We start from the raw sequence: 57,671 nt of genomic DNA, 5'->3' as shown, positions 1-57,671 counted from the left end.
CACGCGTTCAAGCCGATTTCTGCTCGCTCACCCATTCAAGACCTGAATGACAAGCCGTACGATCATTAGGGCGACTTCGCTCCACCTGTTACCAGGCGTCCACGCGTCGTCTATCGACCAGGTCTTCTTCCTGGGATCTTGATCACACAAAGTGATGGGAAGACTCATCTTGGGTGCGGCTTCGCGCTTAGATGCCTTCAGCGCTTATCCCTTCTGAACATAGCTATCCAGCTGTGGCCCGGGCAGGCCAACTGGCACACCAGCGGTTCAGCCATCTCGGTCCTCTCGTACTGGAGATGACGCCCCTCAATCTTCCTACGCCCACGACGGATAGAGACCGAACTGTCTCGCGACGTTCTGAACCCAGCTCGCGTGCCGCTTTCATGGGCGAACAGCCCAACCCTTGGGACCTACTCCAGCCCCAGGATGCGACGAGCCGACATCGAGGTGCCAAACCTTGCCGTCGATGTGAACTCTTGGGCAAGATAAGCCTGTTATCCCCGGGGTAGCTTTTATCCGTTGAGCCACACTCCTTCCACTCGGGAATGTGGGATCACTAAGTCCGACTTTCGTCCCTGCTCGGCGCGTCTGCCTTGCAGTCAAGCTCTCTTCTGCCTTTACACTCTTGAAGGGTGATGTCCATCCACCCGGAGAGAACCTTTGAGCGCCTCCGTTACTCTTTGGGAGGCGACCGCCCCAGTCAAACTACCCACCTGGTCCTGTCTGCCAACCGGTTCACGGTCTGGCGTGAGACACAAAACACAACGAGAGTGGTATTTCACTGCTGCCTCCTCCACCCCCACAAGGATGGATTCTTCGGCTCCCACCTATGCTACGCACGCTGTCCCTCGTATCCAGGCCAAGCTGTAGTAAAGCTCCACGGGGTCTTTTTGTCCTGTCGTGGGTAACCCGTATCTTCACGGGTACTTCAATTTCGCCGAGTCCTCTGTCGAGACAGTGCTCAACTCGTTACTCCTTTCGTGCGGGTCGGAACTTACCCGACAAGGAATTTCGCTACCTTAGGACCGTTATAGTTACGGCCGCCGTTCACCGGGGCTTCACCTCGTGGCTACGATCACCACTCAGCTTAACCTTCCGGCACTGGGCAGGAGTCAGCCCCTATACTTCCGCTTTCGCGTTCGCAGAGACCTGTGTTTTTGGTAAACAGTCGGTTGAGCCAATTTCTTGCAGCCCCCTCACGCATCGAAACACGCTACTGGGGCACCCCTTCTACCGAAGGTACGGGGTCAATTTGCCGAGTTCCTTAACAGAGGGTCGCTCGATCACCTTGGGGGAGTTCCCCCTGCCTACCAGTGTCGGTTTGCGGTACGGGTAGCGTCAGCTCTCACGAGAGGCTTTTCTTGGCAGCCTGGGGTCCGATGACTTCCGCACGATTGCTCGCGCTCGGTGCCGCTGTCATGCACAGGAGACCGGGATTTGCCTCGGTCTCGCACTTCAAACGACACGCCGATCCTGTCCATTCGATCGGTTCACCTTCCCTACTGCGTCCCCCCATTGTTACAAACGATCTAACGCTAGTGCAGGAATCTCTGACCTGCTTTCCATCGCCTACGACTATGACGTCCTCGGCTTAGGGCCCGACTCACCCTGGGACGATTGACGGTGCCCAGGAACCCTCAGGCATTCGGTGTCTCTGGTTTTCACAGAGATTGCGCTACTCATTCCGGCATTCTCACTTCTCGTCGCTCCACCAGTCCTTGCGGTCTGGCTTCTCTGCTTGAGAACGCTCCCCTACCATCCTGGTCAAAAACCAGGATTCACGGCTTCGGTACACTGCTTAAGCCTCGCTACGTTGTCGGTGCCACTACACTCGACCAGTGAGCTATTACGCACTCTTTCAATGATGGCTGCTTCTAAGCCAACATCCTGGCTGTTATTGCGTACTGACTCCCTTTGACACTGAGCAGTGATTTAGAGACCTTAGCCGGTGATCTGGGCTGTTTCCCTTTTGACAATGAAGCTTAGCCCCCACTGTCTCACTTGCATGCTCCATTCTGCTGGCATTCGCAGTTTGAGAAGGGTTGGTAACCCGCACAGGGCCCCGAGCCTTTCCAGCGCTCTACCTCCAACAGACAACACATGCAGCTGTACCTCAATACATTTCGGGGAGAACCAGCTATCTCCACGTTCGATTGGAATTTCTCCCCTATCCACAAGTCATCCCCCAGTTTTGCAACACTGGTGGGTTCGAGCCTCGACGGACTGTCACATCCGCTTCACTCTGCTCATGGATAGCTCACGTGGTTTCGGGTCGCATCGCCGCAACGCGCGCCTGCTTCAGACTCGGTTGCCCTCTGGCTCCCCAGCTTTACCGCTGGTTAACCTGCTACGACGATGCACTCGCCGGATCATTCTACAAAAGGCACGCCATCAGCCCTTGGTTCCTCCTGGAACAGTGGCCTCTGACTGCTGGTGAGTACGTGGTTTCAGGGTCTCTTTCATCCCCCTCTCGGGGTGCTTTTCACCTTTCCCTCACGGTACTTGTTCGCTATCGGTCACGAAAGATGTTGAGCCTTGGAGGGTGGTCCCCCCAGCTTCCCACAAGGTTTCACGTGCCTCGTGGTACTCAGGATCCTCGCCCACGCCGGTTGATCGTCTTCTACAGGACTCTCACCTGCTCTGGTTGCGCTTTCCAACGCATTCGAATGATCGGCCATTGTTTGTTGCGAGTCCTACAACCCCGCCCGTTCCGAAGAACGGATGGTTTGGGCTCCTCCCGGTTCGCTCGCCACTACTACGGGAATCTCGGTTGATTTCTTTTCGTCGAGCTACTGAGATGTTTCAGTTCGCCCGCTGCCCTCTGCCCTGTCTATGTGTTCAACAGGGAGTATCCAGACATCACTCTGGATGGGTTGCCCCATTCGGAATCTCGAGGTTCATAGCTTGTATGCAGCTCCCCTCGAACGTTTCGCCGGTCTCCGCGTCCTTCATCGGTCTTTCGTGCCAAGGCATCCACCTCGTACTCTGTGTAGCTTGTTCGTTTCTACGGTCTTGATGGTGTCTTGCTTGCTCTGCTTCAACTCGTGCTTGCAATCTTCATCGCTCAGCAAAATTGAAGGAATATCCTCTTCAGTTGTTCAGGTGCACGTGATCAGGGTAAACCCCAACCACTGGAGAGTGGAAACCAAACGCAGTCCCTGGTCACTCAAAGCAACCATCAGTATCCTGTTTCGACCTAGGAGTGGATCTCTCGAAAGAGATCGAAGCTCCCTAGAAAGGAGGTGATCCAGCCGCACCTTCCGGTACGGCTACCTTGTTACGACTTCACCCCAATCACCGACCCCACCCTCGACGCTTGCCCCCCCGAAGGGTTAGCCCAGCGGCTTCAGGTGTTGCCGACTTTCGTGGTGTGACGGGCGGTGTGTACAAGACCCGGGAACGTATTCACCGTAGTGTGCTGACCTACGGTTACTAGCAACTCCCACTTCATGGAGGCGGGTTGCAGCCTCCAATCTGAACTGAGGCCGAGTTTGACGAGATTAGCTCCCCCTCGCGGGTTCGCAACTCTTTGTCTCGACCATTGTAGCGTGTGTGTCGCCCAGGACGTAAGGGCCGTGCTGACTTGACGTCATCCCCGCCTTCCTCCACGTTGATCGCGGCAGTTTCGTTAGAGCATTCAACTAACGACAGGGGTTGCGCTCGTTGCGGGACTTAACCCAACATCTCACGACACGAGCTGACGACAGCCATGCAGCACCTGTGGAACCGCCCCGAAGGGACAGCGCGTTACCGCTGGTGCAATTCCATGTCAAGTCCTGGTAAGGTTCTTCGCGTTGCATCGAATTAAACCACACGCTCCGCTGCTTGTGCGGGTCCCCGTCAATTCCTTTGAGTTTTAATCTTGCGACCGTACTCCCCAGGCGGACCACTTCAAACGTTAGCTCCGGCACTGAAGGGGTCGAACCCTCCAACGCCTAGTGGTCATCGTTTACGGCCAGGACTACCGGGGTATCTAATCCCGTTCGCTCCCCTGGCTTTCGCACCTGAGCGTCAGGTACTTCCCAGGACACTGCCTTCGCCATTGGTGTTCCTCCGGATATCTACGCATTTCACCACTCCACCCGGAATTCCGTGTCCCTCTGAAGCCCTCAAGTCGGGCAGTCTTCATACACCCTCTCCAGTTGAGCCGGAGATTGTCAGTACAAACTTACCTGACCGCCTGCGTGCGCTTTACGCCCAATAAATCCGGACAACGCTTGCCCCCTACGTATTACCGCGGCTGCTGGCACGTAGTTAGCCGGGGCTTCTTCCTTGGGTACCGTCCGTTCTCGTCCCCAAGAAAAGCAGTTTACGATCCGAAAACCGTCATCCTGCACGCGGCGTTGCTCGTTCAGGGTTGCCCCCATTGACGAAAATTCCTCACTGCTGCCCCCCGTAGGAGTCTGGGCCGTTCTCAATCCCAGTGTGGCTGATCGTCCTCTCAGACCAGCTACTGATCGTCGCCTTGGTAAGCCTTGACCTCACCAACTAGCTAATCAGACGCAGACCCATCCCAAAGCGCCCTTGCGAGCTTTCCTCTTGCGAGCATATGCGGTATTGTCGGCGATTTCTCGCCGGTATTCCTCACTTTGGGGCAGATAATCCACGCGTTACTCACCCGTCCGCCACTCACTCATTGCTGAGTGCGTTCGACTTGCATGTGTTAGGCACGCCGCCAGCGTTTATCCTGAGCCAGGATCAAACTCGCCATCCAATTTATGTTCAAGAGGGCCACAGCGGGCCTCCCGAAAATGCATTGTCAGTTCGCGATCCAGTCCAAGTGTTTCTTGCTTGGCTTGTTCGCAGATTTGCATCACTTAGCGTGAGCCAAGTGATTGAATTGACAGGAACTGGTGTCTTGTTCCTTCTTACTAAACCAGTTACTGTTCTGCTTTCCACTCTTCAGTTGTCAAAGTGCGACTGATCGAGAACCGTAGCTCTCGGGTGTCTCGCTCGATTGCGTTGTTTTGGCGTTCTCGCGACGACTGCTGTAGTATCTCACATTCCTCGGGGTCTGTCAAGCGTTTTCTCGTTGAGTTTTTTCACTTGCCCCGAAAATCCTTCTTCTCCGGTGTTGGCACGTTTCAGGCCTCTGAAGAGGGCTGAAAGACCTACGGGCGAACCGTGTGGTCGTGCACATCATCGGGAAGGAATCTTCCTGAGGGGCCACGTTATCGTGGCACAGCCGGGGGTTTGCGGACAGGAGCACTCTCCAGGAGAGTGATTGTCTGGAAACGACAGCTCACGGAGTATAGCACTCGGGAAAAGGGCTGTCAAGAGGGGGCTGACTTTTTGCTGGGCTTTGCTGGTTCGTGCAGAAGCGGGGAAGCGTCGGAAAGGGGCTCGTTTCAGCTCCGCTCTGGTCGCCCCTTCATAACGCAACGTGACCATGGGCGATGGAGGGGCTGGCATGGTGGGGCTTCGAGATTTGAAAGGAGACAAGCGACCTTCCCTACTTCTATTACCGCATCATGATCTTTTTCACATATAAAATGATGTAAAGTAGGGAAAGTTGCTTGTCTCTTTCCTCTGTTCCCACTCCGCTGTGTGAACCCCTCCATAGCTCAAGTGGAAAACGGAAAATGGGGAAACGAAGCTATGGAGAGCAACCATGGTGCAGAGGCACGATGTGGAAGGAGACAAGCGACCTTCCCTACTTCTATTACCGCATCATGATCTTTTTCACATATAAAATGATATAAAGTAGGGAAAGTTGCTTGTCTCTTTCCTCTGTTCCCACTCCGCTCTGTGAGCCCCTCCATAGCTCAAGTGGAAAACGGAAAATGGGGAAACGAAGCTATGGAGGGGCAACCATGGTGCAGGGGCACGATGTGGAAGGAGACAAGCGACCTTCCCTACTGCTTTTCTTCTCACACACTCAAAAAATCATATCATGCTCTTTTAAGGAGAGAAAGTCGCTTGTCTCTTTCCTCTGTTCTCCCTCCGCTGTGTGAGCCACTCCATGGCACAATGCTATGAAGGGGCTGGCATGGTGCAGCTCCACCATTAGGAAGGAGAGGTCCATCGTGCACCTTTGCCTCCCTGTAAAAAAAAAACTTCACCAAAAAAGGCTTGACAAAGCTCAAAGGTTCTGGTAGTATTCGTCTTGTTGAAAACGCCACCTGGATATGCAGGTGAGCTGGTAGCTGTAGCGAAGAGGGTCCACCCGTTCCCATCCCGAACACGGTAGTTAAGCTCTTCAGCCCCGATGATACTCTGTGGGCAACTGCATGGGAAAATAGGACGCTGCCATCTCACCCGCCTAACTGGGCGGCGTTTTTGTTTGCCATTTTTCTTTCAAGATGGACGCTACCATCTCACCCGCCTGACTGGGCGACGTTTTTTGTTGGGCCATCAGATTATAACGCTGCCCTTATCGAGATCAATACATAGCTGCGCTTACCTGGCAGGCCATCGGGCCGTAATGTACATACGCTTCCTTATGAGAGCTCTTTATGCATCTCTTGCCATTGACGACGGGTCTGCTGGGATTGCAAAAACTTCTCAATGATTGTAGGATCATGCTCCACAAGCTGATCTCGCAAACTATTTAACTCTGCAATATATTCATCCAGGCGATGAGTAATTGCATCTGTATTGGTCAGGCAGATATCACGATACATTACAGAATTGCCCTCAGCAAGACGAGAAGCGTCCCGAAAACCGGTTGAAGCTAAGATCGCGGTATCGGACCAGTCTGGCTCGCTCCCAACAGTATTTACCAGAGCTACCGAGGCCAGAAATGGAAGGTGGCTAATAGCTGCTACCTGTCTATCATGATCATGTGCATCTAACAAACGAATGCGTGCTCCTATAATCTCAGCAAGTGTGGAGACTTTCTGTATTGCCACAGGTTGAGTATGAGCAGTTGGTGTTACACAATAAATTCGTTTGTAAAACAAAGTTGCATCGGCAGCTTCTACTCCACTAATCTCTTTACCGGCCATTGGATGTCCTCCCACAAAAGCGACATGGTGAGGGAGAAACTCCTCAGCCCAACCAATAATCTGTGCTTTTGTACTCGCGACATCGGTCACGACAGTCCCTGGTGTAAGCAGAGGAGCCAGTTGCTGAAAAAGATGGCTGATAGTTCTCACTGGCGTTGCAAGAATAACTAATTCAGCATTCCGTACGGCATCAGCAAGATCAGTACTTGCCTGACTAATAGCACCTATCTGACGTGCACGATCACAGACTCCCTTTCCCATATCATAGCCAACCACTTCTCGGGCCGCCTCAGCCTTTCGCAGAGCCAGACCAATCGACCCGCCAATTAATCCGAGACCAATAATCGTCACGCGCTGAAACATAGCTTACAACTCCCTTATTTGGACATGGTTTGACAGTTCTCTTACCCGAGAGCACTTCCTGAATTGAAACTGATTATACTCCTGCTCCTTCCCACTTTTCAATCAAAAAGAAGATGTCTCATCACTATCCAGACATCTTCTTTCATCACAGTTCAGACTAAAAATAGATCAGTTCTTCCAACCATTCATTCCCATCAGGGCCTAACACCGAAGAAAGGATAGCCGTGACATCATCACTTAGCAGTTCCTCTCTCTCCTGACGATAGAGAGTCAGAAAACTGGGAAGGATCTTCACTCCGTACTTTGTTAAAAGATCAGCAGCGAAACGCTCCAGCAAGAGTTCATACCCAAGATAATCTTCGGGGGTTGTATCGGCATACCAATCAAATCCACGTACTGTATCTGGTGTTTTCCCGTCTGGCTCAGGCTCGAAGAGGTCCTCATATTCTGTAAAGAGGTCTTGATTGACCACGTCTTGCACGCCATTTATTTCACGAGCTAGCCAGAGGGCTGCAAATTTAAATTGCCATTCATCAGCCCACAATGGATTATTCTCTGGCCAGGGGCGCGGATCAGCCTCGATAAAGGCAAGCGCCACTTCATGATAGAGCATAAATGCGACCTTCTCTGGCACCATCTCTCCAAAGAGGGCATCAAATTCAACCGGTACCACCAATGTCAGACGAGGCGTGACCTGAGTAAGATACGGATGTGGAGCTTCAACCTCTTCGTCCTCTTCATGAGGAGCAAGATGCCAATCACTCATGTCGACAACTAAGAGATCGAGTTCTGGTGGGGCAAGCTGCAACAATTGAGTCAGCTTTTGATTTGCCTGAGAGACTGTCTGCGAGACCAAGCGGGCGAGAGATTCTGCGCCCGCTGGATACGTCACTGGAAGTGGCTCAGCTAGAGTCTGATAACGATTATATGGAAACTGCATTGATGAGCCTAGGCCATCCCTTCTTCTAGAATCTTCTCCGATGGCTCGTCAAGCACAGGCAATGGATCCGGTCCCTGGAGCTCCTGGAGAGACTGCTCCCGCAATTGCTTGACTGTATTCTCTTTACGGAAACGTTGATAAAAATTTTGATACAGAGCCTGTAACCGCCTGGGCTGTACTTGCTTATTCCCCTCATAATATTCTAGAGCCACCTGACCAATTGACCAGGTTGCAGCACCGGCAATAGCACCAGCCACAAAGTCACCTCCAAAGGGTACCACCTTAGCCGCTTGCTGTGCAAGGTAGCGCATACCCAGCCCCCCAACAATAGTGGCAATCAATTCACGTGCATTGCGCCTGGTATCTTCACTATCTAATGGCTCTCCATAAAGCGCAGCCAGACGTAAGACCAGACGCAACTGAGTACCCAGAAGAATCGGAATATCAATGAACGGAATGGGCTCAACACCGGCAGCAAAACTGACCAGGGTTGAATTCCGAATCACACGCTGAGCCGCCATACGTCGATAGGCTGGCAACTCGCGTCCAATGGCCAGTGCAGCCTCAGGGCTCGCATCTATAATGACTGGAATAAGTTCTTCCGCAATATTCGCACCTGTACGGGCCGAAATTGGGATGACTCCAGGCGTATCTAAGAGAACGGCGATCTCTGTCGCAAGCTGATCACCACTTTCGCCACCCTTTAAGGAATCCACCTTATTTACAACCACTACGACTGGCTTGTTAAGATGCTTAATAACGCGATAAAGCTCACGATCTTCCGCCTGCAAACCACGCGATCCATCGATTAAGAACACAATCACGCTTGCCTGCGCCATACCGCTTTCCATGACATCAGGCAGATGGCCCGGCGTATCTACCAGCGTAAATGGTCCAAAATCTGTTCGGACTAGCGTACGTGTGTTGCCAGCAGAGGGCGATGCTGGAGAGAGGGTCTCACCCTTTAACTTATTAAACAGCGTGCTCTTTCCAGTATTCGGCTGACCTACCAGTACAATGGTATTGTTCAGCCCTTCTAGAACCTCTTGCTGAGCCATCTTCCAGTTGCCCGCTTTCATCAGACCCTGGACCATGCTAATGTTCGAGGGCAGATTTTTCAAGGTCGTAAGGCCGAGCTCACGCAGATTCGTTGGCTGCTCACGCTTATGAAAGATGCTGGCAAAAATGTTCTCTTTTGCCTTTCTCTGCTGCTCATCGTCTGCGCTTGAATAAGTCTTTTTACTAGCCACGCGTAACTTCCTTCCCAATCATCACAGACTGGTCGCACTTATGTAAGTGCTATAGTCCTATCATTTTGATTATAGCGTATGTAGGAGCAAACATTACAACAATAGTACGAGGGTTCCATACCCTGCGTTTCATCTTCTTCTCACCCACGCCAGTCAGGGGCGAGAACAATCATAAGAAACCTTGACATCTCAACTGTTTTTCTGCCATAATCTGAAGCGGAACGAACACATGCATATCTATTTTTTACTCCTCATATTTCCATTCACCAATAAGAGGCAGCAGAATGCAAAATACGCCAATACAAAAAGAGATCGCTGAACAAGATTATCAAGCTGGATTTACCCGTGTGATGTGGTTTGCTAAACAGGCCAGGCGCCGCGGTTGGAAACTAAGCGATCGACAGCTTGTCCATGAAATCATTCAACGCGAGCGTGCAGCCCGTATTCGTGAGAAAAGCTCTCTTCCAATGATTGGAGCTGAAGTGCGCTCAGCTGCCTGGAACCATGGCCAGGCCGATGCGCTCCGCACCCTCTTACGTGCCCAAAGAGAGAACACCAAAAAGGGATTGTAAGATATCGTGTAAACTCTCTCTCATTGCTCTAGCTCTACAAAACCTTTCAAGAGATGATTTCTTGAAAGGTTCTTTTTTTGAGATATGCTTCTCACCGCTGCCTCATTCCATCATTCTCAATTGGTGTTTTTACAGCTCTTTTCTATAACAATTTACAGTTATTTCTAGTATACTAATTATTATGCTATGAAGAGCAAAAAGAAAGGGATGAGGAAGATGCTAGAACAGCGTCACGGAGCAACAAGTAAGATCTGTGGAGCACTTATACTTATAGGTTTATTCATCGGGGTTCTTTCAGCTCATATTCTCCCCTGGCTGTTGCTAGCGCTATCCATTGTTGTGCTAGTAGGAGCCGTGGGAACGCTCAATCCTTTGCTGATGTATGTCAGCTTATATGGATCATTCTGGCTTCTGCTGCTAGCCTTCTTTGTGTTGGCACAAAACTGGTGGTGGTTTCTCGCCGGTCTGGGGATCTCAATACTGCTCGGTATCTTAAAACGTCCTCTCTTAGCAACGTTCTTTAGCATGGGATTGCTCAAAGTATATGCTTATAAGCCTCCTACCTACGCGTTATCTCCTAAGCCTTCTTCAAGGAAACGTTCCAGCAAAAACAACCCTCATCGTTAGAAATTTCTTGGAGGGCGATTGTTTCTGATATAGCTTAGCCAGAGCGAAAGAGCTAACATTCCCAGACCTGGCTAAGCCCCTCATACGACAATAGAGAGCTTTCTCTTCTCTTTTGGAAGAAAAACAAACCATTTTACTTAGAGTATGTCTTAAGAGCCTGGGGACACGTTTGATGTCCCTTCCAGCTTGAAGAAACGGACGGTTTTTTGTCAAAGATGCATGAAATATACACTTGTTATGTATATGACGTCAGACAATATCTCTTCAATAATGAAGTATTGAGGTTATCTCGATCAGCATTGGCGGCTCTTAAGACACACTCTTAGTGAGATAATGCGTTGGTGCCAAAGAAGGCCAACGCAACCAGAAAACTCACAAATAATGCAAAAAGAATACGCAGCATTATACGAGTGACGAAGATCGGTGGCCTCTGAGAACGCTGCGGGTGCTGGTTATGCATAACAGTACTCCTGCGTTTACACTACATGCTTTTTCATGATTCTTCGAAAAAGTGCTACTCAGAAAAAAACTTCTTGCCATCAATTACTCTTAACGACAGATTGTAGTGTTGTTAACAGGATGAAACTTTTAGGCCCCTGTTCTCTGCCGACGGCATTCATCACATTCGCACATGGCGCGTAATTTTTCGTAGACAAAGATGCCTGTTTTATGTCCATCTTCCCAGATAGGCGTTAATCCATACCGTCCAACTGGTTCGATATTAATTAATGTGGTCTCTTCAGTGCTCAAGGATTGACGGCTCTGGAGCATTCCTGGTACCCCTCCTTCACCTGCACACCAAGCACAAGGACAGGCCCAGCGTAACGTCTCCCAGTTGTGAAGGCTTTCATGTTCATCTGTCCAGGAAAGATAGAGGCGGCGTTCCGCAGGCTCCAGAAAAAACGAGGTAGGTGATGGATGGTCGTTGTGTCTCATTGCTTTCTCTTCCTCCAACGCACGCCACATAGCTCATGTAAACGGTACGCTCTAGTATTTATCATTTAGCACCATTATTATAGTTCTTTTCTATCAGGCAATGCTAGACTTTTCATCTGTTACAATGAGCATACCTCATCCTTTCTCTAGTTGAATTTATGACCTTTTACTCAAGCAGGAATGACTGTTTAGTCTCGCTTTAGTTACCACCTTTCCTGCCTTTGCGTTCTAGCAGGTAGAATACATCGGGGGGGGACTATTTCTATGACACTAGCGATTACTCTTAGTATTGTTATTGCGCTGGCAGCTCTCGCTGCCACGCTCTATCAGTTCTTCCAACAGAAAAAGGTGCTCGCACAGCTTCAATCTCAGCAGAAAGCCTGGGAGCAAGCTTCCGAGACACGCCAGCATCAATTGAAAGATCTACAAGAGAAGCAGCTCTCTCAATTAGAGCACAAACTCACCCTACAGATTGAACGTTTAGCCGAGAGCCAGACACGCCAGTCTCAACGTAGTGAACACGTAGAACACCTCAATCGCCAATACCAGGAGACCTTGAACCAGACACGCATCGAACAAGAGCTCGCCGCTATTCCCTTAATTGAAGATCTGCCATTGCCTACCTCACAAAAAGGGAAAGAGGCTGCCGAAGCACGTCAAAAGCAGTCAATCAACCTGCGCGGCTACGATCTGTCCGGGCGCGATTTCTCTCACCGCTATCTGGCACATGTGGATCTCAGTAACGCGAAACTGGTGAAAACAAATCTTTTTATGGCTGATCTCTCACATGCCTGCTTAAAAGGCGCTGATCTGACGGGGGCTGACCTCTCAGCTGCAAATCTGACCCATGCAGATCTTCGTGGGGCGATTCTGCACGATACGAATCTCCTTGTGACCGATCTCAACAATGCGCTTTTGCTTGGTGCTACACTCACCGAGATCCGCAATCTGACCGATGATCAGTTGGAAAGTGCCATTCTCGATGAGAAAAAGACCTTCGAGGCCGGGTTTGATGAGACTAACCCTCGGCTTCCTAGCATTCCAGTCGATCCTAACAAAGCTGAATAGGCAAACATCGAAGCATATGTATCGCTCGATATGGTATCGGATATGTCTTCACGCCGACCGAATAGAAACGAACATTTTGCACAATCTTATCTTCACACCGAATTGCAGAATTGATATTCGTGAGGATCAGGTTGTGCTATACTACGCCTTAATCCACGAATATATTTAAAAGAGATTTTATTGTACTATCGAGGTAACACAAAGATGACAAATGAGATAACACTCCCGCTGACCGGGAAGGTTGCGCTAATTACTGGCAGTGGGCAGGGGATTGGCCGGGCTACTGCGATCCGACTGGCACAATCTGGGGCCGATGTTGTGGTGAATTACCGCAGCAATAGTGCTGCTGCTGAAGAGACACGTGCCATCATTGAGGCCCTTGGAAGGCGCTGTATCGCTGTACAGGCTGATGTAAGTATAGAAGAGGATGTTACACGTCTGTTTACGCAAACAACTGCAGAGCTTGGCCCTGTCGCTATCCTGGTCAATAACGCTGGCACCACACGCGATAAACTGATTCTTCAGATGTCGCTCGCGGATTTCGAACATGTCCTGGATACCAATCTGAGGGCTGCATTCCTCTGTACAAAAGCCGTTCTCCGTGGGATGATGAAGGCTCGCTGGGGGCGCATTGTCAATGTCGCTTCAGTGGCTGGTCTTCTGGGCCCTGCCGGTCAAGCTAATTATGGAGCCTCGAAGGCGGCTATTATCTCCTTGACCCTCAGCACTGCTCGCGAGATGGCCAGCCGCAATGTGACCGCCAATGCCGTCGCTCCTGGCTTTGTGCCAACCGAATTAACCTCGACTGTAACTGAGGCACAACGCAAGTATATGCTCGATTCTACGCCCCTCGGACGCTTTGGCACAACTGATGAGATTGCTGCTGCGATCAATTTTCTCTGCTCGCCCGAGGCTGCCTATATTACAGGACAGATTCTTTCGGTCGATGGCGGTCTCTCGATGCATATCTAGGTTTCAGTTCTAATAGCTTCTCAATTTCATATTCTTTGAAAAGTCGTGAAACAAGTTAGCTCTGAGTCCTCTCTAATTATACTAACAGGTAGTATAACGAAGGAGGGCTCACAATGGGTCTTATTGAAACTGCAGAGACAAACCTTTTTACGTTTGAAGCGTTTGCTGCACATACATTCTATACTGATGTGAATCGAGCTCTGGTTCAGCAGGCTTTGAAACATTTAGTACAGCGTGAAGGTGATGATCAGCTAACAATCGTCGATATGGCCTGTGGGACCGGGGCTATATCCCGATTGATTGCTGAAGAGATGGCAAAGTATGGACTGGCGCACCGCACCCGTATCGTGGGGGTCGATCCATCAGCTGAAGCACTACGTCTCGCTCACAAAGCAATGGAAGAACTGAAACTGCCTCTTCAGGCTGATTTTATTCAAGGCGAGGCAGAAGATCTCCCTCGTCTGGTACAGAATGCCGATGCGGCCTTTTTCTGTAATGCTATTCATCTTGTCCCCGATAAATTAGCTGCGTTCCGCCAGATGGATACAATTCTTGCTCCTCGTGGTATTTTTGGCTGTAATAGCGCTTTTTATGAAGGAACCTATGTCACTGGCACTGAACGGTTCTATCGCCTCTGGACACGTCGCGCTGTCGGCTGGCTTAAAAAAGAACACCCTGAAGTTCATCTTTCGCGAGAAAGTAAAGCCATGGCAATGCAATGGCTGACTCCTGATGAATATATCACTAATTTAAAACAGGCTGGCTTTACTGCTGTGGAGACCGAATATCAAGACGTTGATATCTCTCTGGATGGCTGGCGCGACCTGGGTCAATACTGGCTCTTTATTGATGGGGCTCTCCCCGGTATTCCACTGGCCTTCGGTGCACAAGCTCTAGAAACAGCCGTGTATCAAGCTGGTGAAGAGCTCGGGCTCCCTAAAGTACCTCGTCGCTGGCTCCAGATGGTCGCTATCAAAGGGTAAAATAGTTCTCACACCTGCGTAAACTCCTACGACGCAATATGCTACAATGCTGATACGGGAAGCGCTCAAAGCTATTTTTCTTCCCGTACACTCTGTTTGTGCCTTTTTCAGACACACGGCTTAATAGAACAGGAGCATATTGCATGCAATGGGCCGCTCTCTCTACTGCATTTTTAGCCTCAGCAGTAGAATTCGTTGAAGCATTTACTATTGTCCTTGTTGTCGGTATCACTATTAATTGGCGTAGCTCTTTTCTTGGTACGCTTGCCGCAGTTGCAACGCTCACTCTTATTGTTGCAACGCTCGGTGTTGCGCTGGTCCAGTTTGTCCCTCTGGATGTTCTCCGTCTTGTTGTCGGCGTCTTACTTATCCTCTTTGGTCTGAAATGGCTCAAAAAAGCTATTTTACGTTATAGTGGACTCAAAGCTCTCCATGATGAAGAAGCTATCTATGAGGAGACACAGGCCGAAATGCGCGCTCGTGGAGAGCATGCAAGTCCAGGGATCGATCCCTTTGGCGTCGCCCTTTCCTATAAAGCGGTCCTCTTAGAAGGTCTCGAGGTGGTTTTTATTGTCATTACTTTTGGAAGTGCTCATGGGGTCGCTTCCCGCACTGTGGGAATCTATTCTGCCGCGATTGGAGCAGCATTGGCAGGGCTTCTCGTTATTCTTGCCGGAGTACTCGTCCGAGCTCCTCTTACAAAAGTTCCTGAGAATACGCTGAAGTTTATCGTGGGCATTATGCTTACATCCTTTGGCACCTTCTGGGCCGGTGAGGGTCTGGGAGTGGAATGGCTCTGGGCTGATGCCTTTATTATTGCCCTGGCCGCTCTCTATCTACTCCTCTCACTGACACTGATCCTCTGGCTCAAACGCCATAAGCGCCAACTCACCCACCATCCAATAGCAGCTACTCATACCTCAACCGGGGAGGTCCAGTTATGAAATTCATTAAAGCAATCTATACGTTTATTGTTGGAGATATCATTATTCTTGTTGGGGTTCTGGTGGCGATTCTCATATTGACCCTCCTGCATACTGTTGCAGCCCTGGAACCATTACGGCCTGCTGAAGGCGTGATTTTAATACTGACCATCGTTTTGGTACTGGTTGCGACCCTTGTTCGGGAAGCCTATAGCGCTAAACGGTATCAATAATCATATTGGGATACATCTCACCTGGAAGGCGTGATAAAAAATTCATACCTTCCAAAGGCGCAAACAGACAGGGCTCATTCCACCTGGTCTCTCACTACCTTCGGAGAGAGCCCTTCTTGTGCACAATGCTGCTGGCAAGGTGCTACACGATTGCAAATGCATGTTCATTGGCTGACAAATGCATGTGCTGATGACCTCTATCTATTGCACAACGTTAGCACAACGTTGGACACAATAACAAAACTAGTTGACGCGATTGCTGCAAGCTGTTATTATGAGAGAGAAAGGGTGCTTTACTAGCAAAGTTCTATGGTAGGGTAAAATATATGCAAGAAGCACGCTCCTGGCGCGAATTGCTAGGAAATATTAGTACGGATGGCAGAGAGAAACAGCGCATTATAGAAGAACTTAAAATTACACCTATAACACTCTCTCGCTGGATCAGCGGCGAATCAGCCCCTCGACCACAAAATTTACGCCATCTTCTTTCAATTCTGCCAGAGTATCGCGATGAACTGCGTAGCTTATTACGCGAGGAAAAAGGTCTCAAAGAATATGCTCTATCTTCAATGAGTGAAGATATGAAAACGATTTCCAGTGAATTTTACACACGTGTTTTACTGGATCGCGCTACGACCAACGAAAATGTACGCTTCTGGTCAACATCTCATATGATCCTACAACAAGCTATCAGCCAGTTGGACACTGAGAGGAAAGGGATGTGTCTCTGGATTGTCTGCTGCATGCCACCATCAGGCCCACATGCAAAGGTACGCAGTCTACGGGAATGCATTGGGGTAGGGACAGCTCCCTGGACAGGCAATATTGAGCAGAATGCGATGTTTTTGGGCGCGGAATCTCTGGCTGGCTATGTTGTGACAGGTTGCCGACCAGGTACAGTTCATGATATTGATGCCGCGAGCAGTATCGCACCTCGCGCACGCGTGAAATATGAAAAAAGTGCAACAATCTACCCTATTCTCTATGCTGGCCGCATTGCAGGAGTCTTGCTTGTCTCCAGCACTCAACCTTACTATTTCCTTTCAGAGGCTCGTACGACTCTCGTTCAACATTATGCTAACCTGATTGCTCTGGCCTTTGAAGCCAACCAATTTTATCGGCCAGAGGAGATTGCGCTCTGTGTCATGCCGCCACAAGATGAGCAGGAAGAACACTTCCGCGATTTTCGTCAGATGGTCAATACAACGATGATTAATGCAGCAGCTCGCCGCCAACCAGTGAATAATCAACAGGCTGACTTGTTGGTCTGGCAACAGCTGGAGGATATGCTACTCAAACTACCCAGTCTACACACGATACCGCACCAGCTATGACAACTATTCGCTCAGCACGCTATGAGTCTTTTACAGAAGGTCTTGCTCCGTACTGGACTCAAACAGTCCTTGGGACAGGCTCACTTAGCCTGCAAGATGCAGCATTACGCATGGAGATCCAATCTCTGCACAAAGGGCACTATGCCGATGCCCAGATCGATGATTATGGCAAGTTAGCGCGCTCGGCTTTTCCCTGGCGTCCCCCATTACGTATGGAGGTACGCGCACGTTCCTCTCTGCCAGCAGCAACACAGACCAGTACAATCTCGACGCCTGACATCTTACGTGGGACGGCTGGCTTTGGCTTCTGGAATTATCCATTCTCCGTACGAGGAGATCTCTTAATGTTGCCAGAGGCAATCTGGTTTTTTTATGCCTCTCCACCCTCAAATATGGCACTGGTGCCAGATATTCCAGGTTGGGGCTGGAAGGCTCAGGTCGTTCATACAATGCGACCAGGGGCCTTTCTCTCGCTTCTTCCAACAGCACTGACCGCTGGTTGGGGGCTGCTCACACAACAGACTCAATCGGCTGCTCGCTGGGTCCAACGGCTGAGTGGGGCCCACGAAGCGCTCCTCACCACTCCTCTTGAGGAATGGCATACATATACGCTGGAGTGGAAGAGCAGTTGCGCAGATTTCTGGGTTGATGGGCACCATGTTCTTCACGCACCTCAACCACCCACACGGCCCCTGGGCTTTGTCGCCTGGCTCGATAATCAGTATGCTATCGCAACTCCTCAAGGGCACTTTCGCTTTGGGACGGTGATGAGTGAAACGGAATGGTTTGAGATTGCAGCCCTGTCCATCGTTCCACTCATCTGATCCCATCGCTTATTTCTCTGCGAGCGCCATCACTTCATCAACAATACCATACTCCTTGGCCTCGGCTGCGCTCATAAAAAAGTCTCGATCAGTATCGCGCTTAATACGCTCAATCGTCTGCCCTGTATGATGGCGAATGATCTGATTGAGCTCATCACGCAAATGGAGAATCTCACGCGCATGAATATCAATATCAGTAGCCTGTCCGCTTAATCCTCCCTGCAACGGCTGATGCAGGTGAATACGCGCGTGAGGCATTGCATACCGCTTGCCCTTATCACCAGCCAATAAGAGAATGGTTCCAAAACTGGCGGTATACCCAACACAGGTAGTCGCTATTGGACAAGAAAGTGCTCGCATGGTATCGTAGATCCCCATCCCGGCATAGACCGATCCTCCAGGCGAATTGATATACATGTTTATCTCACGCTGACTATCCTCGGCGGCCAAAAAAAGCAGTTGTGCGATGACAAGACTGGCCATACCATCTTCAACTGGCCCATTCACTACGATAATACGATCTCGTAACAGACGAGAAAAAATGTCATACGCGCGCTCACCACGTCCGGTTGTCTCGAGGACGGTAGGTACAAACAGATTAGCTGCCATCGAATCTCTCCTTTTCTATCAGGCGACCTGAGCCTGGCGAACAAAGTAGTAATGAAGCAATGAACCCTGCTGACTGACACGTTCATCGAGAAGGCTTACCAAAAGCCACCCTTCCACACCCAATGTATTCAATGTCTCTGCAATAGGCAGATGCTGTTCTTTGCTATCAATGGTCAGAATATGATATTCCCAACGTGTTGGCTCTGCCGCCACATGATCATAAACCATAGGAATAAAGGCTGGCGAATGCTGTTCTCCCTGCGCCGCACGCGAATGTTGTACAATAAACATGTGATCATTCTCCTTCTTTTTGTTCACCTGAACTATATTTTCTTGATGTCTTGAATATAGCATGCCCATAGCGTATACTCACAGAGATAATCTATGCTGTTAGCATGTCTTTTTTGGTAAGCAATGCTTAGAGCATAGGAAGGAGCTTTCTCTATGGCTGATCTACAAGAAACTATTGGCAAAGTTATTCGGCAAGAACGGCTGGATCGCCGACTTACGATGAAAGAGCTCGCCGATAAGGCTGGACTCTCTGAAATTTATGTGGGTGAGATCGAGCGCGGCCAAAAATATCCGTCGGGGAAGGTCTTAGAAAGTCTGGCCAGTTCCCTGGAGCTTCATTTAGATGAGCTGCTTGAATTAATGGCTGAGGCGATTCGCCGCGAACGAGAGCCACAGGTGACCAGTGTTATTGGCTTCAGTATTCCTGGCCCAGGCCAACCTCGTCGTACGGTGGTTAAACGCATTGTTAATCTCCTGGATGAAGGCGATGTGGAAAGCGTTGCTAATTTTAGTGCTTTTCTTCTCTCACAACATCTTCTCCCCTGACATTTTTCAGGCACATTGCCTTTCCATTTCCTGAAAAGCAGAGGTCAGCGTATATATGCATATACCCTCTATATGCATATATCATTCCTCCATTTCCGTATACTACTACTAACCAGATGTGAATAAGCAGAAGAGCATGGTACCGTTCGCTCTTTAGTAAGATCGCGTTAGAAGGAGATGGGAGATGAGAAAGGTCCTTCTTCCTGCTTCATGCATGAAGCTAGCTTCTACAGGACGCAGGCAAGTAGTAAGTGCCGCCATCTTTACCTCTCTTGGTTTTTTAGCTTCCTGCAACCGTTCTACTGATAATAGTGTGGAGAAAAAAGAGCTCTCGTCAGATCAACATGAATTACAGCAGTTTCCAATTCATGACAAGAGTGATCTGCAACTGCTCTTCACCGAGATTATGAATGATGAGAATCTTCATATCACCTTCCTCCGCTCACTCATTCAGTCTACAGGCAATTCTCCACTAGAACGGCCAGCCTTTCAGCATCTTAAACAACCAACCATCAATGACTTGATCTCCATAGCGCTGAAATTAAAGGAGATTAATGTGGGGGCCTATCTTCTTTGCCTATCACGGGCACATTCTTCGGACATAGGAAATAAAGTCGCCACCATTCTGGGATTGGAGGCCCGCCACGCAAGCTTCCTCAACCTTCTCTCTACGACTGCACTGAGTACTCAAGGAGCTTTTGAGCATCCACTCACGGCCAGCGACATTTTTAAAGGGGTTACCCCTTTTCTCTCTACACTGACCAGACGTTCACGGATTCCAGTGCTCACGGTTGCACCGGATAATGATAAAGATCTTTTACAATTTCTGCTTCTGTTGGAATATCTCTCATCCGAACTCTACAATCTCAATGTGCCGGATCTCTTCTCACCAAACTAATGGAGAGGAGTCAAATAGGAAAAATGACGGTGATCATACAGCCCTGCCCTGGCATACTCTGGATTGATATTTGTGCACCACAGGCCTCAGCGCGTGCACGCATAGAGCGGAGCCCAAAGCTATGAGACGCGATCTGCTCTCCATCAAATCCTTTTCCATCATCCTGAATGGTTAAGGTACCATGACCCGCGATGAGTTCTACAGATACTGAGATACTTGTAGCTTGCGCATGCTTCAGAGCATTATGGATTGCTTCCGAAGTAATACGATAAAGCGCACATTTTTGATGGAGTGGTATTTCTGGCTCTTGCTCCAGATCCAATGTAAAGGCAATTCTACTTCGAAGCGCTTGAAATCGTGCCAGACGGCTGATCGCCACAAGGAGACCTTCACGCTCCAAAATGGCTGGATGCTGATCAAGAATAAGTGCTCTTGCCTCTGTCAAGCCAGTATTTGCCTGTTCAACAATTCCTTGTAAGAGAGGTTGAACTTCATATGAAGCATCGTTATTACAGAAGGCCAGGGCGCTCTGAGCATCAAGCTCGATGCAATAAAAAGCTGGAATAATCGCGTCATGTAATTCACGAAGAAGATGCTGGTACTCACTTTGCATGCTAGCGGAGTGAGCTTTCTCTCTCTCTAAATGTAAGAGTGTATTTTCTTGCTGCAACTTTTCATTCTGACGCACCAGCTCCGCCATGGTTTGATAGAGCATCTGCGCCCATGGTTCTTGAGCAAGCGGCTCTGGTTGCGCCTGGTGCAGCCTAGCCTGTACCTCTCGCTGCGTCATAGCCTGCGCCTCTATGGGTGAGATCTGTGCTTTGAGGCCACTTCCATGGCAATAACGCTCGTAGAGATGATCAAAAAAGGTCATTAGCTCTGGTAGCAACGAAGGCTGATGGGGATGATCAGCATGCATCGATAACCTCTCAATTCAGTTTAGCGCCAAAACAGTTATAAATGTCATTACAAAAGAAAGAGCGTATATGTCTGACAGAGCCGAGCAAGGAGGCAGAAGAAGGAGATCTAAGGAGATGCAAGAGGAACCAGCCCAAGACGCATGGCTGCAAGCGTTGCCTGAGTACGGCTACGAACACCGAGCTTTGCAAGGACATGACGAACATGAGTTTTTACGGTATCTTCAGAAATATGGAGAAGGCTCACAATCTCTTTATTAGAATACCCTTGAGCCAATAATCTCAGGACATCTGTCTCACGAACCGTCAGGGGATCAGGGCCTTCCAGTGCCCGAACCTCTCGTAAGAGACAGGCTGAGGCTTGAGCAGAGATCTGTATCTGTCCAGCCGCCGCCCCTTTTACTGCCTGCCTGAGATCGGCTGCCTGGGCATCTTTCAGAAGATAGCCAATCGCTCCAGCCCTCATGACGCTCATAAGTGAGCTCTCTTCCAGTACACTTGTGAGAATAATCACCTGAATCTCTGGCAGTTCTGTATGAAGGACGGAGGTAACCACAATACCATCCATATCTGGCAATAAAAGGTCCAATAAGATCACGTCCGGGCGCAGGTCTCGGGCTTTTCTGATAGCTTCTTCTCCATTGGCTGCCTCTCCAATCACTTTTAACTCAGGATCACGACTTAAGAAACGCCGAACGCCCTCGCGTACAAGACTATGATCATCTACAAGTAAGACCTGAATGGCCATCTGTCTTCCCCCCTTTTGGAGTAGATTCTTACTCACACCAAAGAGGTTCCTTCCCCTCACCAAATCAGGTGATATTAAGGCCCTGATATGTACCTTTGCGGATAAATTATACATCATAAAACAACTCTTTGCTGAATTACCTGAAGCATAAATCGTTCTCTTTTTAGTAAATAGATACATATATAGAAAGTAGCCTGCCAGGGTCTATCCCTGCGGCTACTCACATTTTTCTTTGTACCTCTTCTATATACTCCGTTTTCGTCTGACTGACAAAATCTTGAAGCGCCAGCCCAGATCTGTTCGCAGTATTTATGCAAAAAAGATCAATGCTCGCATCGGGTGCGCAGGGGGAAGCGCTTAATGAGCGATCAACTTTTGATGGCTACGGCGCTCAGCAAGCTTTGTCGTCGTCCAACGATAGAGAAAGATAAAGAAGAAGAGGTAGATTGCACCCTCTACATATCCTCCCATTACGTCAGTAAACCAGTGATCGCCCTCAACAATGCGAGAGTACCCAATCATAAGAATATCAAAGACTGCATAGATCTGAAGTGGCAGCAGGAGCCAGCGATAGCGCCATTCTCGCACCGCCTTCAAACAACTCAGGTACAGCAAGAACCCATAAAAGGCAATATCATGCTCCGTATGTCCTGAGGGATAGGTAGGAAACGGGACAAGCGGTGTATAAAGATGAATCGCATATTTATGTGGATCTGGTCGTGGTCGTGCAATAAGCTCGTCCAACACAACATTCAGACCAGCCGAACTCATCACGGTCAAGATAAGAAAGATGCCCGACTGAAGCCAGACAAGAGGTGAATGCTTCCGTAGCCAGAAAATCAATCCCATCAACACCATAAAAAGGCTCCAACCCACGAGATTAATGGCCGAAGGAATAGGATCATTCAAAGTACTTGGGAAATTAACGACCGACCAGAACCAGGGCCAGGGGCGAAATCCCTGCGCAAAATGTGTCGCCTCCAGATCAACAGGATAGGGATCAGGATGAAAGCGAATCACAACACATGAGATAAGAAACACACATAAGACGGTCCACCAGATAGGAACTTCTATTCGATGCCGTCTTTGTGCATCCTGCCGATCTTCTCCCCCCGCAGTTGTGGAAGAGGTTGGCTTCTGTATGCTTTTAGGATGAGTCACATTCTGCATAATAATCCTCTCATAACCAGATATGAAACATAGCTTATCTTTATAGATAGAGTACGTTCCTCAAAACAGAAGAGGATACAATCTTTAGCAGTCACCCTTTCGCACCGGGCCAACATCACCAATCAACTGAAAAGCTGCCCAGAAATAGGGATGGCAGCGCGATGGCCAGCCAGATTGACGAGCATTGACGATAAATTGCCGCTGAGCTTCTGCCAGGGCCGTGGCTTTGCTCTTTCCTGCGAGGATGGCCCGATAAAACATCTCCATGAGCTCGGCTGTGCTGGCATCTTCAACCTTCCATAGCGTAGACAGGAGCGAGGCAGCCCCGGCATACAGAAAGCCACGACCAAGCCCCATGACTTCATCAACGCCCCCAATCACGGCCCGACCAGTCTCACAAGCACTTAATACAACCAATGAGCAGGCGGACAGCGTCAGGTTAAAGACATCTATTGTGCTGAGTGCACGATCTGCAAGCTTGATTGATGAAAAATTAGGGGCATCCAGACGAAATTGACCGTGAGCCGCAATATGGACAAGCGGGCTCTGCGCAGCCTCTTTCCAGAGGAGATCAGCGGTTGCCTGTTCGTTTAATGCACAGTGAGCACCCAGGAGCTGCGAAACGACCTGTGCTTCCTGTAGAACATGCGGTAACCGGCCTCCTTGAGAGAAACCTACTACAAGTGATCTCTGTAACTCGTCAGCGCTAACCCGCACCCGTTCACCACGCTGTCGACAAATATCCAACAGTGCAGCCGCTGGCAGGTAAGAACATTCTTTTTGCTCTATAAGAAAGTGTTTTCCATCAAAGAGGCAATGAAACGGTAGATAATGCAGCATTCCATAAGGAACAATAATTACCTTCCCGCTCTGCTCTAAAGCTGATGCCACTGGTTCCATTAAAAGTTGATAGAGATGGAACAGGAGCCCCTGAGCATTCTCCATTACTGGCGGAAAACTCTGCATCTGGTCGGAGTCTCCCAACAATTGGGTGGCCAGTTCCAGATTTGTACTCCATAAAGAGAGGAGACGCTCTAACTGCGGGACACTATCAGGAACAGTTGTGATCCGGGTCTGACCCTGGTACATTTGAAAGATGTAGATATCCGTTCCAGAAAGATAGTATTCCAGGAGAAGTGTATCGGCAGTGAGCTCCTGAGCGAGAATAGATTGTGGTAGTTTGAGCCAGAAGAGATCTGGACTTACAGTGATAGAACCACTGGCAGGTTTTTGTAGTTGAATAACCAGTTGCTCAATTTTTTGTTCGCGCTGCTGCAATTCATGGCGAGCCTTGAGAGGACCCATGGCCTGTCGCCGCATAAGAGCAGTATCGCTAAGAGCCGCTTCGTCTTCCGTCTGATAGACAATTGAACTAAACCAGGCCTGCTCTGCGCGTAAACGAGCCAGATCCTCTAGAAGAGGTTCGCTCGTGGCTCCATCTGTTCGCAGCCGAATGTCGATATTATTACGCAAATAATCGCCTAATACACGGGACTTTGCCTTCTCTACATAGGTAAAGGCCAGGGAGATCTTCTCATTGCGCAACGCCAATAGTATTGCACGTTGATAGATTCCGCCTTTATCCTCTAAAAAACTGGTGCGCTCATCTAAAATGAGGCGGCTCTGAACTTTATCAATGCACTGTATCGCACGTTCATAGGCTGCTTCGGCTTCTACCAGATCGCCTTGCTGCTCGACAATCTGACCCAGGAGCATCTCACAACAATAGGTCAGATCTAAAAGATCCTGGCCTTTTGCAATATCTAACGCCAGATGGCAGAGATCCAGAGCAATCAGAGGTCGTTGCCTCGCTTCAGCAATACGCGCTTGTAGCAAAAGTGCCCGAGCTAAATAAGGTGAATCACCTCTCTCCGCAAACACTTCAGCCACATAGTCAGCCTCTTGCTCGCTTTGTTCCAGAAGAAGGCAAGAAAACCTCAATTCTGCGCGCCGCAAACGGGCCAGGAGCGCTAAACGTCCAAAGCCTCCTTCTTCCAACAAGACAATAGCTTCGTCTAACATGTCTGCTGCACCATCAAAGCTCTGCTTACGGGCGGTAATATCTGCCTGAAGCATCAGTGAACGGGCCAGATTATGCCGTTGCTCAGGCTGGGTGCGAAAAAATTGGACGATCTCTTGAGCAATCTCTGAGGCTTCTTTGAGACGATTAAGCCGAAGAAGGCAGATACAGATCTGTTGAGCTACTTCGGCAGCAGCCTCAGGCATTGCATGCTTATAAAAAAGTGCCCGGCTATGGCGATAGAGCTGTAAGGCCTGACTATAATGACCCTGCGCGACTGCACCATCGGCAATGTTTAACTCTTCACGAGCAACAGAGATCTCCTCGCGTTCCCCATAAAGCCTGAATGTCTCACAGGCCTGCTGATGCAAAGCAGCAGCCTCGTGAAAGCGCCCCATCGCCGCAAGGACCAGCGCTTTATTCCCTCTTGCACGCGCAATATGCAGATCAACCCTCTCGCCATGCATGCTATATGCTTCAATGGCTCGATCAAACAGGTGCAATGCGCGAACATACTGCCCTAACTCAAAATAAATAATAGCTGCACTCACATCAACCTGTCCAACGCGCTGAAGCTTACCATGGCGCAGAAAGACCTCTCTCGCCTGCCTCGCATCACGCAATGCTTCTGTCGTCCTATTCAGGCGCAAACACGCATTTATACGCCCAATACGTGTCCTTGCCCAGCCAACCTCATCCTGAAGAGCCAGAAACTCCTCTCCAGCTGCATCCAGAAAAGGAAGAGCCTCTTGATCGCGATCCATACGGCGCAAGGCATCGCCACGGGCCATAAGTCCCCAGGCCTGATAGACGCGTTGCTGCGTCAATTCGCCCAGCGTCATCAGATACCCTGCAAGGATAAATGAACGCCGCTCCTCCGTATTCCACAGGCGATCAGCCTCGCGCTTAATACTGCTTCCTAAACGGGCCTGTGCCACTTCACTTAATTGTGGCACATATTTTACAAGCAGACGCCGTCCCTGCTCTTCATTTGCTCCAACCAGCTCTGCCAATAATTCCTGCGGGGTCATAGGCTATTCTTCACCATAAAAATGAATGGGAAGCTGCTCAATCACCACGACCTCCTGGGAAAAGCGCAGTTCAAGCTCATATATCGCTGGAGAGAGATCAGTAAACACAAAATTTCCTAGCTCATCAATAGCTTGCTGGTGCAGAGCTTTCGTATCTGCACCAACTGGCACAAGACATACGTGAACACCTTCTAGAGAGCCCAGATTCGTCCCTTGATGAGTGACCAATCCAAGGAGCTGTAACGAGGCACTTTGTGAGGCTCCCTGCTTTAATTGCAAGAAGATCTGAAGCTTCTCAGTTCGATAACGTCGGGGCCATGGCTCTACTTTGCTGGCGATATGGCGTACCCCGGCCAGACCGGGCTGGAGAGGCATCAGTTCTGCCACAATCCGCCTTGCTGCCGTCTTCACTTTCTCCTGCCAATTCTTGACCATTTGCTGCGTCTCATGAATGACGTGCGAGGTTGGCACTATGGCGGCGAGAGAAAACTCCGATGGGCGCGCAGAGGCACGCTGTGACCTCTCCTCCAGCAGAGAATCAGAGGAAAGAAATGACGATAAAGAGGCAGCTTCGGCAGAACAGAGAACGCACTGAGCCAGATGCTGTCGAACAGTTATCATCTGTGCTGGTGAAAGCAACTCCAACTGATATTCACCGAGAAGCTGGCTCGAGGGACAGTCCCATCGATACAGAGTATTCACAAGTTTGAGTTCTATTCGTTGATAAGTTGCCAGACGGGATGAACAGGCCTGACATTGGGCTAGATGCTCAAAAACGGCAGGCCTTGTAGGCTCGCCATTGAAATAGGCAACTAACTCGTCGTCGCGAATAGCTCCCGGTTCACGACACTCCATCTGAATTTCGTGGCGCGGGTACCCCTGCATTTCTGCATGGGGAGGAAGCGCCACCCCTCCTTTTCTGTGTTCGTATTCATAGCCGTCAGACTGTGCAAGCCCCCGGCTTTAGCCATGGGGTTCCTGACCTGTTCTGCCGCAGCATTCAACAAGAACCGATAGATAGATCCAGTATCCATCAGGTTGTTTCAACCTAATAAACGAGACCGGACAGTATTTTAGTTCTTTCATTTTTCCTCTAAAACTTTTTCCTTACCTGAGCTCGCTTTAAGACTGAAAAAAAGCTTGCAAACGCCGATTGCGGCGGAGACGTTCCAGAACATTGCGCTTAATTCGATAGACATCATCCACACTGGGAAAGAAGCTCTGCTGCTGCATGCTAATCTCCCCTGGCTTCATCCCCTGCACATACGCTAAATAGACAAGCAAACGTTCATCTTCGCTATGCAGCTCTTCTTGAATGGCCTGCCAGAGATCTTGAGCTGAAAGATGGGCAATGACCGCCTCAGCTGGATCATCACTGGCCGGTTCCTGTTCAATCCCTTCTAAAGTCTCCTCATAATGTCGGGCCTGACGCGTCCGTACTTCATCCGCGACCACACTATGAACACACATCTTTAAATATTTTAATAAAGCGGCCAGAGTCGAGAAATTTTCTACTTTTTGAGGGGTCAATGCCTGCGAAAATTTGGCAAAAACAGCATTCACTAAAGACGAGACTCCTTCTTGACCCAGGATCGACATGGACCCTTGATGTTGCATAATCCAGGTCAGTACCAGAGGAGCATACTGCTGATACAAACAGGCCCAGGCCGCCTCGTCTTGAAAAATAATTGCTCGCCTGAATAGCTCCCGACAAAAACGATCGTTGGATGCACTCTGCTTTAAAAATTTTGCGGTCTCTTCTGAACAGAAACGAGCTAACTCGTTTACACTCAATTGTTCGGGTTGTCCAGCCTGTGGTGCGCTCTCGCGTGGTCCTCTCATACCGGGCTGCGATTCCGACGGCTGAGAGAGGTTGTGAGACTCCATCTACACTTGCTCCCTGCTTCCAGACTCCTACGCATTTCTCACCATATATGCAGCATATCGGAAGAAATACAAGGGGACAAGCTCCTAGTAGAAGCGGCCCTAAAAAGTATCTTTATTCCCACTATTATCGCATCTTTCAGGGATTTATTGCCACTCTCTCAGCCCGTTATGCCATTTTCATCCTTCCTCCAATCCCGGCATTCCCCGGGTTCATTTTTAGTTTAAGTCTATTCTGTTTTTATTCTAAAGAAATACCACTGTTTCCTTCTAGTTATTGCTATTCCTACTCTTCTTTCATTTGAATAAATGCCAGATCACTCTTCTATGTATAGTACAACTGGTTCAATTTTGCGTCAGTCATCCACTTACCACGCTTTTTATGGTATGCTTGTAAAACCCAGCAATAGCAGTGTAGCTCATATACACACAAGCCCACAACAATACGGGATAGGATTGTTCATGGCACAAAAAGGTATTCCAACCGATCAACTCAACAATGTGATCCAGGTTATTCAGTTGGGACGCAAAACCGGCATACTTCTGGTTGAAAGAGGAGAAGGCGGTCAGCTCGAAAAGGGGATGCTTCAGTTTGTTCAAGGATCTATTACAGATGCACGCTGTAATACATTTCAAGGGCAGGCTGCTTTAAACTGGCTCCAAACGTGGCAGGCATGCCGTTTCATTTTCACGCCCAATACCAATACGGTTGACCAACAGAACACGGCATCTGCCCCCTGGCCTTCCCAACAGACGCCACCATCTGCACGCGCTCCCAATACTCCAAAGGGCTTTGAGCCTACTCAGGGGCGCCCTCCACAGCGCACCTACTCTGCGGATGATGGCCTGGCTCTGCTTACACGAGCTGGACTTTCACGCTCCCATCGCCATTTATTTCTGTTAATCGATGGTCGGCGTACCTATGGAGAACTCATCCGCTTGATGGGGCGCAGTTCTGAGGAGGTACTGCAACTTCTCCATGATCTCGATGCCCTCGGCATTATTCATTCCTAGCGGAGACTATTATGGCTAATTTATCATCTGGAAAACAGTTTAGAATCTATCGCCGCTGGTTTACTCTTCCAGCACGTATTGCTATCGGATTAGTTCTGGCTGCGATTGTCCCTTTGCTTGCCCTTCTTATTTACATGAATTTTACAACCCGACCAGCTCTGATCGATCAAGCCAATAAAGCAATGGCAAGTGATGCTCAGACACGCGTTCAGCTCATTGATACTTATTTTAATGAACGTGTGCTCGATACTCAGACCCTGACTCAGATCCCGACGGTACAGGCTTTCTTGTTGACTCAGAACCCTGTTGGTTCCCAGGCGTACAACGATGATCGCACGCATGCCCTCTATTCTCTCCAGGCAGGCATCTACCGCAATGCCAGTTATATCAATTGGAGTCTCTTTACCGACCAGGGAAAGTTGCTCCTTGCCTACCCCGAAAATCCTACCCCCCATGGCTCCTCTCTTGTCCCACTTGAAGAATTACGCATTGTCGATTTTGGTATTCCACATATTTCACCTGTCTATTACAATGCAAAAAATCAACAAGCAACTATCGATATCTATGCACCAATCAATGGTCCTCAGGGAACGCCTTCCCAGGATAAGGTCATTGGTTTCCTGCGCGCAACGCTCAATCTTAACTATATCTGGCAGAATATCGTACAGAACGATACGGAGAACAATGGTGCAGGAAGTGGTGCCTTTATCCTTGATGATAACGGCGTCTATATCGCTGACTCCAATCCTGTCCGCCGCTTCCATAGCGCCGGAACGGTGAGTGATCTTCAACAGCAACATATCAGTCAAGAGCTTCGCTATGGAACGGATAAACCGGTCGTGTCTCTCGCTAATGCTGCGTTAGTTGATGCAAACGCACAGAAAACTGGTTCAACTACGTTTCAGGCACAGTTGTCGGATGATCAAGGCAATTATCAGATAGCACGACGGGCAACTGATCAGAAGCTTGTTCCCTGGAATTACTATGTCTTTAGTCCAGAAAGTAGCGAGACTGCGGTCGCTAATGCTCAACAAGAGAGTATTATTCTTCTCGCTGTCATCGCATCTCTGCTGGTTGCTATCGCTGGATTCTTTGCCGGGCAAGGACTGGCCCAACCCATTATCCGCTCTGCTGTCGCCCTCCAGGAGAACAGTCTGGCCCTGAGTACTCTGGCCAGTAATCAACAGGATGCCGCTGCCGAACAGATGTGGGTGGTTGATTCCTCACAGGTGGGTCTCCAATCGGTACAATACTATACAGAGGCGGCGAAAACTGTGTCGCGACAATTGCGTGAAGCTGCAACTGAGCTGGCTCAACGTGGTCAATTCAGCGATTCTCCTCAGATGCGCCATATTCTTGGACGTATTATGGAGGCAGCTAAGTATATTGAGGAGGCTTCAAACTATCAGTCCACCAGTAGCCAGAAATTGTCTACCGCTCTGAAAGTGGCCACACAGGTAACTGAACAGTTACATGGTGGCGCAACGTCTGCTAATGAAGCTGCCAAACAGCTCCAGCTCATCGTCCAGGAGCTTCGCGCTATTATTGGGCGCTAACAGAGCAACCAGCACGCTCGCTTTTATGCTATCCCAATGGAAACGGTTGGACCGCCAGGGGCCCTCACGGGCCCCTGGCTTTTTGATAACAGATCGATCACTCCTCTCCTCTCGTGGCCAATATCTGGCATACAATGAAACGAAAAAGCTCGACTAAACGTGATTACAGCGGGGGCCTTTCGACTGAGAAACAGAAGCCACTCCACGTCCCCCTGATATATGGTAAGCACGATCTCGCTTTTTTTCTACATCATTCTCTCTATGATGTGTTATTTTTTTGTGCTTTTTCTCATGAGGAGTCAAAAACAGATGATTGAGCTACAGGATCTCGGTGCACGCGTCACGCGCATCCATAATGATGAAGTAGAAGTCAAATTTGGTTTGTATCTGCCTGGCATCGTGCCTGAAGATGGCTATGAGGTCCATGTGATTGTCTTACACAAATCTGACCACTTCGACCAGAATGTTACTCCTCGCGATTTTCAACTCTCTCATGTGCCGCATTCAACTAATAGTCTCTGGCAGGCCACTATCCGCTTACAAAGCGAAGAGGGGACGCACTTTGGCAAACCAGGAAAGTATCTTTATCGCTACCAGTTGCTCCAGAATGTGCCTGATTCAGCGGAAAAGAAGGTGGTTACACGCTGGTTTACTGACCCTTTTGCTCTGGCTACAGATATCGGGCTGCTCTCAGCTTTCCATACTCCAGGTGATCTCCCTGAGTTTGAATGGACCGATCAGGATTGGAAGACGCCAGAATTAGATACGCTGGTCATTTATGAGCTGAATGTGGAAGAGTTCAATAGCAATTTTGCAGGTATTGTTGAGCGTATCCCCTATCTGAAAAGTTTGGGAATTACATGCCTGGAATTGATGCCAATCACAAGTCTGAAGCTTAATTTCGATTGGGGTTATGCCCCCATTCACTACTTTGCTCCTTATGAACGTTGGGGCGGGATCAATGGGTTAAAAAGTCTGGTCAATGCCTGCCATGCAAATGGCATGGCGTTGATTCTTGATGTCGTCTATCAACATGTCGATATGGATTTCCCCTATAACATGGTCTATAAGATGGCTGGTCTGGAGAGCCCCATGATTGGGGGCGATGGTCCCTTTGGCCCAGAGATTGACTATAACAAAGATTTTGCGCGCGAATATATTCAGACAGCGAATCACTACTGGTTACATGAATACCATATCGACGGTTTTCGCTATGATGAGGTCACTGATCTGTATGATGGACCAATGGGCATTCAATATGCTCGTATTGCCTATGATACCTACAATGAGTCGCTGAAGATTCCGCGCTTCACTCCTACGGGCCAGCCTGGTGAATACAGCCGTCTGATTCAGTGTACAGAGGCTCAGAATCGCCCTCAGGAGGTTCTCAGTATGACCTATAGCAATTGTACCTGGCAAGATGGTCTGATCTATCGCGCGAAGGAGATGGCACGCAATGGGAATGTGACTGAAGATTTTGTGCATCAGATTATTCTCTTCCCAGATTTTGCTGGCTATCCTATGTCAAAAACTGTTCACGATCGCGAGGGCAATCCTGTGGATATGCCCGTTATCCCTGTACAGTACTTTGAAAATCACGACCATAGTCAATTGATCTCCTATATCTCGACTTTAGAGGGGGATATCCCTTCTGGCGACCGTAGCCAATGGTTCAAGCTTCAGCCGTTTGCGATCGCTCTCTATACAAGCGAAGGCATTCCTATGCTCTGGCAGGGACAAGAATTTGTCCAGAATTATGTGCTGCCAGAAAGTGGTCGGGCACGAATTAACTATCAACGCAATGTGAGCTGGGAATATTTTTACGATGAGTTTGGAGCACCGATGATTCGGCTCTATCGCAATCTTGCCAGACTCCGCAGTAGTTACGCAGCTCTCCGTAGCAGGGATTCTTTTTACTATTCAGCTGAATCACGCCCACAAGACGGGATAGTCGCCTATCGGCGTCAGGCTCAAGGTCAGGTTGCGATTGTCTGTCTTAATTTCTCAGACGGTGCGCAAACGTTAGAGCTGCCCTTTCCCGCCACGGGAACCTATCGCGAGATGTTAGATCATGATGTTCGCCAGGAGGCTTATGATCTGACGGTGACTGAGGAGAATATGGTGCATACAATCGAAGTTCCTGCGCACTATGGGTTGATTTTCCTTAAAGAAGTCTAATGCAATGGAGATGAGTCCGGAGCTCCAGCCCGTTGACAGGGTCTGGAGCTCCGGACTCATCTCCATTGTTCTTCTGTGCTCACAATCAGAACGATCGTTTAATCCCCAAAGGGGACCCAGATATTCTTGACCTGCGTTGCTTCGCGAAGAAACTCTTCACCTTCTCCCTGGCTGCGCTCGAGCCAGTGACGAGGCCGACCATAATTCACCCATGTACGTTTCATATTGCTTATCGAGGCTGCTTCGATTCCTTGTGAACCTTGAGCGCTTCCAAAATACCACATGGCTGCCACATCCTCGTGTTCAGCCAATACTTTACTCAGTGGATCACGTGCACCAGTGACAATATTAACGACCCCCGCAGGGAGATCCGACGTTTCAAAGACCTGATAGCTATCCGTAGCACTCAAAGGGGCAACAGGCGATGGAACGACTACGACGGTATTCCCCATTGCAATGGCCGGTGCAATAAGTGAGAGAAACCCCAGGAGAGGATACTCATCAGGCGCAGCAATCCCAATCACGCCCAGCGGCTCTTTCATCGCCAATGCAACACCACGCAGGGGAGGACGATGAATCGTTCCCTCGTATTTGTCGGCCCAGGCAGCATAACTGAAGAGGCGAGAGAGACCAGTCTGAACCTCTTTACGCGCTTCTGCCTGGGAGCGTCCCGTCTGTTGCATAATGCGCCGAACAAATTCCTCTTCTCGGACAGCCAGATTTTCTGCCAGATAGTAGAGAATCTGAGCACGATTATGCGCAGTGCTGCTGGCCCACCCTTTAGCCGCCTGAGCCGCCTCAACAGCATTGCGAATATCTTTGCGCGTTCCTTCTCCAACCTCGCCCAGTACACGACCAGAGGCTCCCACTACAGGCAGGCTGTAGCCAGAATCTGGTCGTACCTGCTTGCCTCCAATAAAGAGCTTGGGGGTACGATCAATGGCTGGTAGACTCTCCCCATCCACTGGATGGGCTTCACTTTCTTCAAAGAGCTCAGCCTGCCTGGTCTCCGATATCGGGAGCAGAGATTTCTGCCAATCAGGCTTGAGATACTCATAGAGCCCCTCCTTCCCACCTTCACGGCCAAATCCACTCTCGCGATACCCTCCAAAGCCACAAGAGGCATCAAAGAGATTGGTGCTATTAATCCAGACACTCCCCGCTTTTAACCTGGGAGCAATGTCCAATGCCAGATTAATATTTTCGCTCCAGACACTGGCTGCCAGCCCATATGGTGTGTTATTGGCCAGCTCGACCGCTTCAGCCTGTGTACGAAAGGTCATTGTTACAAGTACAGGGCCAAAAATCTCTACCTGGGCAAGCGTAGAGGCTGGGGCAATGTTGGTAAAGAGCGTAGGAGGAAAGAATGAACCAGTTGTGGGGCAGCTCCAACTCGGTTGCCAGATCTCGCCACCTTCGCGAATGCCTTGATCTACCAGACGTTGAATCTCATCGCGCTGTCCAGTCGAGACAATGGCTCCAATATCTGTCGTCTTATCCAGAGGGTCACCGACGCGAAGATGCTCCATGCGTGTGCGTAATTTAGCCAGCAGCCGTTCTGAACTATTCTCCTGCACCAGTAAGCGCGATCCAGCGCAGCAGACCTGGCCTTGATTAAACCAGATGGCGTCAACTATGCCCTCAACGACACTATCAAGATCTGCATCGTCAAAGACAATAAAAGGGGATTTGCCACCGAGCTCCAACGACAGCTTCTTCCCAGAACCAGCGGTGGCCTGACGGATACGCTTCCCAACCTCAGTTGAACCAGTGAAGGCAATCTTATTCACATCTGGATGCTGAATTAATGCCTCTCCCACCTGCGACGCTTCTCCCGTGACGATGTTAATGACGCCAGCAGGAAGACCAATCTCTTGCACTATCTCTGCAAATTTTAATGCGGTTAAGGAGGTATAGCGAGCTGGCTTCAGAACAACTGTATTTCCCAGTGCAATCGCAGGAGCAATCTTCCAGGCCAACATCAAGAGTGGGAAGTTCCAGGGAATGATCTGCCCAATGACGCCTACTGGCTGATAGCCTGCCAGTTCTGTCTCTTGCAGTTGGGCCCAACCGGCATGATAATAAAAATGGCGGGCAACCAGCGGGATATCAAGATCACGGGTCTCACGAATGGTCTTCCCGTTGTCCAGCGTCTCCAGGACAGCAAAGAGCCGGGAATGCTTCTGAAGTTGACGGGCCAGTGCATAGAGATACCGCGCTCGCACATGGCCAGGAGTCTGGCTCCAACTCACAAAAGCCTGACGAGCGGATGCAACGGCTGCATCAACATCCTCACGCGAAGCCGCCGCAACACGGGCAAGGGTCTGACCTGTGGCTGGGTTTACGCTCTCTAAATACTGTCCATTCTGGGGGGCCACCCATTGATTATGAATGAAGAGTCCAAAGGGCTGCCTTTCTTTTAACCATTCCAGTGCTGGTGCAGAGCTCTCTGGAGCCGGGCCATACTCCATGGAAGAAAAAATTTCCATGATACTCATAAGCAAAACCTTTCTAGTCCCAACCGCTATGTATCCAATCGTGCACTAGACCAATGGATTATACTGGGCGGCCGCATAATGACCGGTGACAAAATAAGAGAGCTGGCGTTCGATATCTGAGAGTAAGCCGCTCGCGCCAATACGGAAGAGCGTATTGTTGAGCCAGTCCTGTCCCAACTCTTCTTTCATGAGAATCAACCAATCCAACGATGATTTTGCAGTACGAATCCCACCGGCAGGCTTAAAACCCACTTTCCATCCTGTCTGTTCATAGTACTCACGAATCGCTCGCACCATCACCAGTCCAACAGGAAGAGTGGCGTTAACGGGCTCTTTCCCCGTCGATGTCTTGATAAAATCGGCACCAGCCATCATGCAGACCAGACTTGCCATCCCTACATTTCGCAGGGTCGCCAGCTCATGGGTGGCAAGAATCGTCTTCAGGTGAGCCTCGCCACATGCTTCCCGAAACGCTTTGACTTCATCATAGAGCGCTTGCCAATCGCCAGTAAGCACATGGGCCCGCGAGATCACAATGTCAATCTCATGTGCACCGGCCTGGACGGAGGCCTCTATCTCGCGGATCTTCTGCTCAAAAGGGATCTGGCCCGCAGGAAAACCGGTGGAGACGGCTGCAACTGGAATAGAGCTGCCTTCAAGGGCTCTGACTGCTGTTGGGATGAGATTATGGTAAACACAGACAGCGCCCGTTTGCAGTGAAGGCACGCCCATCGACTCTAATAATTCCTGCCGAACAGGCTGCCTGGCTTTGGCACACAGGCGAAGGACATTTCCAGGGGTATCATCACCAGCCAATGCCGTCAGGTCAATACAGGTTATTGCGCGTAGAAGCCAGGCGGCCTGCCACTCTTTCTTGACGGTGCGCCGTGTCGTCAGGGTAGCAGCCCGGCGCTCAACCGCGCTTCTATTGACATGGACACGATTTACCCAGCTCATATCCAGAGGAAGACCAGGATTACGCATAACAGGTTCTACAGCAGACATTCCGGCTGATTCTGGCTCTATACGCTGTCTTGTTGTGGCCATAAGATTCTTTCCTTTGACAATGACAGAGCTCTGTCTTGTACTAGCGGGCAACTTCATGATAGTTCGATTAACGCCAATGCTCAACCCATTGTGCCCAGATTTCAGCATGTTCTGCCAGAGAACGCAGAAGAATCAGGGTCTGTTTGGCCGCAGCTTCTCCCTGCTGCTGTTCATCTTCATTTTCAATAGATTCACCTAACGAACGACGCATATGAAAAAGGAGCCAGCCCAGTCCGCTGCCCAGCAGCCCATGCAGGGCATCCAGCCCATTATCATGGATCTGTCCCCCCGCCCTCAGATATCCCTCTAATACGGCAGAAAAGACCTCTTCCTGAGGCTGACCAACGGTATAGCCGCTCCAACTTAACGCAACCCCTGACAGCTCCATGGTTGGATTAATCGGGCCAGCCGATTCCCAATCGACAATCTTGGGGGTACTGGCATCGCACCAGATGACGTTCGACGGATCTAGATGACGATGACTCACGACTAATCTCTGATTGAGCCGCTCCGCTGCTTCCTGTGAGAGCTTATCCCAGGTGAGTAACTGCGGAAGAAGCGCTCGCACTGGATTGGCCCAGGAGAGTCCCAGATCGGAGCCCTGGAAGGTCAGCATATCCCAGACTTCTTCTGAGAAATGGGGCCAGCTCAATGTATCCAATTCTGTGTATGGCAGAGGCAAAGCATGCATCTGAGCCAGAATAGAGCCAATTAAGCGGGCACGCGCTGGCTCAACCGGGCCAGGAGGAAGAAGCTCGCCAGGAATCCAGGTAGAGAGTAAAAACGTTTTCTCGTCGATTGTTTGAAGAAGCTCACCCTGATAAGAGTGGGTGGCTACGGCAGGGATGCCATGAGCGGCCATCGCCTCTGCCACCTGCTCAGCACGACGATAATCGTCAGCCAGACCGGGCTGACGAAGGATAGCAGTATTGAGTTCCTTAGCGGCAAATTCGCCCTGCTCGGTACGAAGATGCCAGACGCAATGGAGCTCGCCTCCTGTCACGACAGTGGGCTCACTCAACAGTGAACCAAGCCCACATTGTCGGCAGAGACGCTCAAGCGAAGATGTATTCATCACAAACTTTCGTTTCGCCTCTTGAAGAGAAGCTAGACACCAAATGTAGCCTTCTGCTGTTGATGATAGGGGGCCAGGGCAGCATTCGCCTGAATAATGGTCTCTATCTTCTCTACTAGCTCATCAAAGCTGGTCGCAAGCAATGTCATCACAACCTCGCCTGGAGTCAGCCCTACATACGTTCTAGCCCCAACACATCCAAAACTGACAGAGCTCTCACCCGACTGCCACGTTCGAGGGATCACGCCACACGTGGGCCGTCCAAAGGCAGTCTGTCCATGTTGCAGCCAGCTGACATCGCCCAGGGCCTCAGCCACTAACATAGCCTGCTGCGTATTCAAAATGCACAGCACAACATCAGCCTCTACTGGCAGTTCTTCAACTGGACCATAGATGATGCTGCTATGGGCTTTTTTGACCACTGGTAGAGCATTCACCTCTGAGGGTGAAAAATAATTGACACTGGCCATTGTCTGGACCAGATCCTGCGCACGCTGCTGAGCAGAGGCTGGCATCTTAAAGCCCATCGTTAACATGCCGATAGGACACTCTTGATGATCTTCTGCCGTTGCATAAAAGACCCCTTGCTCCGCTAGCCGCCAGAACGTGCATGCCGAAGGAACGCGAGAAGCGACATGCTTCACCTGCTCTGGCACTTGATCAACAAAGGCCAATCCTACTGGTCTATGCTGTAGCTGCAGACTGCTCACAAAACGTGCTGCCGGGTTTGTATGTTCCATCCAGCATCCCTCTTATTCTTTACAAAACAAGTTACACAAAACAAGTTACACAAAACAAGTTACGAAAAAGTTGGCCACGAACGGCTCAATTCAATTCTACCATAGATTGCCGCCCAACACGCGAGCTCAATCATAGTACGACCCTGCATATACAGGAAGAGCCCGAATATGCTACAATAGCTATAACATAACTCCTCAAACCTTTTGTTTTGGAAATTGTCTTTAAAAGTGACCAGACACCGCGAGAAGGATCTACTGCGTTCTATCTGGCTCAGCCATGTCTATTAGAAGAGGAGAAACTCATGCCTGCACGGATCTGCCTCGTCACTATCCACGGTATCGGCTTTGAACAACCACCCATCTATACTCCAGGAGAGGTCAATCCCTCGATCGAGGGCTATGCAGACGATCTTCATGAAAATCTGAGTCTCTTCCTGGATGGCAATCTCCTTAGTGATGATCCCGAACGCAAACGTCATCTCCGTGGCCAGAATGGGGTGATCTATGTTCAAAGCGTCTGGCCTGGTAACTCGTATAATGTAGAGGCTGGCCGTTCACGTCTGGGTACCTGGAATGTTGCCAGAGAGATCAATGTCCTTCCTGTCAATCTTGAGAATCAACCAGCAATCCTCTTTAATCAACAGGGACAGATCTCGCACGTTGCGCTGGTCTATTCACAAGAAGAGGGTCAGGGCTCGCTGGTGGGGACCAGTCTCCAGACCAGTTTAATGGCCCTTACCTCCCTTAAAGAATACGGACGCTCGACAAATGTAGCGCATATGCTCTTTACCGATCTTACAGCCCTCTGGAAACATGCCGCAGACCATCGACCATATGAAGAGGATGAACCCAGCCCTAGCCTGCGGATTCGTCAGGATGCTGGCTTCTATCGCAAAGATAGCCAGGGGGTCAATGTTGATCCTCACGATAATCAGGCCACCAATAGCCTGCTGACAACCCTCCGTCAGGTCGAAAACGATGTTGCAGCGTACGTCTGTTCCAATAATTTGCGCGAGCGCATCCGCAGTTTTGTGTTAGATGCCCTGCAACGCCTGGCTTGTCGCGATGATGTCGATGGGATTGTGATCAACGCGCATAGCAATGGTACGGTAGTGGCCTTCGATGTTGTCCGCAATCTGCCACCCTTCGCAGCCAGAAAGATCTGGGGGCTGGTCACAGCCGGGAGCCCGCTCCGCAAATATGCCAAACTCTTTTCGTGGGGAAGCACCATCGCAACCATTCCCCCGATCACGACCTGGCTTAACTTTTTTGATCCGAAAGATATCGTTGCCGATCCACTCTGTACACCTGCCAACTGGCTGATAGAAGACCCGGATCCCATTCATGAGCTTCGCTATGAACAGATTAATCTCAGCACTGGTAAGATCTATGAAGACCCAGATCCAGAGAGTGTGTTTCTTTATCAAGCGCTCAATCCTAATACGGGGCAGCTCCAGAATATCCCCATTCACGATAGACCAGTTGATAACCTGACCAATAGTGTCGGAGGTGGCATGAAGGCCCATAACTACTGGGATAATTCTCTGGAATTTGTGAAGCCGCTCTCAGATCTGTTGAAACAACTGGTCGCAAATCCGCCTGTTACAACTGACATGGATACGTAAGGCTTATTCACATTGAAAGGCGGACGAGCGCAAATGGTGTGGCTCGTCCGCTCTACGACAAAGCTTGTAATCATCACTAAACAGGCCAGACTCCTGCTCTCTTCTTCAGCAGTGCCTGATTACACAACTTTATATTTTTGAATTAAGCCCTTTATCCAATTGCTCTGCTTATCGGAAGGCACAAAGGAATTCTTTTGAAAACGTCTGGCCATGTCATTAATGAACTTGCGCTCAGGCTCACTAATACGCCCACTCTCTACTGCAATAGAGTCCATATATGTCTTGAGCCTCTGAACGCTCTGCCGCATTCCCTGGACCTCCTCAGCAGATGCGACACCTGCACCTTGACCTTGCGATGCCTGATTGCGTGGTCGCGCAGGGGCTGGATTATGGGCCTCAGGAGTATCTGAGGCCTGCCAGCGCTCATAGGCCGCGCGGTCATTATTCCAGGCTCCCAGACCAGCCAGCTCATCAGCCCGCTCATTGTGCAGTTGGCCTGCGTGGCCTCGTACCCATTCAAACTTTGGAGCCTGCTTGCGATAGCCTGAAAGAGTCCGATAGATCTCCCACAGATCGGGATTGGCCTTCATCTGATAGATTCCAGAGGCCACTTTGATGGTATATTCGCTATCGCTATAAATAGTTAGAGGGAGTGCTGGAGGGGCCAGCGATAAGACGGCCAGGACGGCTGCAATCTCTGCTCGATTATTCGTGGTTGTTTTTGATTTTGGAATGTGGCCATACTGCTCACAACAAGGTGCATCGGCACGCACAATCCCCTTTACCGCATCCGTGGCTGACCAGAGCAGGCAGCTCCAACCAGCTGGACCACCAGGATTTTTGAGACAGGCTCCATCTGTATAGGCAATCACCCCTGCCGATCCAATCTGAGGTAAGACTGTTCGCAGGTCGGTCTTGACAACGGTCTGGAGGACCGACTGCCATTCAAGAGATTCAATCTGTGTACTCAACCAAACTCACCCTTTCCTCACCAACATTTTTCTTGAAGATCTTTGCTCCATCGGGCTTCCTCACCCGTGTCTGATCTCCCAGCTAGTATAGCATAGACAGTGAGTTTAGCAGATATCAATAGGAACAAAGTTTCAAATAAGCTGGGAAGGAAAGGGCTTGTCGCCAGTCCTCCATACGTGGCTACGGCTAATCGCGGCGATCCTTGTGGTGCTCTTTGACCATCTCAATTACGACTGCCAGCGCAATAATAAAGGGGGCATCAACTCCCTGAGCCACCTCGACGCCATAGCTATCATGGAAGAGCGCAAATTGGCGTCCCACTTGCCCCATGAGGTTCCCTTGATCATCCAGAATGCTAAAGTTCCAGTTCCAGATATCGCCTTCAATATGAAACACCATCCCATCCTGACCCTTAATCTTAAACCGCTCTCCACCAAAGAAATGAAACTGCTCATGGACATTGCCCCAATGTTTGCCGTCCCGATAGAGATCATAGCTGGGATGAATCGAGATCAGATGCTGCTTAATATGCACTAGTTCTTTATGCGTGTGTTTATCTTTTAAGACAAGGTTGTCGCCAATGTGAAAAAATTTCCCATGAATCTCATAGACAGTATGTCCATTATCGTCACGTACCAGAAAAGCTTCCGTTAAGCTCCAGGCTCGCTCGCGCAAATGATACCGCACAGGCAATGCTCCTCTCACAATACAGGTGATTTCAATCATGAAGGGCTGACAAAAAAAAGCGCTCAGTCTTTCCCCTCCATTACAAGAGAACGTACCTGAGCACTTTTTATCACATGCCATGAGGCGCAATAGAAAAACAAGCTACCTATAAAACGGCACGTCTGGCAGTGATGACACCACGTTTGCTCTTACTCCCCTCTACAATGATGAGTGTCCCCTCTTGCAGAGAGTCGATCGCGGTCTTTATATCTTTCAGTGATTTTCCCTGATGATCAAAAAGGGTGGTCTCCGCATCGAGCACTACAGCGACAGGAACATCTTCACCTGTATTATCTTTATGGACGCTGCCTGCCAGAATATAGGTCTCTTTCTTCTCGGGATTCACGGTCTTAGCAATCACAGTAACCTTTCGACCGTTCTTCACAAGCGAGTCGACAAAATCAGGAAGCTCTTTGCGCAGTGACTCATCATGCTGGCTCTCTTTGGGCTCAGATTGCGTCTCCGTTGCCTCCGTCTCATGCTGCATAGTTGTCTCAGGCAATTTGCCTTCAGGCTGATGCTCATGCTGTTGTTTGGCTTCTACAATCCCTTTGTGCTCGTGCTTCTCATCGCCATTTTCAAACAGCTCATTGGTATATGTCTGCGGAATAGCCACGGTAAGAGCATGGGGGACCGCATCAAACTGATACGTCACCATCACCTGTGAGGCATCTTCAAGCTGTTCCAGACGCTCATAATCGGCTTTACTCAGATAATCCTTTAACTTTACAGCGCTTCCATCCAGGTGGAAAGAGATCGAAGCAGGAACTTTGATCTGCAAGTGAGCACCATGAAAGAACTCAGCACTGGTATTGGAGGGACGCTGACGCAGGAGCAGTGAGGAGATCTGCTGAATAGTTGTCAAAGGATCACCGGCTGTAATCACGCAGACATCCAGCAAACCATCGTCGATATATGCGTCTGGTGTAAGCTCAATAGAATTTGCTTTCGCATAGCTGCGGGTATTCCCAATCACCACCTGAAGAGCTTCACCCTTCCACAACAGATCGCCAGTGGACTCAGCTCCAACCGACTGAATTTCAATTGGAAAGGTATGGTGGGCTGGCAATTCTTTTAACGCAGACACACCTACAGCGAGGGGTCCAACACGATATTTTAAAGGCTTCGAGACATTCCCCATGATCGCTGCATCAATGCCAATCCCTGCCATGAGCAAAAAGTGATGGCGAATTTCTTTGCTTTCTTTCTGAATCTTCTTCTTGTTGCCACCTGTAACTGGTCGCGCCTCTTCACCAGGAAACTGGATCGAATGAATCTCCAGGCGTCCAACATCAACAGAGCGTTCTTTGCTATTGACAAGGGCCAGGGCAGCCTTCACTGGTTCAATAGGAACCCCAATTTCACCTGCCCAGACGTTCGCAGTCCCTCCAGGAAGAATACCCACCACACTACGACGGCTCTTTGGAACGCTCATGACCCCATTCACCACCTGATTCAGTGTTCCATCTCCACCCTGAGCAATAATCAGATCGGCCTTTCCCTGACTGGCTTTATTGGCCAGACCTATAATATGCTTACCATATTCTTTTAACGCAATCTCAGTCTTCCAACCAGCCGCTGCCAGCACAGCCAGCACATCAGGCAATTTTACAACATTCTCTCCTGCACGTGGATTCACGAGCAAGGACGCTTTTTTAACACGCATAGGTAGTAATCCTTCACATAAATATTCACGAATACATATTGGTACTACCTACACGTGAGAGTCTGCGGTAGCGTTTCAAAAGCACAGCAGCCACACTATCCAGTCTGATGGATAGCGCGGCTGCTGTGCTTCTCTTCCAGGAGTCACATTATTTGATGATTGCCTTCACGGCCTCTACAATATCGTGAGCACTGATACCAGCTTCCTCTAAAAGCTGCGCAGGAGTTCCCGAGCCCGGCATCGATTGCACAGCCATTTTAACGACACGAGGCAAGGGGGCATTCACCAGTGAGAAAGCCTCCAACACAGCCTCTCCTAACCCACCCTCTGGCCAGTGATCCTCGACGGTAATAATCTTACCGCCAGTCTCCTGCGCGGCCAACAGAAGAGTCTCGTCATCAATTGGCTTCACTGAATAGGCATCGATCACGCGGATCGTAATCCCATCCTGCTGCAACTGATCATATGCCTTGAGGGCCTCATGAACGGTAATTCCCGCCGCCACCACAGTAGCCTGATCTTTTGCTGACTGCTTGAGTACCTTACTGCCACCAATACTAAAGGTCTCATCAGGGCTATACAGTACTGGCGTCTTTTCACGCGTCGTGCGCAGGTACATGATCCCACTATGGTTCGCCATCTCTGCCACCAGTTGAGCAGTCTGGTTCGGATCGCTTGGATAGAGGACCGTACTCCCAAAGACTGCTCGCATCATGGCGAGATCCTCTAATGCCATCTGCGATGGTCCATCCTCACCAATCGAGACACCTGCATGTGAACCAACCAGACGGATATTTGCGCGGGAGATGGCCGCCATACGAATAAAATCATAGGCACGAGAGAAGAAAGCGGCAAAGGTCGAGGCAAAAGCAACCTTATGTCGAACGCTCATTCCTACTGCAGAGGCGACCATCTGTTGCTCAGCAATAAACTGCTCAAAGAAGCGCTCAGGATAGGCTTTCGCAAAATCTTCGGCATACGTCGAATTACTCACCTCGCCATCCACTGCTACAACGAGTGGGCTGGCTGCGCCGAGGGCCTTGAGCGCCTCTCCATAGGCTTTTCGTGTGGCAACCGACGTATTGAGTTCGTATCTTGGAAGCTGAGGAACAATGGGAGGAATCTCTGGAGCAGGCTCTGCTGGAGCAGGTTTCTGAACCTCAAAGGTCCGACTGCGCACCTGCGGTTTCAGCTCTTGCATTGCCTGCTCTTCCTGCTCGGGACTGAGAGCCTTCCCATGCCAACCGGGCTTGTCCTCTAAGAAGGAGACGCCTTTGCCTTTTTTTGTTTTGGCAATAATCATTGTAGGGGCACCATGCGTCGCTAAAGCTTCCGTATACGCCTGATTAATCTGATCGTAATTATGCCCATCTACGACAATTGCCTTCCAGCCAAACCCTCGTGCACGCTCAGCATAGGCCTCGGTATTCCAACCGAGATCAGTCTCGCCGCGCTGGCCCAGACGATTACAGTCGAGAATAGCAATCAGATTATCAAGTTTGTAGTATGAGGCTTTATCACATGCCTCCCAGATTGACCCCTCAGCGACCTCACTATCACCTAATAAGACCCAGACACGATAGGGCAACTTATCCAGGTATTTGCCCGCCAGGGCCACTCCCACGCCAATTGGTAAGCCCTGACCCAACGAACCAGTTGCGACATCTACCCAGGGAATCGCTGGTGTTGGATGGCCCTCCAGACGGCTCCCAAATTTTCTTAATGTTAATAACTCCTCATCGGTCACTGCTCCAGCCGCTTTGTACATGGAATAAAGCAGAGGAGCGGCATGGCCTTTAGAGAAGATAAGATGATCATTGTTCGGATTCTTTGGTTGATCGAAGTCATAATGGAGATAACTGAGCTGAAGAACGGCCATAAGATCAGCGGCTGACATTGACGATGTGGGATGACCAGAACCAGCAGCCGTCGTACAACGAATACTATCTACACGCAACTGCTGAGCGAGATTTGTCCATTGCTGGACCTGCGAACTTGTTTCCGTGGTTGTCATTGTTTGCTCCTCATGAATAAGAGATTCAACGCAAAAGTCGCTCCCTCGAAGCTGGAATGCCCTCTTCATTATAGGAAGGGAGCCAAAGTATGAGCAAGCTGATGCATACCATTGTTTTTGATAAACCTCTCTCTCTAGTACGTATTTCTGAGTTCAAACGGCGAGAAAAAATTAGCGTTTATGAGTCAGGTGGTGTATTCTACGGCAACGATCGGAACAATAGCGGACTTCTGCCCAGTTTCGTTCCCAGCGTTTACGCCACTCAAAGGGAAGCCCACACTGGGCGCAGATCTTTGTGGGCAACTGGCCTTTTTTCTTAGAAAAACTGGTTGCTTTTTTCTTATGCATACGACAAGTATAGCTATCAGGTAACTTGAACCTTTGCATAAGGGGAGAGATATTTTCCACAAAAAAAGAAACACCTTATTAAGCGAAAAGTGCTATACTAACTCTAGAGATAGCCAGAAGAAATTGTTAGAAGGACACACTATACACCATGACACCAGAACTTATTTCTCCGCAACCAGATACTCCATCTCATATTCAACTGATCACACAAGAATTAGAGAGGCTCTACCCGGATGCTCGATACGATCTTGACTTCACAACCCCACTGGAACTATTAGTAGCAACCCAACTGGCCGCGCAATGCACTGATGAGCGCGTCAATACCGTCACCAGGGTGCTCTTTCAGAAGTACCGCAGTGCACAGGACTACGCACAGGTCAGTCAGGAGGAGCTGGAGCAAGATATTCAGAAGATCACCTTCTTCCGCAACAAAGCCCGAAGCATTCGAGCTGCCTGTCAATATATTCTGGATCATTACCAGGGAGAAGTTCCACAGACGCTACGTGAGATGGTCAGACTACCAGGAGTGGGACGAAAAACAGCAAATGTCATTCTGGGGAATGCCTTCGGCATTTCAGAGGGCTTTATCATTGATACTCATGTGGGAAGACTGGTGAGACACTTCGGCTGGACCACGCAGGAGGATGCTGATCGAGCTGAGCAGGAGCTGATGCGCATCGTCCCACAAAGCGACTGGTTGCCACTGGCCCATCGGATCATCTACCATGGCCGAGCCATTTGCAATGCACGCAAACCCAAATGTGCTCAATGTACGCTACAACAGCTCTGCCCCTCATCAACGGTAAAACCATAAGAGGCACGAACGGAGCGACATCAGGGAGAAAAACCGAAGAGTGGCGTGGAACAGACCAGATCTTGTAGCAGGCTGAGAATGTTCCACACAAGGCCACCTTAGCGATTGGAGCGGGGAGCGAGCGCCCAGAAGAGCAGCCCTACCATCACAAAAAAGCCCACAATCATTAAGCTCATCACCGGATCAATGATCCCGGTAATAGGGAATTGAAAGATCGCAGCAGCGACCAAATAGAGCAACCAGAGCGAGGCCAGAACTGGAATAATATATAGCCAGTTGAAGCGAGCACGTGGATTTTCATGTCGTTGTACGACATAATTTGAATCAAGTGGCTCCATGCAATACCTTTCCTTACATCCAAGAAAACGAAAGAGAAGTCCAACCAGAATCAGGCAAACACAGGAGGCCAGAATACCAACCCGCCTTCCTGGAGACTGGAAAAACACGAGACCAGCCTCGATAGGGAGAGCAAAATGCCAGCCTATCGAGAACCATCTCAATAGCAAATCTTATTATAGTCGTTCAATTCTCTAAACGCAACATTCTCTAGAAGGGAAGAAAGGTACAAAAAAAGGCCTTAACGGCCCAGATTACAGATAGTGGATCCAGTCCACTCATTGCCTTCAGTATACGTTGCGACAAGTGCCTGGACAAAAGGAACAGTCGAACGAGAACGACGCTTACTGAAATAACGACGCACCTCTAAAGCATTGACATGATACGTCGAACCATCAGTAGCTGCCGCCACATGCCCCTCAGCAATGGCACTACAGAGATCAGCCAGAGTCGGGATATGGTCGGACATGAGACACCTCCCTACAAGATACTGTGGCGCACCCATTGGCAACGCAACACCAGTGTGTAGAAAACACCCTGCACCGATAATATGCATGAAAGAATGCTAGCGTTGTACCTCTTTCAGTTTCTGCGCCGTTTGAGACGAGAAATGTGCATGATCGGCACCTTTTGCCTACTGCTGCTCATCCTCATCGATCTCTTCATCGGGTTCGTCGTCTAACAACCCTTTCATAGGATCAATATACATCACATGGCGGATGAGGTCAATCTGCTTTACGACATCTTTCAGGGCCGGGATTAAAATCTGCTTGCCATCGTGCCCTTTGATGACATACACATCATTGCTACCAGTCTGCATAATATCGATGATCTTCCCTAGCTCGCGACCACTGACAGTAATCACCTGGAGACCAACAATATCATGATGATAATAGGAATCAGGGGGAAGCTGAGCCATCTCGCTGACAGGAATCAGCAGAGCGACATTACGCAACTGTTCCACGGCAGTAGCATCGTGGAGATCAGCCAGTTTGACGACCAGCATATTCGCTTTATAGGGGCGAACAGCATCGATCTTATGTGCCGAATAGTCGGAACTGAAATAGATGGTACGAAGGGCGGCAAAGCGGTCAGGGACATCACTCAATGGAAACACCTTCATCTCACCGCGGATACCAAAAGGGGCCACTATTGTACCGATAGTAGCCCACTCTGTTGTGTCTTTCATATGCATGCAGCTCTCTATAGCCTGCTTAGCTGAGCGTACGCTCCATCGAATGCTTTGTACTTCGTCTCGCAGAGAGGTCAAGGAATGCGGACGGGCATCCCTTCTGCGCTACAGAATCTCTAAAGAGGTATGACGGCCTTCGCGCGTGCCGCCAGCCCGCAGGAGAGTACGCATAGCTTTAGCAACGCGGCCCTGACGCCCAATTACTTTTCCAAAGTCATCGGACGCAACATGCAGTTCCAGCACCAACGCGTTACGGTCATTGCGAACTTCTTGAACTTGCACAGCAGATGGATCATCAACCAGTGACTGGGCAATATACTCGATCAGTTTTCGCATCTTTCAAACCTTACTTTAGATACTACTGAGCTTGATGAAAACGAACGTGGCTACTCGGCAGATTTCGTCTGGGCAAAACGATCTAAAATGCCGACACGCTTCAAGAGAATCTCGACGGATTCCGTTGGTTGGGCGCCATTTTTCAACCAGCCCAGAGCTTTCTCTTCATTGATATTGATCGCAGAAGGCTCAACGCGGGGGTTGTACCACCCAATGTTCTCGATAATGCGACCATCGCGAGGAGAACGGGCATCCGCTACGACAACACGATAACTGGGGGCTTTCTTCATGCCCGTACGTTTTAAACGAATCTTAACAGCCATGCTTTTTTAATTCCACCTCTGCCCCGCTTAGTGGGGGTCTGTATTTTCAGCAGTGCCACATTGAACACAGCACACAAAAGTACCTGTCAACTACGGCCTGACTAGAATAGCATGCGACGAGCAAATTGTCAATCTACGAACACTGTTCACAGGTCGCTCTCATCCTTCTTGCGAGATGAATCATCTTGTTCCTCTCTCCTGAGACTTTCTTTGTGAAAGATGGCCCAGAAAGTACCACCCGAAAAGGGCATTTTGCGATCCTGGCCAGACCTGTTGTAAATGGCCCTCCATGCTTTCTTAAGGCCGTTTAAAGAAACATTCTTAGAGCTTGCCCTTGATCCTCAGAAAGTGTACACTGCTACTACTAGACAGAATGGACACGGTCGTCCAATGGCTCTGCAGCTATCGTGAGAGAAAACTTCTCCCGAAAAAGCTATTTTAAGAGGGATATTATATGCGACGGACAAAAATCGTCTGTACTATTGGGCCAGCTACCGACAGTGAGGAAAAACTTGAACAGCTCATTCGTGCTGGTATGAACGTGGCCCGGCTTAACTTCTCCCATGGGGCCCAGGAACATCATGCCGTGGTGCTGCAACGGATTCGTGCCATCTCCAAACGCCTGGGCGTGCCTGTAGCAATCCTTCAAGATCTCCAGGGTCCAAAGATCCGCGTTGGCAAGCTCAAAGATGCTCAGCCTATTCCCCTGGTCGTCAATACTCGCGTGATCATTACCACACGAGAGATTCCTGGCAATGAACAGATTATCCCTACGACGTATAAATCTCTAGCTCAGGATGTCAAAGAAGGAGACCGCATCCTGCTTGATGATGGTCTTATGGAGCTACGGGTGCTTGGCTTTAATGAGACGGATGTCGAGTGCCTCGTCGTCCATGGCGGTCGCTTAAAAGAACATAAAGGGATTAATCTGCCCGGGGTTGCGGTCAGTGCTCCTTCCTTAACTGAAAAGGATTGTGATGATCTGCGCTTTGGTGTTCAACATGGTGTTGATTATGTCGCACTAAGCTTTGTACGCACTCCCGATGATGTCCTGGCAGCAAAACAACTGATCAAACAGCATCTCGCTGAACTCTCGGCTCCCCCAGACAAAGATATTCCCTTGATTGCCAAAATTGAGAAACCCGAAGCCATTGAGAATCTCGACGATATCTTAGAAGTGGTCGATGGCATTATGGTCGCTCGTGGCGATCTCGGCGTGGAGATGGCTCCCGAAAAGGTGCCTCTGCTCCAAAAACATATTATCTCGCGTTGTAATGCGCTGGGTCTTCCTGTCATCACTGCGACTCAAATGTTAGAATCTATGGTGACGAACCCACGCCCCACCAGAGCTGAGGTCAATGACGTGGCAAATGCGGTCTTTGATGGGACGGATGCGGTTATGCTCAGTGCTGAAACCGCAGCAGGAGCTCATCCCATCGAAGCGGTCGAAATGATGGTCCGCATCGCCCTTGAGACCGAAGCAGGCGATAGCACAGCACGCCAACCTCAGACGCAGAAACGCACTCAGGAGCACGCCATTAGCCACGCAGCTCGTGCGCTCTCTGAAGCCACGAATGTCAATGCCATTGTGGTCTTTACGCGCTCAGGTGCCTCCGCTCATCTTATCTCAAAAGACCGTCCACGCACCCCTATTTTTGCCTATACTCCCTCGGAAGAGGTCTATCGCCGCCTTGCTCTCTGGTGGGGCGTTCGACCTTGCCTCGTCCCACTTACAGGCACAACTGATGAGTTGATTGAGGTTGTCGATCAGCTTATGCTTACAGATAAATTGGTCGAAGAAGGCGACAAGGTGGTCATTATGGGTGGACTTCCCATTGCCAGCAAAGCACGCACCAACTTCGTCAAATTACATTGCATCGCCGATAAAGATTAAGGAATTATCTCGTAGCAAAATACATATGCTCACAATTTTTCCTTTTCCAGGTATACATAATAACCATAGAAAGCTGAATAGAGCCCCGAAGTGTGCACTATTCGGCTTTCAAACATTTATGCTATACTCTAAATGAGCACCCCCTCAGGCCATGGTATTGGTAAACAGAGCAGCTTACCGTTTGCATCCATTGCGAAGCCGCAATCTGTTCCACCGATATACGTTGGTGAACCTGCATAACAATCTCATTTGAGATAGAGAAAAATGGAGTACACGAATCAATGACCATTCAAGATCGAAAAGCTATTCCAATTCCACAGGTAGAAGAGCGTCTTCCGATTCCAAAACAGAATCTGCGTGTTCCAGGTCCTACGCCTATTCCACCAGAGATTATGGAAGCACAGGCGGCCCAGATGATCAATCATCGCGGCCCTGAGTTCTCAGCTATCATGAAACGAGTTACTCCACGCCTCCAGTATTTCTTCCAGACGACTGCTCCCGTCCTCACCTATCCCGCTTCTGGTACGGGCGGACAAGAATGTGCCGTGGTCAACGTCTTTTCACCTGGTGATCATGTGGTCTCTGTGATTATTGGGAACTTTGGTACGCGCCTGGCAAAGATTGCTGAAGCATACGGACTGAATGTCACCAAAATCGAGTTCCCATGGGGCCAGGCTGCCGATCCTGATGTCGTGGCCAATCGACTCCAACAAATCGCTCCTTATCGCGGCGTGCTCTTGACTCATAATGAGACATCTACTGGCGTGACGAACGATATTCAATCTCTGGCTACGGTTGTACGCAACGATAATCCAGATGCCCTTATTGTTGTTGATGCCGTCAGTTCTCTGGGTAGCCTTCCCCTGGAGATGGATCCCTGGGATCTGGATGTGGTCTTTACTGGCTCACAAAAAGGCTGGATGATTCCTCCTGGCATTATGATGATTGCTGCCAGTGAGCGCGCCTGGGCCGCCCATAAACAATCAAAACTTCCCCGCTTCTACTTCGATTGGAGCTCGGCACGCAAGCAGCTCGAGGCTTCGTGGCAACATCCCACAACACCGCCCGTCTCTCTCTTCTATGGCTTAGATGTGGCGTTGGAGATGATGTTAAAAGAAGGCCGCGCAAACATCTTTGCTCACCATGCTCAGGCCGGTGAATATGTCCGTAATCGGGTGAAAGCACTTGGGCTCAAATTATTGGCCGATCCCCGCTACGCCTCCAATACCGTCACGGCCATTCTGACCCCTGAAGGTATTGAGACAAAAGCCCTGCTGACAAAGCTCCGCAAAGAAGATAATATCGTTCTGGCCGATGGTCAGGATCATATGAAGGGCAAGATATTCCGCATTGGTCATCTTGGTTACTTTACCCAGGAAGATCTCGACGAGGCTCTTAATGCAGTTGAACACCGTCTCCATGAACTTGGTTTTCAGGGCTAGTACGGTCAGAGGAGAGAAAGACTTTATGACAGAGGTCACAGAAAAGCGTGAGACCGAGGCGACACAGGTCGGTCCCGTCAAAGTCCTGATTACTGATCGCATTGCACAGGAGGGCATTGACCTCTTACGCACTCAACTCCCTGAGGCTCAGGTAGACGAGCGGATCGGTATCAAGCCAGAGCAGCTCAAGGCGATTATTGGAGACTATACTGCACTTGTGGTTCGTAGCGAAACTCAGGTAACCGCAGATATTCTTGCTGCTGCCACCAATCTCAAGATTGTTGGTCGTGCAGGTGTTGGTGTCGATAATATCGATACTGCTGCCGCAACGCGGCAGGGAATCATTGTGGTGAACTCACCCACAGGCAATATTATTGCTGCTGCTGAACACAGCGTGGCGATGCTGATGGCGCTCGCTCGCCATATCGCCAATGCATCCGCCAGCATGAAAGCTGGAAAATGGGAGAAGAGCCGCTTCCTGGGCGTTGAGCTGCGCAACAAAACGCTGGGCGTCATTGGTCTGGGGAAAGTTGGTATGGCCGTGGCTCGCCGAGCTCAGGGCCTGGAGATGCAGATCCTGGCCTTTGATCCCTATGTCTCGCCCGAACAGGCTCGTAAGGCCAATGTAACGATGCTCAGTCTGGAAGATGTGCTACGCCAGTCTGATTTTGTCACGCTGCATACGTCATTGACGAGTGGCCCGAATGGGACGAGAGGTCTACTTGGAGAGCATGAGCTCAGCCTGATGAAGCCAACAGCTCGTCTGATTAACTGTGCTCGCGGAGGGTTGATCGACGAAGAGGCTCTCCTCAAAGCATTGAATGAGGGTCGGCTCGCCGGAGCTGCACTCGATGTCTTCAGTCAGGAACCCATTAAAGATAATGAGCTTTTAAAGCAGCTTGTATCTCATGAGCGCATTATTACTACTCCCCATCTGGGTGCCTCGACAGAAGAGGCTCAGGTTGGAGTCGCAACCGATGTGGCGGATCAGATCGTTTCAGTCCTGCGTGGTGGTTTCCCTCGGGCAGCGGTGAATGCACCTCTGATTCTTCCCGAAACGTTAAAAGTTCTTCAGCCCTATATGACAGTGGTCGAGCAGATGGGACGGCTCTATACACAGCTCCAGCCTGGTCCAATCAATAAAGTGGAGCTGGTCTATAGTGGTGAGATTGCCAGCTATGACCTGCGACCATTGCAGACAGCCCTGGTCAAAGGTCTGCTGGAATCGATCTCGGATGCACATGTCAATATGGTGAATGCTCAGGTTCTGGCTAAAGAGTGGAGTCTGGAGATCGTCGAACAGAAATCTACCACGCCTGCTGAGTTTGCCAATCAGGTGACGTTACGCGTCTTTAACTCGCAACCTACTGATGCTCTGCTGACAGGCATCCCTGGCTCAGGCGAGGAACAGATTGCGACACTGAGTGGGACAGTCATCCATGACGAGGCACGTATCGTCCGTGTCGGACGCTACTGGACTGAATTTGCGCCCGAAGGCTATATTCTCTTCTGCCAGAATCTCGATCAGCCAGGGATGATTGGGCGCGTAGCCACTGTCCTGGGGAAGGCAAACGTCAATATTCAACATATGGATGTTGGTCCAAGCACCCGCAAGCCGCGCAGCTACTCCAAAAATGCTTCCGCCTTAATGATTATCTCTGTTGACGATCCAATTCCCGATTGGGCCATCGACGAAATCCGCAAGACCGGCGACATATTCGGAGTGAAACTGGTCAATCTCTAAGTGCACTAAACAGCTACGAGACCTACCAGACTATAAGAGAGGCGTCTACTTCAACGCCTCTCTTATTCTTTTTCTCTCAATCCTGAAACAGAAGATTTTACAGACTAACGCATAAAACCACTATAGCGCCGACCTCTTGCCACATATTCCTGGCGGCCCTCAGAACCTCTCGCTTCGCCCTGGGAATGAAAGCGCTGTTTGATCAGTCGCGACCCAAGAATATACAGCACCAGGAGCACGACAACCACCAGTACCGAGGGCAACGTATAACGCTGCATCAGTCTCAGCACCTGATGATAGCGATCACCAACAAACCAGCCAAGAGCAAGCAGAGCCAGACACCAGATAGTCGATCCTGAAAAAGATGCGAGAAAAAAAGTCGGGAACGGCATACGAAAGATCCCCGCAGGGAAACAGGCGAATGGGCGCACATAAGGAGTCATACGAGAGATGAAGATCATCCGAGCGCCTGACTTCTGGTACCAGCGCTCGGCAAAACCAATTTTCTGTTCATTTAGCCTCAGAAGACGTGCCACACGCGCGAGAAAAGCCGGGCCATTAGAGAGCCCGATCTGATAGGCCAGACAGGCCCCGGCGATACTTCCCACCACCGCAGCCACAAACAGGAGCACAATATTCAATTGACCGTGGGCGGAGAGCGCTCCAGTCAATAACAACAACGTATTATTCGCAATCGGGATCGCAGAGCTCTCCAGCATAAGCACCACTGCCACCAGAATATACACCAGCAGAGGGCTTGCCGAGAGAAAAAAATGCGTCACAGTATGCACAGATTGATCCTTTTCCAAGATGGCTATGGACCGCAATTCTTCCATCAACAAATGATAGAACCTTCTCTTAAAACAAGACGAAGAGAGAGAAGGATTGGCTACATGGCTTACCCAATTGGCAAGGCTATTCATACTATCCACTCTCTATCTCTATCATGCTCTGCCCCCACAAAGAAGCGGCCCTCACCTTGGAGGTGAGGGCCGCACTCTGGACACGCGTTCTAGTATGCTATGCTGCACCATAGCGACGGCGTGGACGGCGACGAGCAATCCCGGCTGTCAGCAGGTGCCAGATGGCCACAAAAATGATTGAACCAATCAATGCGCGAATCAATGGCACACCGAAAAGATCGATATCATTGTGGCCATTAATACTGATACCATTAATCTGAATCACCTGTGTCATCAACCAGATGCCAATTACAGCAGCGATAATTGAACCGATAATACCGAAGGGCACGCGCCAACCAACAATATATTCAGCAAGAAAACCAACGATAGCAGCAATAACCAGATACAGAATAAAATTTAACCCAAAAGACCATACATGTTCGCCTAACTGGATAGTTACGCCATCAGCAAGTGGAAGTAGCATACGAGCCTCCTTTACATGAAAGTGAGCAATCTCTATCAATATTTCTAACCAACTATCAGTCTGCTCTTCTTCTGCTGGTACCGTTTGAGACAGCCACCATGGTTGCAGAATGAGCCCGTTGGAAGAATATGCCTGATGTACGTCTCTCTTTATGAGAGATGCTTCTCCCCCTTTATACGCAGAGCCCAGCCATATAGTTTCGCGAACAGCTCTGTCTTGCAAACGCTCCTAAAAACGCCCTGCCAGGGACAGTAGAGAGGGAGAAAAAACTCTACAGTGACGTTCTTAAGGTCATGGTCGTTGTAAAATTAGCAACCCGCTCTGAGCCTGTTCGTATCAGTAGCAGACGATTACATTGAGCAGGCAGTCTGTGACAACAATGAAAGGTTAAAAAAGGACATCATTCTATGAGGACAGCTACGCCGCCCACCACCCACAAGCAGGACGGTGCGCACCCATCCCGAGAACAGGCACGTTTTGCATTTTATGTTCTTCTTGCGATAAACATCCTTAATTATGTAGATCGCTCGGTGATCTCTTCGATCTTCCCCAAGCTTCAGGCAGAATTTGGTCTCTCTGATGCCAAATTGGGGTTACTCAACTCATCCTTCTTACTCATCTACGGCCTGTGCACTCTCCCTCTGGGCGTCTGGGCTGATAAAGGAGTACGTAAAAATATTGTTGCTGTCTGTGTGACGATCTGGAGTATTGCAACCGCCCTGGGTGGCTTTACCCGTAATTTTGTACAGCTCTTTATTACGCGCGCCTTCCTCGGCATTGGTGAGGCAGGTTATGCACCGGCCTCGCTGTCAATGATTGGAGATTATTTCCCTAAGGAGCAACGTGGTCGTATGCTCTCACTCTGGTCGATTGGCAACCTGATTGGGACGGCTCTGGGCCTCCTCATTGGTGGGCATGTCGCCGAGGCATGGGGCTGGCGCTGGGTCTTCTATCTTGTTGGTCTGCCTGGCCTCCTGACAGCTTTTCTGATCTGGCGCGTCACCGAACCCAAACGTGGAGCCTTTGAACAGGGGCATGATACCGAGAATGAAGCGGCTCTGGCACATGGCAGTATTGGAGCTGATTTCTTCAAAATCTTTAAAAAGCTGCTGCTCATCCCAACCTACTGGGTTATTGTGGCCGCCTTCATCTGTAGCTTCTTTATCACTGGAGCTGCTTTGACCTGGGTACCCACGTTCCTCGTCCGCGAGTTTGGTCAGACATTAAGTCAGGCGAGTAATATCTCCTCAGGCGTTTTAGGAGCTGGAAGTCTGGTTGGCACCCTGTTTGGAGGCTGGCTGGCTGACTCTCTGCAACGGCGCATGCCACAGGGGCGTATGCTGGTTACGACCATTGCCTTTCTGGCTGGGGCCCCCCTTACCTGGTTGGCACTCTCGTTTCACCAGCTCCCCATCTTTATTACGATCTTTGTGATCGCGATTATCTGTCTCACCATGTGTCTGGGACCTATCCAGGCTATTGTACAGGATATTATCAGTCCCACGATGCGCTCAACGGCAGTTGGTCTGGCTCTTCTCCTTGGACATCTCCTTGGCGATGCCGCATCACCTCTGATCATTGGCATCATCAGCGACCGGACGTCGATTGGCTTTGCGATGCGCCTCTGCGCTCCTCTCTGCCTCTTACTGGCTGGCCTTGTCTGTTTAATTGGCCTCAGAACAGTCAATAAAGATATGCAGAACATGGAAGCTCAGCTCCACAAATAAGCCTGCTTATCTCCTTCACAGGCCGTCATAAAGAGAACTGCTTCATGAAGAATGCAAGCGAAGGTACAGCCATAAGGCTGACACTATCGTGCTTATGACGGCCACTCCCTCATTCAGGGGGCTGTCGGCTATCAGGGCGTTTCAGTGCTTGCAGAAAAGGGCCGGGTTGGCACGCTCAGCGAACGCGACTGCGGCCTGACAGGGGGAACAATGAAGTGAGAAGGGGTCAGGGATCAATTCATTGTGGCTGATGACAGGGACCAGACCGCAGTCGCGTCCGAGAAATGGCCTGATGCAGTATTTTCTTCTTTGCACTCTTCCCGATGGAAGAACCTCTCTGGTCGTCAGAGGACCAATCCAGAACTGAAACGCCCTGGTCGGGCATTAGAATCGCTTGACAGAAAACATGCAACAAAAAAAGGCCATCAAACGCTTGATAGCCTTTTAGAAAGCGGGTTACGGGGTTCGAACCCGTGGTCTCAACTTTGGGAAAGTCGCATGTTACCGCTACACCAAACCCGCATAGATATCTCTAACGTTGAGTAGTATAACCGAAAGCAGTTTCGCTGTCAAGCCTTTTGAGCCACTTTTTTTCTATCAGACAGACCACCGCCAACTATGGTATGCTTTCTCTCAAAGAGAGCCTTTACAATGAACAGCAACGTAATCACGCGTAAACCGTATACTTATTAGAGCAATGATCAGGAGGGGATATTATGGGACTATTCTCACGCCTTCTCAATTTTTTTACTATTCGGACCAATGCTGCCCTGGATCGTGCTGAAGACCCGGGACAGGTGATGGATTATTCGTATTCTAAACAGCTCGAACAGCTCCAACAATTGCGCCGATCCATTGCAGATGTTGTGACCAATGAGAAACGCTTGCAATTGCAACAGGCGCAGCTACAAACACAGGTCACAACCTTAGAG

General features: G+C 49.7%; 50 protein-coding genes, 1 tRNA gene and 3 rRNA genes (1 of these 54 only partly in view). 22 read left to right on the top strand and 32 right to left on the bottom strand.

The genetic code is table 11. The annotated features are described in order from the left end of the window. Positions 1 to 45: 45 nt before the first annotated feature. Both EL628_RS11050 and EL628_RS11045 read right to left on the bottom strand, forming a co-directional pair. Positions 46 to 3,000: ribosomal RNA gene (locus EL628_RS11050) — 23S ribosomal RNA — on the bottom strand. A gap of 235 nt (positions 3,001 to 3,235) precedes the next feature. Then, positions 3,236 to 4,714, bottom strand: a 16S ribosomal RNA gene (locus EL628_RS11045). Between the two features lie 1,424 nt (positions 4,715 to 6,138). Here EL628_RS11045 and rrf point away from each other — a divergent pair. Then, positions 6,139 to 6,255: ribosomal RNA gene (gene rrf / locus EL628_RS11040) — 5S ribosomal RNA — on the top strand. Positions 6,256 to 6,440: 185 nt separating this feature from the next. On the opposite strand, the gene EL628_RS11035 is transcribed toward rrf, so the two are convergent. From EL628_RS11035 to EL628_RS11025, 3 genes are all read right to left on the bottom strand, one after another. Next, entirely contained in the window at positions 6,441 to 7,310 is an 870-nt protein-coding gene (locus EL628_RS11035; RefSeq protein ID WP_126580000.1) for a prephenate dehydrogenase, read from the bottom strand. A gap of 157 nt (positions 7,311 to 7,467) precedes the next feature. After that, on the bottom strand, positions 7,468 to 8,250 hold the full coding sequence (locus tag EL628_RS11030) for a hypothetical protein (RefSeq protein WP_126579999.1): 783 nt from the start codon (positions 8,248 to 8,250) through the stop codon (positions 7,468 to 7,470). A gap of 8 nt (positions 8,251 to 8,258) precedes the next feature. Further along, positions 8,259 to 9,500, bottom strand: a complete 1,242-nt coding sequence (locus tag EL628_RS11025; RefSeq protein ID WP_126579998.1) for a GTPase — start codon at positions 9,498 to 9,500, stop codon at positions 8,259 to 8,261. A gap of 284 nt (positions 9,501 to 9,784) precedes the next feature. On the opposite strand from EL628_RS11025, the gene EL628_RS11020 reads away from it, so the two are divergent. Both EL628_RS11020 and EL628_RS11015 read left to right on the top strand, forming a co-directional pair. After that, a complete protein-coding gene (locus EL628_RS11020; protein ID WP_126579997.1) occupies positions 9,785 to 10,072 on the top strand; it encodes a hypothetical protein in 288 nt (95 codons plus the stop codon). Positions 10,073 to 10,288: 216 nt separating this feature from the next. Then, on the top strand, positions 10,289 to 10,699 hold the full coding sequence (locus EL628_RS11015) for a hypothetical protein (RefSeq protein ID WP_126579996.1): 411 nt from the start codon (positions 10,289 to 10,291) through the stop codon (positions 10,697 to 10,699). A gap of 322 nt (positions 10,700 to 11,021) precedes the next feature. Here the strand turns inward: EL628_RS11015 and EL628_RS29795 are convergent, their stop codons facing one another. Beyond that, entirely contained in the window at positions 11,022 to 11,159 is a 138-nt protein-coding gene (locus EL628_RS29795) for a hypothetical protein (RefSeq protein WP_161975415.1), read from the bottom strand. 128 nt (positions 11,160 to 11,287) lie between these two features. Continuing rightward, the gene (locus EL628_RS11010; protein WP_161975414.1) at positions 11,288 to 11,635 is read right to left on the bottom strand and encodes a gamma-butyrobetaine hydroxylase-like domain-containing protein; all 348 of its coding nucleotides are present in this window, start codon (positions 11,633 to 11,635) and stop codon (positions 11,288 to 11,290) included. A gap of 264 nt (positions 11,636 to 11,899) precedes the next feature. Between EL628_RS11010 and EL628_RS11005 the strand changes: the two genes are divergently transcribed. From EL628_RS11005 to EL628_RS10975, 7 genes are all read left to right on the top strand, one after another. Continuing rightward, positions 11,900 to 12,703, top strand: a complete 804-nt coding sequence (locus EL628_RS11005; RefSeq protein WP_126579994.1) for a pentapeptide repeat-containing protein — start codon at positions 11,900 to 11,902, stop codon at positions 12,701 to 12,703. A gap of 204 nt (positions 12,704 to 12,907) precedes the next feature. Beyond that, positions 12,908 to 13,675, top strand: coding sequence for a 3-oxoacyl-[acyl-carrier-protein] reductase (gene fabG, locus EL628_RS11000; RefSeq protein ID WP_126579993.1), 768 nt, complete (start codon positions 12,908 to 12,910; stop codon positions 13,673 to 13,675). Positions 13,676 to 13,788: 113 nt separating this feature from the next. Then, complete coding sequence (locus tag EL628_RS10995) at positions 13,789 to 14,658, top strand: class I SAM-dependent methyltransferase (protein ID WP_126579992.1); 870 nt, start codon at positions 13,789 to 13,791, stop codon at positions 14,656 to 14,658. A 143-nt stretch (positions 14,659 to 14,801) separates the two neighbouring features. Beyond that, positions 14,802 to 15,602 (top strand): COG4280 domain-containing protein, encoded by an 801-nt coding sequence (locus EL628_RS10990; protein WP_126579991.1) that lies wholly within the window; start codon positions 14,802 to 14,804, stop codon positions 15,600 to 15,602. Continuing rightward, positions 15,599 to 15,814, top strand: coding sequence for a hypothetical protein (locus EL628_RS10985; RefSeq protein WP_126579990.1), 216 nt, complete (start codon positions 15,599 to 15,601; stop codon positions 15,812 to 15,814). Before EL628_RS10990 ends, EL628_RS10985 begins: the two co-directional genes overlap by 4 nt. Before the next feature lie 326 nt (positions 15,815 to 16,140). Continuing rightward, positions 16,141 to 17,148, top strand: coding sequence for a GAF domain-containing protein (locus EL628_RS10980; RefSeq protein ID WP_126579989.1), 1,008 nt, complete (start codon positions 16,141 to 16,143; stop codon positions 17,146 to 17,148). Beyond that, positions 17,145 to 17,972, top strand: coding sequence for a hypothetical protein (locus EL628_RS10975; RefSeq protein WP_126579988.1), 828 nt, complete (start codon positions 17,145 to 17,147; stop codon positions 17,970 to 17,972). The genes EL628_RS10980 and EL628_RS10975 overlap by 4 nt, the downstream gene beginning before the upstream one ends. Positions 17,973 to 17,981: 9 nt before the next feature. Here the strand turns inward: EL628_RS10975 and EL628_RS10970 are convergent, their stop codons facing one another. Together EL628_RS10970 and EL628_RS10965 are read right to left on the bottom strand one after the other, a co-directional pair. Then, positions 17,982 to 18,581 (bottom strand): ATP-dependent Clp protease proteolytic subunit, encoded by a 600-nt coding sequence (locus EL628_RS10970; RefSeq protein WP_126579987.1) that lies wholly within the window; start codon positions 18,579 to 18,581, stop codon positions 17,982 to 17,984. 18 nt (positions 18,582 to 18,599) lie between these two features. Next, positions 18,600 to 18,872 (bottom strand): hypothetical protein, encoded by a 273-nt coding sequence (locus EL628_RS10965; protein WP_126579986.1) that lies wholly within the window; start codon positions 18,870 to 18,872, stop codon positions 18,600 to 18,602. A 153-nt stretch (positions 18,873 to 19,025) separates the two neighbouring features. On the opposite strand from EL628_RS10965, the gene EL628_RS10960 reads away from it, so the two are divergent. Both EL628_RS10960 and EL628_RS10955 read left to right on the top strand, forming a co-directional pair. Further along, positions 19,026 to 19,418, top strand: a complete 393-nt coding sequence (locus EL628_RS10960; RefSeq protein WP_126579985.1) for a helix-turn-helix domain-containing protein — start codon at positions 19,026 to 19,028, stop codon at positions 19,416 to 19,418. Positions 19,419 to 19,602: 184 nt separating this feature from the next. Beyond that, on the top strand, positions 19,603 to 20,316 hold the full coding sequence (locus EL628_RS10955; RefSeq protein WP_126579984.1) for a ferritin-like domain-containing protein: 714 nt from the start codon (positions 19,603 to 19,605) through the stop codon (positions 20,314 to 20,316). A 10-nt stretch (positions 20,317 to 20,326) separates the two neighbouring features. Here EL628_RS10955 and EL628_RS10950 read toward each other — a convergent pair whose 3' ends face one another. The 6 genes from EL628_RS10950 to EL628_RS10925 all read right to left on the bottom strand — a co-directional run bounded on the left by EL628_RS10950 (position 20,327) and on the right by EL628_RS10925 (position 28,089). Beyond that, the gene (locus EL628_RS10950; protein WP_126579983.1) at positions 20,327 to 21,235 is read right to left on the bottom strand and encodes a sensor histidine kinase; all 909 of its coding nucleotides are present in this window, start codon (positions 21,233 to 21,235) and stop codon (positions 20,327 to 20,329) included. Between the two features lie 107 nt (positions 21,236 to 21,342). After that, positions 21,343 to 22,017 carry a response regulator gene (locus EL628_RS10945; protein ID WP_245994055.1) on the bottom strand — a complete coding sequence of 225 codons (675 nt, stop codon included), beginning with the start codon at positions 22,015 to 22,017 and terminating at the stop codon, positions 21,343 to 21,345. 321 nt (positions 22,018 to 22,338) lie between these two features. Continuing rightward, a complete protein-coding gene (locus EL628_RS10940; RefSeq protein WP_126579982.1) occupies positions 22,339 to 23,151 on the bottom strand; it encodes a phosphatase PAP2 family protein in 813 nt (270 codons plus the stop codon). Between the two features lie 84 nt (positions 23,152 to 23,235). Next, positions 23,236 to 26,202, bottom strand: coding sequence for a CHAT domain-containing protein (locus EL628_RS10935; RefSeq protein ID WP_126579981.1), 2,967 nt, complete (start codon positions 26,200 to 26,202; stop codon positions 23,236 to 23,238). Between the two features lie 3 nt (positions 26,203 to 26,205). Then, entirely contained in the window at positions 26,206 to 27,111 is a 906-nt protein-coding gene (locus EL628_RS10930) for an anti-sigma factor (protein WP_126579980.1), read from the bottom strand. 213 nt (positions 27,112 to 27,324) lie between these two features. Next, complete coding sequence (locus EL628_RS10925) at positions 27,325 to 28,089, bottom strand: RNA polymerase sigma factor (RefSeq protein ID WP_126579979.1); 765 nt, start codon at positions 28,087 to 28,089, stop codon at positions 27,325 to 27,327. A 459-nt stretch (positions 28,090 to 28,548) separates the two neighbouring features. Between EL628_RS10925 and EL628_RS10920 the strand changes: the two genes are divergently transcribed. The 3 genes from EL628_RS10920 to EL628_RS10910 all read left to right on the top strand — a co-directional run bounded on the left by EL628_RS10920 (position 28,549) and on the right by EL628_RS10910 (position 32,834). Beyond that, a complete protein-coding gene (locus tag EL628_RS10920; protein ID WP_161975413.1) occupies positions 28,549 to 29,100 on the top strand; it encodes a DUF4388 domain-containing protein in 552 nt (183 codons plus the stop codon). A gap of 11 nt (positions 29,101 to 29,111) precedes the next feature. Beyond that, positions 29,112 to 30,656 carry a cache domain-containing protein gene (locus tag EL628_RS10915; protein ID WP_126579977.1) on the top strand — a complete coding sequence of 515 codons (1,545 nt, stop codon included), beginning with the start codon at positions 29,112 to 29,114 and terminating at the stop codon, positions 30,654 to 30,656. Between the two features lie 309 nt (positions 30,657 to 30,965). Continuing rightward, positions 30,966 to 32,834 (top strand): alpha-amylase family glycosyl hydrolase, encoded by a 1,869-nt coding sequence (locus EL628_RS10910; RefSeq protein WP_161975412.1) that lies wholly within the window; start codon positions 30,966 to 30,968, stop codon positions 32,832 to 32,834. 98 nt (positions 32,835 to 32,932) lie between these two features. On the opposite strand, the gene EL628_RS10905 is transcribed toward EL628_RS10910, so the two are convergent. The 4 genes from EL628_RS10905 to EL628_RS10890 all read right to left on the bottom strand — a co-directional run bounded on the left by EL628_RS10905 (position 32,933) and on the right by EL628_RS10890 (position 38,194). Next, entirely contained in the window at positions 32,933 to 35,332 is a 2,400-nt protein-coding gene (locus tag EL628_RS10905; RefSeq protein ID WP_126579975.1) for an aldehyde dehydrogenase family protein, read from the bottom strand. 45 nt (positions 35,333 to 35,377) lie between these two features. Continuing rightward, positions 35,378 to 36,337, bottom strand: a complete 960-nt coding sequence (deoC, locus tag EL628_RS10900) for a deoxyribose-phosphate aldolase (protein WP_126581926.1) — start codon at positions 36,335 to 36,337, stop codon at positions 35,378 to 35,380. A 109-nt stretch (positions 36,338 to 36,446) separates the two neighbouring features. Continuing rightward, entirely contained in the window at positions 36,447 to 37,454 is a 1,008-nt protein-coding gene (locus tag EL628_RS10895) for a phosphotransferase (RefSeq protein ID WP_126579974.1), read from the bottom strand. A 32-nt stretch (positions 37,455 to 37,486) separates the two neighbouring features. Next, entirely contained in the window at positions 37,487 to 38,194 is a 708-nt protein-coding gene (locus tag EL628_RS10890; protein ID WP_126579973.1) for a DUF169 domain-containing protein, read from the bottom strand. Between the two features lie 302 nt (positions 38,195 to 38,496). Between EL628_RS10890 and EL628_RS10885 the strand changes: the two genes are divergently transcribed. After that, positions 38,497 to 39,819 carry a hypothetical protein gene (locus tag EL628_RS10885; RefSeq protein ID WP_126579972.1) on the top strand — a complete coding sequence of 441 codons (1,323 nt, stop codon included), beginning with the start codon at positions 38,497 to 38,499 and terminating at the stop codon, positions 39,817 to 39,819. A gap of 119 nt (positions 39,820 to 39,938) precedes the next feature. Here EL628_RS10885 and EL628_RS10880 read toward each other — a convergent pair whose 3' ends face one another. From EL628_RS10880 to EL628_RS30980, 5 genes are all read right to left on the bottom strand, one after another. After that, positions 39,939 to 40,790 (bottom strand): ribonuclease HI, encoded by an 852-nt coding sequence (locus EL628_RS10880; protein WP_126579971.1) that lies wholly within the window; start codon positions 40,788 to 40,790, stop codon positions 39,939 to 39,941. Between the two features lie 187 nt (positions 40,791 to 40,977). After that, entirely contained in the window at positions 40,978 to 41,478 is a 501-nt protein-coding gene (locus EL628_RS10875) for an LURP-one-related/scramblase family protein (protein WP_161975411.1), read from the bottom strand. A gap of 145 nt (positions 41,479 to 41,623) precedes the next feature. Continuing rightward, positions 41,624 to 43,183, bottom strand: a complete 1,560-nt coding sequence (locus EL628_RS10870; protein ID WP_126579969.1) for a diacylglycerol/lipid kinase family protein — start codon at positions 43,181 to 43,183, stop codon at positions 41,624 to 41,626. Positions 43,184 to 43,331: 148 nt separating this feature from the next. Beyond that, on the bottom strand, positions 43,332 to 45,197 hold the full coding sequence (locus EL628_RS10865; RefSeq protein ID WP_126579968.1) for a transketolase: 1,866 nt from the start codon (positions 45,195 to 45,197) through the stop codon (positions 43,332 to 43,334). 171 nt (positions 45,198 to 45,368) lie between these two features. After that, positions 45,369 to 45,545: a DUF2256 domain-containing protein gene (locus EL628_RS30980; protein WP_126579967.1), complete on the bottom strand. Its 177-nt coding sequence runs from the start codon at positions 45,543 to 45,545 to the stop codon at positions 45,369 to 45,371. Positions 45,546 to 45,693: 148 nt separating this feature from the next. Here EL628_RS30980 and nth point away from each other — a divergent pair, with 148 nt between their 5' ends. Beyond that, entirely contained in the window at positions 45,694 to 46,359 is a 666-nt protein-coding gene (gene nth, locus EL628_RS10855) for an endonuclease III (RefSeq protein ID WP_126579966.1), read from the top strand. 98 nt (positions 46,360 to 46,457) lie between these two features. On the opposite strand, the gene EL628_RS10850 is transcribed toward nth, so the two are convergent. The 5 genes from EL628_RS10850 to rpsP form a co-directional block, all read right to left on the bottom strand. Continuing rightward, positions 46,458 to 46,697, bottom strand: a complete 240-nt coding sequence (locus EL628_RS10850) for a hypothetical protein (protein ID WP_126579965.1) — start codon at positions 46,695 to 46,697, stop codon at positions 46,458 to 46,460. Positions 46,698 to 46,936: 239 nt separating this feature from the next. Then, positions 46,937 to 47,164, bottom strand: coding sequence for a hypothetical protein (locus tag EL628_RS10845; RefSeq protein ID WP_126579964.1), 228 nt, complete (start codon positions 47,162 to 47,164; stop codon positions 46,937 to 46,939). 165 nt (positions 47,165 to 47,329) lie between these two features. After that, positions 47,330 to 47,884 (bottom strand): ribosome maturation factor RimM, encoded by a 555-nt coding sequence (rimM, locus tag EL628_RS10840; RefSeq protein ID WP_161975410.1) that lies wholly within the window; start codon positions 47,882 to 47,884, stop codon positions 47,330 to 47,332. A gap of 108 nt (positions 47,885 to 47,992) precedes the next feature. Further along, complete coding sequence (locus EL628_RS10835; protein ID WP_126579962.1) at positions 47,993 to 48,223, bottom strand: KH domain-containing protein; 231 nt, start codon at positions 48,221 to 48,223, stop codon at positions 47,993 to 47,995. A gap of 50 nt (positions 48,224 to 48,273) precedes the next feature. Further along, a complete protein-coding gene (gene rpsP, locus EL628_RS10830) occupies positions 48,274 to 48,546 on the bottom strand; it encodes a 30S ribosomal protein S16 (protein WP_126579961.1) in 273 nt (90 codons plus the stop codon). 454 nt (positions 48,547 to 49,000) lie between these two features. Between rpsP and pyk the strand changes: the two genes are divergently transcribed. From pyk to serA, 3 genes are all read left to right on the top strand, one after another. Beyond that, a complete protein-coding gene (gene pyk / locus EL628_RS10825; RefSeq protein WP_126579960.1) occupies positions 49,001 to 50,440 on the top strand; it encodes a pyruvate kinase in 1,440 nt (479 codons plus the stop codon). A 281-nt stretch (positions 50,441 to 50,721) separates the two neighbouring features. After that, a complete protein-coding gene (locus EL628_RS10820) occupies positions 50,722 to 51,882 on the top strand; it encodes a pyridoxal-phosphate-dependent aminotransferase family protein (RefSeq protein WP_126579959.1) in 1,161 nt (386 codons plus the stop codon). Between the two features lie 25 nt (positions 51,883 to 51,907). Beyond that, a complete protein-coding gene (gene serA / locus EL628_RS10815) occupies positions 51,908 to 53,626 on the top strand; it encodes a phosphoglycerate dehydrogenase (RefSeq protein WP_161975409.1) in 1,719 nt (572 codons plus the stop codon). 104 nt (positions 53,627 to 53,730) lie between these two features. Here serA and EL628_RS10810 read toward each other — a convergent pair whose 3' ends face one another. After that, positions 53,731 to 54,417 (bottom strand): DedA family protein, encoded by a 687-nt coding sequence (locus EL628_RS10810; RefSeq protein WP_161975408.1) that lies wholly within the window; start codon positions 54,415 to 54,417, stop codon positions 53,731 to 53,733. Between the two features lie 229 nt (positions 54,418 to 54,646). Next, the gene (locus tag EL628_RS10805) at positions 54,647 to 55,012 is read right to left on the bottom strand and encodes a GlsB/YeaQ/YmgE family stress response membrane protein (RefSeq protein WP_174719958.1); all 366 of its coding nucleotides are present in this window, start codon (positions 55,010 to 55,012) and stop codon (positions 54,647 to 54,649) included. Between the two features lie 407 nt (positions 55,013 to 55,419). On the opposite strand from EL628_RS10805, the gene EL628_RS10800 reads away from it, so the two are divergent. Next, positions 55,420 to 56,739, top strand: a complete 1,320-nt coding sequence (locus EL628_RS10800) for a spinster family MFS transporter (protein ID WP_126579956.1) — start codon at positions 55,420 to 55,422, stop codon at positions 56,737 to 56,739. Positions 56,740 to 57,189: 450 nt separating this feature from the next. On the opposite strand, the gene EL628_RS10795 is transcribed toward EL628_RS10800, so the two are convergent. Next, a tRNA-Gly gene (locus tag EL628_RS10795) sits at positions 57,190 to 57,261 on the bottom strand. Between the two features lie 194 nt (positions 57,262 to 57,455). On the opposite strand from EL628_RS10795, the gene EL628_RS10790 reads away from it, so the two are divergent. Further along, a protein-coding gene (locus tag EL628_RS10790; protein ID WP_126579955.1) for a PspA/IM30 family protein crosses the window boundary here: on the top strand, positions 57,456 to 57,671 show its beginning. It continues 543 nt past the right edge of the window; only the first 216 of its 759 coding nucleotides appear in the window; its start codon is at positions 57,456 to 57,458; its stop codon lies off the right edge, out of view.

The sequence above is a fragment of the Tengunoibacter tsumagoiensis genome, assembly GCF_003967535.1.
GTDB classification, from domain to species: domain Bacteria; phylum Chloroflexota; class Ktedonobacteria; order Ktedonobacterales; family Ktedonobacteraceae; genus Tengunoibacter; species Tengunoibacter tsumagoiensis.
This window is presented reverse-complemented; position numbering and strand designations above follow the sequence as displayed.

Excerpts from the sequence above, each read along its gene's own strand:
- EL628_RS11035 (WP_126580000.1), bottom strand. The coding sequence starts at position 7,310 with ATGTTTCAGCGCGTGACGATTATTGGTCTCGGATTAATTGGCGGGTCG.
- EL628_RS11030 (WP_126579999.1), bottom strand. The coding sequence starts at position 8,250 with ATGCAGTTTCCATATAATCGTTATCAGACTCTAGCTGAGCCACTTCCA.
- EL628_RS11020 (WP_126579997.1), top strand. The coding sequence starts at position 9,785 with ATGCAAAATACGCCAATACAAAAAGAGATCGCTGAACAAGATTATCAA.
- EL628_RS11015 (WP_126579996.1), top strand. The coding sequence starts at position 10,289 with ATGCTAGAACAGCGTCACGGAGCAACAAGTAAGATCTGTGGAGCACTT.
- EL628_RS29795 (WP_161975415.1), bottom strand. The coding sequence starts at position 11,159 with ATGCATAACCAGCACCCGCAGCGTTCTCAGAGGCCACCGATCTTCGTC.
- EL628_RS11010 (WP_161975414.1), bottom strand. The coding sequence starts at position 11,635 with ATGAGACACAACGACCATCCATCACCTACCTCGTTTTTTCTGGAGCCT.
- EL628_RS11005 (WP_126579994.1), top strand. The coding sequence starts at position 11,900 with ATGACACTAGCGATTACTCTTAGTATTGTTATTGCGCTGGCAGCTCTC.
- fabG (WP_126579993.1), top strand. The coding sequence starts at position 12,908 with ATGACAAATGAGATAACACTCCCGCTGACCGGGAAGGTTGCGCTAATT.
- EL628_RS10995 (WP_126579992.1), top strand. The coding sequence starts at position 13,789 with ATGGGTCTTATTGAAACTGCAGAGACAAACCTTTTTACGTTTGAAGCG.
- EL628_RS10990 (WP_126579991.1), top strand. The coding sequence starts at position 14,802 with ATGCAATGGGCCGCTCTCTCTACTGCATTTTTAGCCTCAGCAGTAGAA.
- EL628_RS10985 (WP_126579990.1), top strand. The coding sequence starts at position 15,599 with ATGAAATTCATTAAAGCAATCTATACGTTTATTGTTGGAGATATCATT.
- EL628_RS10980 (WP_126579989.1), top strand. The coding sequence starts at position 16,141 with ATGCAAGAAGCACGCTCCTGGCGCGAATTGCTAGGAAATATTAGTACG.
- EL628_RS10975 (WP_126579988.1), top strand. The coding sequence starts at position 17,145 with ATGACAACTATTCGCTCAGCACGCTATGAGTCTTTTACAGAAGGTCTT.
- EL628_RS10970 (WP_126579987.1), bottom strand. The coding sequence starts at position 18,581 with ATGGCAGCTAATCTGTTTGTACCTACCGTCCTCGAGACAACCGGACGT.
- EL628_RS10965 (WP_126579986.1), bottom strand. The coding sequence starts at position 18,872 with ATGTTTATTGTACAACATTCGCGTGCGGCGCAGGGAGAACAGCATTCG.
- EL628_RS10960 (WP_126579985.1), top strand. The coding sequence starts at position 19,026 with ATGGCTGATCTACAAGAAACTATTGGCAAAGTTATTCGGCAAGAACGG.
- EL628_RS10955 (WP_126579984.1), top strand. The coding sequence starts at position 19,603 with ATGAGAAAGGTCCTTCTTCCTGCTTCATGCATGAAGCTAGCTTCTACA.
- EL628_RS10950 (WP_126579983.1), bottom strand. The coding sequence starts at position 21,235 with ATGCATGCTGATCATCCCCATCAGCCTTCGTTGCTACCAGAGCTAATG.
- EL628_RS10940 (WP_126579982.1), bottom strand. The coding sequence starts at position 23,151 with ATGCAGAATGTGACTCATCCTAAAAGCATACAGAAGCCAACCTCTTCC.
- EL628_RS10935 (WP_126579981.1), bottom strand. The coding sequence starts at position 26,202 with ATGACCCCGCAGGAATTATTGGCAGAGCTGGTTGGAGCAAATGAAGAG.
- EL628_RS10925 (WP_126579979.1), bottom strand. The coding sequence starts at position 28,089 with ATGGAGTCTCACAACCTCTCTCAGCCGTCGGAATCGCAGCCCGGTATG.
- EL628_RS10920 (WP_161975413.1), top strand. The coding sequence starts at position 28,549 with ATGGCACAAAAAGGTATTCCAACCGATCAACTCAACAATGTGATCCAG.
- EL628_RS10915 (WP_126579977.1), top strand. The coding sequence starts at position 29,112 with ATGGCTAATTTATCATCTGGAAAACAGTTTAGAATCTATCGCCGCTGG.
- EL628_RS10910 (WP_161975412.1), top strand. The coding sequence starts at position 30,966 with ATGATTGAGCTACAGGATCTCGGTGCACGCGTCACGCGCATCCATAAT.
- EL628_RS10905 (WP_126579975.1), bottom strand. The coding sequence starts at position 35,332 with ATGAGTATCATGGAAATTTTTTCTTCCATGGAGTATGGCCCGGCTCCA.
- deoC (WP_126581926.1), bottom strand. The coding sequence starts at position 36,337 with ATGTCTGCTGTAGAACCTGTTATGCGTAATCCTGGTCTTCCTCTGGAT.
- EL628_RS10895 (WP_126579974.1), bottom strand. The coding sequence starts at position 37,454 with ATGAATACATCTTCGCTTGAGCGTCTCTGCCGACAATGTGGGCTTGGT.
- EL628_RS10890 (WP_126579973.1), bottom strand. The coding sequence starts at position 38,194 with ATGGAACATACAAACCCGGCAGCACGTTTTGTGAGCAGTCTGCAGCTA.
- EL628_RS10885 (WP_126579972.1), top strand. The coding sequence starts at position 38,497 with ATGCCTGCACGGATCTGCCTCGTCACTATCCACGGTATCGGCTTTGAA.
- EL628_RS10870 (WP_126579969.1), bottom strand. The coding sequence starts at position 43,183 with ATGCGTGTTAAAAAAGCGTCCTTGCTCGTGAATCCACGTGCAGGAGAG.
- EL628_RS10865 (WP_126579968.1), bottom strand. The coding sequence starts at position 45,197 with ATGACAACCACGGAAACAAGTTCGCAGGTCCAGCAATGGACAAATCTC.
- EL628_RS30980 (WP_126579967.1), bottom strand. The coding sequence starts at position 45,545 with ATGCATAAGAAAAAAGCAACCAGTTTTTCTAAGAAAAAAGGCCAGTTG.
- nth (WP_126579966.1), top strand. The coding sequence starts at position 45,694 with ATGACACCAGAACTTATTTCTCCGCAACCAGATACTCCATCTCATATT.
- EL628_RS10850 (WP_126579965.1), bottom strand. The coding sequence starts at position 46,697 with ATGGAGCCACTTGATTCAAATTATGTCGTACAACGACATGAAAATCCA.
- EL628_RS10845 (WP_126579964.1), bottom strand. The coding sequence starts at position 47,164 with ATGTCCGACCATATCCCGACTCTGGCTGATCTCTGTAGTGCCATTGCT.
- rimM (WP_161975410.1), bottom strand. The coding sequence starts at position 47,884 with ATGAAAGACACAACAGAGTGGGCTACTATCGGTACAATAGTGGCCCCT.
- EL628_RS10835 (WP_126579962.1), bottom strand. The coding sequence starts at position 48,223 with ATGCGAAAACTGATCGAGTATATTGCCCAGTCACTGGTTGATGATCCA.
- rpsP (WP_126579961.1), bottom strand. The coding sequence starts at position 48,546 with ATGGCTGTTAAGATTCGTTTAAAACGTACGGGCATGAAGAAAGCCCCC.
- pyk (WP_126579960.1), top strand. The coding sequence starts at position 49,001 with ATGCGACGGACAAAAATCGTCTGTACTATTGGGCCAGCTACCGACAGT.
- EL628_RS10820 (WP_126579959.1), top strand. The coding sequence starts at position 50,722 with ATGACCATTCAAGATCGAAAAGCTATTCCAATTCCACAGGTAGAAGAG.
- serA (WP_161975409.1), top strand. The coding sequence starts at position 51,908 with ATGACAGAGGTCACAGAAAAGCGTGAGACCGAGGCGACACAGGTCGGT.
- EL628_RS10805 (WP_174719958.1), bottom strand. The coding sequence starts at position 55,012 with ATGCTACTTCCACTTGCTGATGGCGTAACTATCCAGTTAGGCGAACAT.
- EL628_RS10800 (WP_126579956.1), top strand. The coding sequence starts at position 55,420 with ATGAGGACAGCTACGCCGCCCACCACCCACAAGCAGGACGGTGCGCAC.